The organism is Variovorax sp. PAMC28562 (genome assembly GCF_014303735.1).
Taxonomy (GTDB): domain Bacteria; phylum Pseudomonadota; class Gammaproteobacteria; order Burkholderiales; family Burkholderiaceae_C; genus Variovorax.
Genome location: NZ_CP060296.1, coordinates 1,869,796 through 1,927,466 on the forward strand (window position 1 = coordinate 1,869,796; position 57,671 = coordinate 1,927,466).

The following is a 57,671-nucleotide window of genomic DNA, read 5'->3' on the forward strand; positions in this document are numbered from 1 at the left end:
GGCGTCTGGCGCTCGGCACCCACGCCGACAGCGCGATCGTTTCCGTCGCAGTGCTGTCGATGGGGAATCCGCATGCGGTGCAGGTGGTGGACGATGTCGAAGCCACGCCGGTCGCAGTGCAAGGCCCGCTGATCGAGCACCATCCGCGCTTTCCGCAACGCGTCAACGCCGGCTTCATGCAGGTGGTGGATCGCGCCCACATTGCGCTGCGCGTGTTCGAGCGCGGTGCCGGCGAGACGCTGGCCTGCGGCACGGGCGCCTGCGCGGCCGTGGTTGCAGGCATCCGTCTCGGCCTGCTCGATGCGCGGGTCGATGTGCAGACTCACGGCGGCGTGCTCACGATCGAATGGGCCGGCGAAGGTCTGCCCGTGCTGATGACCGGCCCCGCAACCACCGTCTTCGAAGGCGACATCGAAGTTCCCGACTTCGCCTGATGGCTCCTGAACTCTTCTGACCTGATCGACTGATCCGACATGCCCCACAACATCCACGACAACGCCGCCATGAACCCGATCACCGAGGACGACATCGCCAACTATCTGGTCAACACGCCCGACTTTTTCGAGCGGCATGCGCAGTTGCTGGGCCAGGTACAGCTCACCAGCCCGCATGGCAACCGGGCAGTGAGCTTGCAGGAACGCCAGGCTGAAATGCTGCGCGAAAAAATCAAGGCGCTGGAGCACCGTGTCATGGACATGATCCGGCACGGCACCGAAAACGTGGTCGCGTCCGACCGGCTTCAGCGCTGGACCGCGGGGCTCCTGACCACGCGCGACCCGCGTGGCGTGCCTTATCGCATCGTCGACGAGTTGCAGTCGCTCTTTCTGGTGCCACAGGCGGCCATCAAGGTGTGGGACTGCGAAACCAGCTACCTCAACGAGCCTTACGCGCAATGGGTGAGCGATGACGTGAAGGCGCTCGCCACGTCGCTGACCGAGCCGTATTGCGGCCTCAATTCCGGCTTCGAGGCGACCCAATGGCTGGCCGAGCCGCGTGCCGCCGTATCGATCGCAATGATCCCGCTGCGGGCCGAGCCCGAGTCGCCGGCCTTCGGCATGTTGATCCTCTCGTCGCCCGATGCGCATCGCTTCAATTCAGACATGGGCACGGAGTTTCTGGAGCGCATCGCCGAGCTGGCGTCGGGCGCGCTGTCGCGACTGCGGCCTTGATCGGCTGGCTGCGACGCGCAACGCGGACCGCACCATGGGTCGCGCCCGCGGCGGGCATTGCGGCCCTGTTGCTGGCGGCGCTGGTGTTCGTGTGCGTCGCCATCGGCATCACGGTCTGGCGCGATGCGCTCGATCGGTTGGCCCACCCGCCTGAACGCACCGCCGACGCGGCGCTGGTGCTGGGCAACCGAGCGTACTTGCGCGGCAAACCCAACCCGTGCCTGACCGGCCGTGTCGACGCCGCTCTGGCGCTGGCTTCAGCGGGCCGTGTGCAGCGCCTGGTGTTCTCGGGCGGCGTCGACAGCGAAGATGGCCGCATCGAAGCCGAGGTCATGCGTGCCCATGCTGTCCAGTCGGGCTATGCCGGGCCGATGCTGCTCGAACCGGCTTCCCAATCGACGCGTGAAAACCTGGCGTTATCGACTGCGGTGTTACAGGCCGCAGGCGTCAAGAGCGTGATCGTCGTGACGGAGCCCTATCACCTGTGGCGCGCGCAGCGTCTCGCGCATGCCGGTGGATTCGATCGGCTTTTCGACGTCCAGTACGCCGCCGCGCCGACGAGTTGCTGGTTGCGCTGGGGCATGGCGTTCAAGGGTGCGTTGCGCGAGCCGTTGGCCATCATCAACAATGCAGCTCATGGCTATCTCCGCTGATCTCGCCCTGGTCGAAAGATACCTGGAGCATGTGCGCGTGGAGCGCCGGCTGGCGGCGCGCACGGTCGAGCTGTATGCCATTCATCTGACGACGTTGTCGGAGAAGGCGGCCGAAGCCCGGCTGGCGTTCGACAAGGTTCAAACGGGCCACGTGCGCCGCTGGATGGCGCAGTTGCACAGTGCCGGCCATGCGCCGCGTGGCATCGCTCTCATTCTTTCTTGCTGGCGCAGCTTCTTTCGCTGGCTCGGCAACGAAGGGCTTGTCGCGGGCAATCCGGTGCAGGACGTGAAGGCGCCCAAGGCGGCGCGGCCGCTGCCCAAGGCGTTGGCCGTCGACGACGCGGTGCGGCTGGCCGACCTGCACGACACCGAAGCCGATCCGTGGACCGAAGCGCGCGATCGCGCCGTCGTCGAGTTGCTCTATGGGTGCGGCCTGCGCGTGAGCGAACTGACGGGGCTCGATGTCTACGCCAGCGCGTCCGCGCGTGGCTGGGTCGACCTCGACGCCATGGAAGCCAGCGTGCTCGGCAAGGGCAGCAAACGGCGCAGCGTGCCGGTCGGCTCGAAGGCCGGTGAAGCGCTCCGTGCCTGGCTCACGGTGCGTGCAGATTGCGCCGCGCTCGATGCCGCCGCACAGCGCGATCCGGCCGATGGCGCGGCCTTGTTCCTCGGCGCCAAGGGCACGCGGCTGTCGTCCCATGCGGTGTGGAAGCAGTTGCGCGCGCGCAGCCTCAAAGCCGGCCTTGCAGCGCCCGTGCATCCGCACATGCTGCGCCATTCGTTCGCCAGCCACGTGCTGCAGTCGAGCAGCGATTTGCGTGCGGTGCAAGAGCTGCTGGGTCACGCCAACATCACGACGACGCAGGTCTATACGCGGCTGGACTTCCAGCATCTGGCGAAGACCTACGACGAATTTCATCCGCGTGCCAGGGCGCGCACGACGCCGGAAAGCGGCTCAAAAAAATAACCGTCGAGCCTTCTTGACAATGCGCGCTGACGCTCATTAGAGTCGGGCCTTCGCTGGCGACAATGCCAGCCGCGGCAACATCGCCGCACTCATCACCGGCAACACTGCCCTCTGCTTAGCGCTTACGCGCAGCAGGGGGCTTTTTTTTGGATTTTCGAAATGGCCCTCTCGCCTTCGACCGCGCAACAGACCCGCGTGGCATGCCTCCAGTTCGAGCCTCTCGTCGGTGAGAAACAGCGCAACCTCGACGCCAGCGTGCGCCTGATCGAAGCTGCCGCTGCGGAGGGTGCGCGACTGATGGTGCTGCCGGAGCTGTGCAATTCAGGCTATGTTTTCGAGACACGTGAAGAGGCCTTCTCTTTGGCCGAAGCGGTGCCCGGCGGACCGAGCTGCGCGACGTGGATCGCCGTTGCCCAACGGCTCGGCGTCACCCTGGTCGCGGGCATCGCCGAGCGCGATGGGAACGCGCTCTACAACGCGGCAGTGGTGATCGGCCCTGATGGCTACATCGGCACTTTTCGCAAGGTGCATCTCTGGAACGCCGAGAACCTTTTCTTCGAACCGGGAAACCTGGGCTTTCCGGTTTTCAACACGCCGCACGGGCGCATCGGCGTGGCGATCTGCTACGACATCTGGTTCCCCGAGACCTTTCGCATCCAGGCATTGAAGGGCGCCGACATCGTCTGCGTGCCGACCAACTGGGTGCCGATTCCCGGCCAGGCGCCGGGGCGCGAAGCGATGGCCACGATCCTCACGATGGCGGCGGCCCACAGCAACTCGATGTTCATCGCCTGTGCCGACCGCGTCGGCACCGAGCGCGGCCAGCTGTTCGAAGGACAGAGCCTGGTCGTCGGTTGCACGGGCTGGCCGGTGGCCGGCCCCGCGAGCCGCGTGGCGGAAGAAATCGTCATCGCCGATGTCGACCTGGGTGAGGCCCGGCGCTCGCGCAACTGGAACGCTTTCAACCAGGTTCTGCGCGACCGACGCACCGACGTCTACAGCGAAATGCTTGGCAGCGGGCAGGCGCCCGGCTGGTACTGAGCGCCCTCGGATTCTTCGTTCCCTTGTCCGTTCATCCATTCATTCAACCCGCAGGAGTCTTCTCATGTTCAAACCGAAAATCCGCATCCTCGCCGCCGCTTTGACGCTGGTCGCCTTTCCGTTGCTGGCCGCCGCGCAAGGCGATGCGCCGATCCGCATCGGCGTGCCTGTCGGCCTGTCCGGCGCCAACAGCGTGGTCGCGCCTTCGGTGGTGCAATCGGCAGAGCTGGCCATCGAGGAGATCAACGCTGCGGGCGGCGTGCTGGGCCGCAAGCTCGCACTCGAAGTGGCCGACGATGCGTCGGGCGCGGTCGGTGCGCAGAAGGCTTTCGATTCGCTCGTGTTCCAGAAGAAAGTCGACGTGCTGATCTCGATGGAGACCAGCGCCGCGCGCAATGCCGGCCTGCCCATCGTGGCACGCGGCAAAGTGCCGTACATCTACACCTCGTTCTACGAAGGCCGCTCGTGCAGCCCGTGGATGTTCGTCAATGCATGGGTGCCGGAGCAGCAGGTGCCGCCGGTGGTCGACTACTTCATGAAGACCGAGAACGCCAAGACGATCTTCCTGGTCGGCAGCGACTACTCCTTCGGTCGCGGCATGCTCGAATTCACCAAGAAGTACGCACAAGGCAAGGGCGCCAAGATCGTCGGCGAGGAATACCTGCCGATGGACGGTAGCGACTGGACCGCCGTCATCAGCAAGATCCGCGCGACCAAGCCCGACGCGTTGATCACCTCGACCGCAGGCGGCGCCCCCAACGTGACGCTGACCAAGCAATTGCGCGCGGCCGGCATCAACATTCCGTACGGCAACCTGGCGGTCGACGAAGGCACGGCAAAGAGCATGGGCGCCGATGCCGCAGGCATCTACATCTCGGCGTCCTACGTGACCGGCATCGACAGCCCCGCCAACAAGAAATTCCTCGACGCGCTGACCAAGAAATTCGGTGCCGACCTGAAGACGCCCAACGATCTTTCGGTGCCCGAATACGAAGCTGTCTACGCCTACAAGGCGGCGGTCGAAAAGGCGAAGAGCACCGATTCCGACAAGGTCTTGAAGGCGTTGGGTGAAGTGGCAGTCGATGGCCCGCGTGGCCGCATCGCGATGAACCAGCAGCACCACGCGCCGCTCACGATGTATCTTGCGCAAGTTCAGCCCGATGGCGGTGTGAAGGTGATCGACAGCTTCAAGGATGTCGCTGTCGGCGCGCAGTGCCCTAACCTCAAATAAGCGACGGCTGCAGCTTCGCCTCACCTGACGGAAATCGCCAATGGACCTGTTGCTGGACATCGTCACGACGGCGGCGATTCTGTACATCGTCTCGGCCGGGTTGTTGCTGATCTTCGGCGTCATGAAGATCATCAACTTCGCGCATGGCGCCTTCCTCACGGTCGGCGCCTATGCCAGCTTGGTGGCCTCACGCATCGGCCTGTCGCCGCTGCTCGGGCTCGCGTTCGCGCTGCTGGTGGGCGCGCTGGTCGGCATGTTCATCGAGCGGGTCGTCGTGAGGCCGCTCTACGCACGGCCGCTCGACGCCATCCTCGCGACCTGGGGCCTGGCGATCGTCATCGGGCAGGTCATTACCCTGGTGTTCGGGCGCGAGGTGCAACTGGTGCCGAGCCCGGTCAACGGCACCTTCGCCTGGTCGGGCGGCGAGTACTCGGCATACCGCTTGCTGCTGGTCGCCGCCGCCGCCGTGCTCGGCACCGCCCTCGCGCTGATCCTGACGCGGACCCGCATCGGCCTTGTCACGCGTGCGGTGATCATGAACGAGCAGCTGGCGCGCGGTCTCGGTATTCATGCCGGCATGGTGCGCTTTTGCACCTTTGCGGCGGGCGCTGGCATCGGGAGCCTCGCCGGTGCGCTCATCACGCCGCTGTCGAGCGTCGATCCCAACATGGGCGTGCCGTGGCTGGTCAACGCCTTCATGCTGGTCATGGTGTCGGGCGTGTCGATGGGGAGTTTGCTGGTCGCCACGCTGGTCTTCGGCGCGGCGCAGGTGCTGCTCTCGACCTATGTGAGTCCGGTTCTGGGCGGCTTGGCGATCGCTGTGCTCGCAGCCGTCACGCTGCGTATCCGGCCGAAAGGATTTTCCCGTGACTGACCCCGTGCTGGGCTCGGTTGCCGTTGCGGTTGCGCCGTTGGCAGACGTTCGATCGGTGCGTTCGATGCGTCGGGTGGTCGCTGTGGCTGCCGCATGCGCCGGCGTGGCGCTGGTCGCGCCGTCGCTGCTAGACACCTACACGCTCAACATCCTGATTCGAGCGATCTTCTTTGCGATGTTGGCGTTGACGGTCGATGTGCTGTGGGGCTACACCGGTTTCCTGACTTTCGGGCAGTCGGCCTTTTTTGGGGCTGGCGCGTACGCGGCCGGGCTGGTATTCACGCACCTCGGCTTCAGCCCCGGCATGGTGTGGGTGGCGCTGGGTCTTGCGGTGTCGGCTGCTGCCGTCCTCGCGCTGATCACAGGCTGGCTGTCGTTCTATCACGGCTCCACAGCGCTATATGCCTCGGTCATTTCTCTGGTGCTGCCCATCGTGGTGACGCAATTGCTGTTCTCTGGCGGCACCTTCACCGGCTCGAGTTCGGGCCTCACCGGCTATACCGTGCCTGACCTGAGTCTGGAGGCCTGGTTTCGCATCGCTGGTTGTGTGCTCGTGCTCCTGACTGCCGGTGCCTGGCTCTTCGTGCGAAGCGATGGCGGGCGCTTGCTGGCAGCGATTCGCGACAACGAAACGCGCTGCTCGTACCTGGGCATCGACACGGCTCGCCTGAAGATCGTGTTGCTGGTCGCCACCGCCGCCATCGCCGGACTCGCAGGTTTTGGCTACGCAAGTTTCAGCGGCGTGGTCGCGCCGGAGTTGGCCGGCTTCGTGTTCGGCACCGAGGTGATCATCTGGGTCGCGCTCGGCGGGCGCGGCACCTTGATCGGACCGGTGTTCGGCGCTCTGCTGATCGAGTGGGGCAGCGCCTACCTGAGCGGCAGCCTGCCCTTCATCTGGAAGCTGTTTCTCGGCGTGGCCTTCGTCCTGGTGATCGTGTTGTTGCCGCAGGGCTTGCTGCCTCCTCTGGCGCGGCTGCTGCGTCGGTTGGGCCGGCGAAGCGGCGCCGCTGCAGCGGATGTGGCGCAGGCAGCAGGTACCGCCGTGCTGGCCGAGGCGCCCGTGCGGCCCGTCGTGGACAGCGGAGCACCGGTGATCGAGCTGGCTGGCGTGTCGAAGCATTTCGGTAGCCTGAAGGTGCTGTCGGGCATCGACTTCGTCGCGCACCGCGGCGAACTGGTGAGCCTGATCGGCCCCAACGGCGCCGGCAAGACCACGCTGATGCGCTGCATGAGCGACGGTGCCGAGCGCAGCGCCGGCACCGTGCGAATCGATGGACACGACATCGCGCATGCGCCACCGCACGCCTGCGTGCGCTTCGGCCTCGGGCGCAAGTTCCAGACCGCCAACGTCTTCGAAACGCTGACCGTGGCCGAATGCCTGCGCATGGCGCGCGTGCGCGTCGACAAGCCGTCGTTGTGGCGTCGGAGCACGACGCTGGCCTTGCCGTCGCACGCGCTGGCGGTGCTGAAGGCGACCGAGCTCGACCGCAAGTTGCACGTCGAAGCGCGGCACTTGTCGCACGGCGAACAACAGGCGCTGGAGCTCGCGATGGTGCTGGCGCTGGAGCCACAGGTCGTGCTGCTCGACGAGCCCACGGCTGGCCTTTCACTGGAAGAGCGCAGCCGCATCGGCGCGGTCTTCATCGACCTGTGCGTGCGCTTCAACCTGTGCCTGCTGCTGGTCGAGCACGACCTGGACTTCGTGCGCGAGATATCGACACGCATCGTGGTGCTGCATCAAGGGCGGCTGGCGCTGTCCGGAACGGTGCAGGAGGTGGTCGACTCCGAGCTCGTTCAGACGATCTACTCGGGGAGCGCCGGCCATGACTGAGTTGCGCTCCAGCGAGGCCGCGCTGACCCTGAAAGGCGTGAGCGCGGGCTACGGCGAACTGATGGTGCTGCGTGGCCTCGACCTCTCGGTGCCGGCTGGCAGCATCGTCGCCTTGCTGGGCAAGAACGGCATGGGGAAGACGACACTGCTTAAATCGGCGATGGGTTTTTTGCCCAAGCGCCAAGGCCGCATATCGATGGCGGGCGTCGACATCACCACCTTGCCGGCGCACCGCATCGCTCGCCTCGAGGTGTCGTATACGTCGCAAGAGCAGGCCCTCTTCGTCGACCTCAGCATCAAAGACAACCTGCGCCTCGGCCTCGCACGCGACGCGTTGCTGAACGACCGACTGCCGGCGATCTACGAGATCTTTCCTTTCATGCAAGGCCGCATGGCACAGCGTGCGGGTACGCTGTCGGGTGGCGAGCAAAAGATGCTGCTGGTGGCCCGTGCGCTGGTCGCGCGGCCGTCGTTGATGCTGGTCGACGAGATCACCGAAGGGTTGCAACCTTCGGTCATCGACAAGGTGGGCGCGGCGCTGCGGCAAGAGCGCGACCGCAACGGTACCTCCATGCTGCTGGTCGAGCAAAACGTGGGCTTCGCGCTCGCCGTCGCCGACCGGTATGCGGTGCTCAAGCGCGGCGAGATTGTGGTCGAAGGCGACACGCGTGCGTCTGGCGCTGCTGAAATCATTCGCGCGCAGCTGCGCGTCTGATACGGTGCGACGATGACATCGACGATCTGGACTCGCACCACCGCGCTCGCCACCCTGGCCCAAGTGGCCGCGGGCGTGCGTAAAGCGGCCGATGCCATGGAGCAGACGTACAGCGCCATCGCGCAACACGATCCCGCGATAGGCGCTTTCTCGTGCCTCGCCGAAGCCGGACTCGCGATCGACGGGGCAACGCGCGCTGTGGGGCCACTCGCCGGACTGCCGGTCGCGGTCAAGGACATCTTCGATACCCGCGACCTGCCGACGGCTTATGGCTCGCCGTTGTATGCCGGTCTCGCGCCGCCGCGCAGCGACGCCGCCATCGTCGGTGTCATTCGCAGCGCTGGCGGCGTCGTCGTCGGCAAGACGACCACCACCGAATTCGCCTACCTCGAGCCGACCGCCACCCGCAATCCGAATGCGCCCGGTCGCACGCCGGGTGGCTCGTCGGCCGGGTCTGCGGCGGCCGTCGCGGCGGGGCTGGTGCCGTGGGCCATCGGCACGCAAACCGGCGGCTCGACGATCCGCCCGGCCTCGTATTGCGGCATCGTCGGTTTCAAGCCGAGCTTCGGTCTGTTGCCGACCGCCGGGCTCAAATGCTTTTCGTGGTCGCTCGATACCGTCGGGCTGTTCGCGCGCGACATGGGAGACGTGGCTTGGCTGGCGCAGGCGCTGAGCGGTCGGCCGCTGGCGCTTGCCGCGCTGCCGGCGCCAAGGCGCTGGACTGTCGGCGTGCCCGGGGCGTATCCGTGGGGCGACGTGTCGCCGAGCGCGGCGGCTGCGATGGCGCAAGGCATCGAGGCGTGGCGCCGTGCCGGTGCGACGATTCGCGCGGTCGAGCTGCCGCCCATGGTCGAGGCACTTTTCAACGCACACGCAGCAGTGCAGGGATGGGAAGCATGGCGCTCGCTCGCCGGCGACCTCGACATGGCGTCGAGCCACCCGCAGAGCATGTCCTTGCAGTTGCGCAGCTACTTGGACGAAGCCCGCCAGGTGGACGACCCGACCTATGCCGCTGCGCAGGCCACTGCACACCTTGCCCGTGCGCGCTTTGCCGATTGGCTGGCGCCCTGCGACTTCCTGCTCACGCCCAGCGCGCCGGACGAAGCACCGGTCGGGTTCGCCAACACGGGGCCATCGACGTACAACCGGGCATGGACCCTGCTCGGGTCTCCCTGCGTGAGCGTGCCGGGTGCGGTTGGGGTCAACGGCCATCCGATGGGGCTTCAACTGATCGGCGCGCCGGGTGAGGATGGACCGTTGTTGAGGGCCGCGGCGGCCTTGCAGCAAGCCCTTGCGGTGGCTGCCAATAGCAACTCCGGTCACTCACGCACCACGACATGACGCCAGCCGACGACTTTCGCAGCGACCCGCGCCAGGATCGACGCCACGATGCCTCTGCGTTGCCGGAGACCGCTCTGGCAGGCGATCCCTGGCGTGTCGGCGTGCTGTTCTCGCGGTCGGGCGTCACGGCCATTTCCGAGAGCGAACACTTCTATGGCACGGTGCTGGCCATCGAAGAGATCAATCGTGCCGGTGGCGTGCTCGGCAGGCAGATCGAGCCGGTGGCGCTCGACCCCGGCTCCGATCCGACGGAGTACCGCCGTCTGGCGGATCAGTTGCTGCAGGACGAAGGCATCAGCGTGATCTTCGGCTGCCACACCTCGGCAGGGCGCAAGGCGGTGCTGCCGGCCATCGAGCGCCGCAACGGATTGCTCTGGTACTGCTCGTTGTACGAGGGCTTCGAGTTCTCACCGAATGTGATCTACACCGGCGCGGCGCCCAACCAGAACAGCCTGCAGTTGGCGAGCTTCCTGCTGCGCGAAGGACGCAAGCGCTGGCACCTGGTCGGCTCCGACTACATCTATCCGCGCGAATCGAATCGCATCATGCGCGACGTGGTTGAGCAGCACGGCGGCGAGATCACGGGCGAGGTTTACCTCAACTATCAGGTCGATACGGGGGCTGTGAGCAGGCTGGTCGAATCGATCAAGGCGGCCAAGCCCGATGTCGTCTTTTCGACGCTGGTGGGACGGCCGGGCCGGGAGTTGTACCGGCTCTATCGTGAACTCGGCATGGACCCGCAGCAAACGCCGATTGCCAGCCTCACCATGGCCGAAGGCGAGATCAAGGCGGTCGGCCCTGAGCTGTGCACGGGCCACTTCACCTCGGCCAAGTACTTCGCTTCGCTCGACACGCCCGGCAACGCCCGCTTCGTCTCCGCGTTTCGGGAGCGCTTTGGCGCGGACTTGCCGATCAGCCAGTACACCGAAGGCGCCTACAGCCAAGTGCACCTGTTCGCGCGTGCGCTCGAGCTGACCGGCACGCTCGACACGCAGAAGCTTGTCGCCGCGGCCATGCAGGTGAGTTTCGAGGGGCCGTCGGGCGAGCTGCGCATCGATTCCGACAATCAGCATGCATGGCTGCGTCCGCGCATCGGACGGGTCCGTGCCGATGGCCAGTTCGACATTGCGTGGGAGGCTGCCTCGGTCATCAAGCCCGACCCGTACATGACGATGTACGGTCTGGCCGACATCGCGGGCGATTGATTCGCCGCACGACAGGTTACCAATGAGTTCCGGCATCAAGCGTCTATTCGATGAGTTGCGCGGCACGTCGGTGGCCGTGATCCATCCGCCTGGCGCCGATTGCAACGTGCTGGTCGACCAGCTGCGCCGCATCGGCTGCAACGTGAAGTCTCTTTGGCCGTGTCCGCCATCGCCGCCGGCCGCCATCGACGTGGTCTTCGTATTCGTCGCGGCCGAGCGCGGCAGCGAACACTTATGGAGCGGAGTCGATTGCGAGGCCGTGGTGATCGCACTGGTCGACTACGAGAATCCGACGGTGCTGAAAGGCATCCTCGACCTGAATGCGCAGGCCGTCATCAACAAGCCGTTTCGCCCGACCGGGGTATTGAGCACACTGATTCTTGCCCGCGCGAGCAAGGGCTATCAGGACCGGCTGTTGCTCAAGGTGACAAAGCTGGAAGAAGCGTTGCGCTCGCGGCGCGAGATCGAGCGCGCGGTAAAGCTGCTGGCCGAACGCCAGGGGCTGACCGACATACAGGCCTACGAGCAAATCCGTCGCCAGGCCAGCAACAAGCGCATTTCGGTGGTGGAGGTATGCGCTGCGGTCAACAGCGCGGGCTCCGTGCTGGACGGACTCTGGCCGCTGGACCGCTGAGGTCGCAGCGAAGGCGTCGAATCTTCCGTTCGAAGGCGATTTCCACGCCGTCGACAATCGGCGTATGAAGATACTTCGCCTCAAGCCCGGTAAAGAGCGCTCTCTCGCACGCCGGCACCCCTGGATCTTTGAATCGGCGATCGCCCGCGGTTCGGCCGATGCAGGCGAAACCGTGCGCGTCGAATCGCATGAAGGCCAGTTTCTGGCTTGGGCCGCTTTCAGCCCGATATCGAAAATCCGCGCGCGGGCCTGGAGCTTCGTCGAGGCGCAGCGCATCGATGCTGGCTTTCTGGCGTCGCTGTGCAAGAAGGCGGTCGATGCGCGCTCGCTGTTCGACATCCGCAGCGACGGCATGCGGCTGGTGCATGGCGAGGCCGACGGGCTCCCGGGACTCATCGTCGACCGTTACGGCGACACGCTGGTGGCGCAGTTTCTGTCGGCGGGCGTGGAGCGCTGGAAAGACGTGCTGGCGGATGCGCTGTTGAAGGCGACCGGGCTCGCACGGCTCTACGAGCGTTCCGACGCCAATGGCCGGGAGCGCGAAGGGCTGAAGCCGGTCACGGGCTGGCTGCGCGGGGCGGACGAGGGGGGCGGTTCCGGGGACACGGTCCGCGCGATCCGGGAGCACGGCTGGCAGCTGTCGCTCGACATCGCGACCGGCCACAAGACTGGCTTCTATCTCGACCAGCGCGACAGCCGCCAGCGCTTTGCCGAACTTGCCCAGCACCGCAAGTTTCGACGCGTGCTCAACTGCTTTTGCTACACGGGTGGTTTCACCGTCGCAGCACTGGCCGGGTTGAAGGCGGCCGGCGCGCTCGAAGGCGCCGAGCTGACGTCGGTCGATTCGTCGTTGCCCGCCCTGGAAATGGCGCGTGCCAACGTGGCGCTCAACGGTTTCGAAGCCGCAGACACCCGCTTTCTGGATGCCGACGTCAACGCCACGCTGCGCCGCTTCATCGAAGAGGGCCAGACTTTCGATGCGATCGTGCTCGACCCGCCGAAATTCGCGCCCACCATCGCGCACGCCGAGCGCGCCGCACGCGCCTACAAGGACATCAACCGGTTGGCCCTCAAACTGCTGGTCCCGGGCGGCGTGCTGTTGACGTTTTCATGTTCGGGTGGCATTGGCGCCGACTTGTTCCACAAGATCGTCGCCGGGGCCGGTATCGACGCCGGGGTCGATGGCTACATCAGCGAGCGTCTGGGCGCGGCGCCCGATCACCCGATGACGATCGAGTTTCCGGAAGGCGAGTACTTGAAGGGGCTGCTCGTCGTACGCAAATAGCGGTTGCTGTCGGCACGACGCATGCATTGGATGTCCTTTCCTTGGCGCCACGCTGTGGTGCTGGCTAAACTTCCGCCTCTCCCGTTTTCAGCCCCCCGCTTTTCCCTTGACCGGAGCAATTCATGGCCCTTATCCCCGCCACCATCCTCACCGGCTTTCTCGGCTCCGGCAAAACCACCCTGCTCAAGCGCATCCTGACCGAGGCGCACGGCCAGAAGATCGCGGTGATCGAGAACGAATTCGGTGAAGAGAACATCGACAGCGACATCCTCGTCACCGAGTCGAAAGAGCAGATCATCCAGATGAGCAACGGCTGCGTCTGCTGCACCATCCGCGAAGACCTGCGCGAAGCCTTGCAACTGCTGGCCTCCAAGAAGCGCCAGGGGCTGCTCGACTTCGACCGCGTGGTGATCGAAACGACCGGTCTGGCCGATCCGGGCCCGGTGGCGCAGACGTTTTTCATGGACGACGAGATCGCCGAGAGTTATCTGCTCGACTCGATCCTGACGTTGGTCGATGCCAAGCATGCGCCGCAGCAGCTCAACGACCGGCAGGAAGCGCGCCGCCAGGTGGGCTTTGCCGACCAGATCTTCATCAGCAAGAGCGAACTGGTCTCGGCCGAAGAAACCGAGGCGCTGATCCATCGCCTGAAGCACATGAACCCGCGGGCGCCGCAGCAGAAAGTGCACTTCGGCGAAGTGCCGCTGGCTAGCGTGTTCGACCTGCGCGGCTTCAACTTGAACGCCAAGCTCGACATCGACCCTGATTTCCTGAAAGAGGAAGACGACGCGCACGCAGGCCACGATCATGACCACGCACACGGGGAGAGCTGCGATCACCCGTCGCATGCCAACGAAGGTCACGGCCACCATCACCACCATGACGATGACGTCAAAAGCTTCGTCTACCGGGCCGATCGCGCCTTCGATGCTGCGAAGCTGGAAGACTTCCTGGGCGCCATCGTCAATATCTACGGGCCGCGCATGCTGCGCTACAAAGGCGTGCTGAGCATGAAGGGCACCGACCGCAAGGTGATCTTCCAGGGCGTGCACCAGTTGATGGGCAGCGACCTGGGGCCCGAGTGGGGCGCGGACGAAGTGCGCCAGAGCCGGATGGTGTTCATCGGTATCGAACTTCCGCGTGAAATTCTCGAACAGGGCCTAGATCAGTGTCTCGTTTGAGCGGACCTTTGCTTTCAGCGCATTGACTTTCGGCTTCTCTATATACAATCGCCCGCCTGTTCCGGCGACGTGCTTTGGCCCTTTGGGGCTGAGGTATGGCTTCAGGCACAGGAGAGAGCGAGTTTTTGGCGTGTTTTCAGAGGTATAACCCCTGAGCCGCCAAGGGCGAGCATCCTGACTACATGGGAGGAGACACCCGTGAAAGCGCGTTCCAGTTCGTCCAAGGAGCCAGCCACCGTGAAGAAACCTGTCGTTCAGGCCAAGTCTGCTTCAAAGCCCGCCGCGTCCAAGCCGGCGGTCTCCAAGCCGGCGGCGTCGGCGACTAAAAAAGCTTCGGCAACGGCTCCCGCGCCAGCCAAAAAAACCGCTGTCTCGGACAAGTCCGCGAAATCCACGATCACGACCACCACCGCGGCGGCGTCTTCTCCTTCCAAATCGGTGGGCCGGCCCGCCGATTCATCTTCTCCTTCGATTCCCATGAAAAAAACGGCTGCTGCCTCCCTTCCCACCACGCCGACCCCGGTGATGCCGATCACCACCATCGCCGCCACGCCCGTGCCGGCGCGCGGTGGCCGGGTGTCGCGGTTGTCGCAACTCACGGTGCCTTCGATGCCGCAATCGATCGCTTCGACGGCTGCCAAGTCGAGCTTCTCGCAGATCGTGTCGACGGCCCTGGTGCCGCCGCCGCCGGTCGCGGTCAAGAAAGACCCGAAGTTGCTGAACAACTGGAAGACCAAGACGGCCGAACAGTTGGTCGATGCCGAAGTCATCGCGATGCCCGACGCGGAGTACATGAACGACAAGCAGATGGCGTTTTTTCGCCTGAAGCTGCAGGAACTGAAGCGCGGCATTCTCGAAAACGCGGGTGAAACCACCGAGCATCTGCGCGAAGACACCGTCGTCGTACCCGATCCGGCCGACCGCGCCACCATCGAAGAAGAGCACGCTCTCGAACTGCGCACCCGCGACCGCGAACGCAAGCTGCTGAAGAAAATCGAACAATCGATCCAGCGCATCGACTCCGGCGACTACGGCTACTGCGATGAAACCGGCGAGCCGATCGGTGTCGGCCGGCTGCTGGCCCGCCCGACCGCCACGCTGTCGCTCGAAGCGCAACAGCGCCGCGAACTCAAGCAGAAAATGTTTGGCGACTAAGCCGGCTGACAAAACTCCTTCCCCTTCCCGATTCCCCGTCCAAAATCCGCGCGCACTCATGGCCAAGGAAGAACCCGGTCGACTTTTGTCCAAGGTGGCCAAGTTCGTCCGCAATCCGCTGAAGGATTGGTCGGAACTCGACGCGCAGGATTCGGCTGCACCTGACAACGGCTACAGCCGCGAGATGCTGAAGGAAATGATCGAACGGCGGCAGCGCAACGACTTCGTGCGTCGCCGCGAATTCGACATGCTGCGCAAGCTGCGGCGCCGCGACGCCGCCGGCGGGCGCGACGACGGCGGCACGCCGTCGCAGTTCAACGTCAGCAGCACCTCCGGTAAGACCGAGGGCCGCGCGCTCACGCTCAAGAAGATCGACGAGATCGAAGAGCAGATGTCGCAGCAATGGTGGAAAAGCCGCGGGCCCGCGAGTGACGGCGCAGCGGCGCTCCCCGTTCCGGGTTCCGGTCCGGAAGTGCCCGCCGACATGGCGGGGGAACATGTGCGTGCGTACGCCGACACCGTTCCCGGTGTCACGCCTCACGATAGCGCGCAGGGTGATTCGGCTTCGGCGGGCAGGTCGAGCGACGGCGACGCGTCGCACGCCGGGCGGCAGGTTTATGAAAGTGGCATCGAGGAAGCGGCCATTCGTTTTGCACAAAGCGATGACACCGGTGCCGAAGCGATCCTGCTGCAGACCTTGGCGCCCGATAGCGCGCAGGCCGAGCACAACCACAGCTGGCTCGCACTGCTCGACCTGTACCGCGCCACGGGCGATTCCGAAAAGTTCGTTGCCGCCAATACGCGCTATGCGCAGCGCTTCAAGCGGCAGGGGCCGGAGTGGGTTTCGCTGCGTTCGCTGGCGCGTGACCTGCAAGTGGCCGCTAGCGTTGCGCAGAATTCAGCCGACGCCGATCGGCCGCTTGGTGTGGCCGACTGGTTCGCTCCGGCGGTTCTGACGCGCCCTTCGCTCGGCGAACTGACGCGTGCACTTGCCGCAGCGACCGGTCCGAAGTGGACGCTCGACTGGCGTGCCCTTCGCAACATCGACGAGGAAGCAGCTGCACCGTTGAAGGCGCTGCTTGCGCATTGGGCCGATTCCGCCGTGCAGATTCAGTTCGTCGGCATGGGCCACTTGACCGCGGTGCTGGAGCAGGCCACGCCGTCGAACGAGCGCACGGTCGATGCCATCTGGTGGCAGTTGCGCATGGAAGCGCTGCGTGTGATGCATGCGGCCGACGACTTCGAACTGGTCGCGCTCAACTACTGCATCACCTACGAAGTGTCGCCACCGCCATGGATCGACCCCAAGGGAGAATTCGCGTCGATCGAGGTGGTCACCGAAGCGCCAAAACCACAGAGGCCGGCGGCGCCGTCGCTCACGCTCGCCAGCTTGAGCGACGAAGTGCCGGTCGACATCGGCCCGAAGCTGCCCTCGCTCATCGGTGAACTGACGGGTGAGTCGGCGGCGGTCTGGCAACGGCTGGATGCCGAACTGGCCGACGCGGTGGCGCCGACGATTTCGTGCGCGGCGCTGGTTCGCATCGACTTTGCCGCGGCGGGTACGCTTCTGAATTGGGTGACAGCACGCGACGAGCGCGGTCAGCGCGTGCAGTTCGTCGATGCGCACCGGCTCGTCACAGCGTTTTTCGGCGTCATCGGCATCGCCGACCATGCTGCGGTTTCGCCACGCCAACACTGACCGGCATTGAGCCCGGTCAGAGTCCGGCGGGACATAACCCCGCTGTGAGAGGGCTTGAAAAATCCCTGCGTCGTCCTATCTTGTTCCGATGGAACAGTTTCACGGCACCACCATCGTCAGCGTGCGCCGCAAGACCGCCGCTGGCGACCAAGTCGCGATCGGTGGTGACGGGCAGGTCACGCTCGGCAATATCGTCATCAAGGGCACTGCGCGCAAAGTGCGGCGGCTCTATCACGGCAAGGTGATTGCTGGGTTCGCCGGCGCCACGGCCGATGCTTTCACGCTCTTCGAGCGCTTCGAGGCCAAGCTCGAAAAGCACCAGGGCAACCTGACCCGCGCTGCGGTCGAACTCACCAAGGACTGGCGTACCGACCGCGTGCTGCGCAAGCTCGAAGCCATGTTGGCGGTCGCCGACGCCACCACCTCGCTCATCATCACCGGCAACGGCGACGTGCTCGAACCCGAAAGTGGCGTGATCGCGATCGGTTCCGGCGGGCCGTATGCCCAGTCGGCCGCCAAGGCGTTGCTCGACAACACCGATCTCACCGCAGAGCAGATCGTCAAGAAATCGCTGGAGATCGCCGGCGAACTTTGCATTTATACGAACATGAACCACACGGTCGAGACGCTCTGAACCGGCACAGACAGAGAAAAGCACGCCATGTCCATGACGCCCCAGGAAATCGTTTCCGAACTCGACAACCACATCGTCGGCCAGCCCGACGCCAAGCGTGCCGTCGCCATCGCGCTGCGCAATCGCTGGCGCCGGCAGCAGGTCGAGGGTTCGCTGCGCTCTGAAATTACGCCCAAGAACATCCTGATGATCGGCCCGACGGGCGTCGGTAAAACCGAGATCGCGCGCCGGCTCGCACGCCTTGCCGACGCGCCGTTCATCAAGGTCGAAGCCACCAAGTTCACCGAGGTCGGCTATGTAGGCAAAGACGTCGATTCGATCATTCGCGACTTGGCTGAAATTGCCGTGAAGCAGACCCGTGAGAGCGAAAGCGCGAAGGTGCGGACGCGCGCCGAAGACGCAGCCGAAGACCGCATTCTGGACGTGCTGCTGCCGCCCGCACGCACGGCCGAAGGCGCGGTGCCCGATACCGCCAACACCACGCGCCAGGCCTTTCGCAAGAAGCTGCGCGAGCACGCGCTCGACGACAAGGACATCGAACTGGACTTGGCCGAAACCCGCGCGCCGCTCGAAATCATGGGCCCGGCCGGCATGGAAGAAATGACCGAGCAGCTCAAGGGCATGTTCGGCCAGATGGGCCAGACCAAACGCAAGACGCGCAAGCTGAAGATCGCGGAAGCGATGCGCCTGCTGATCGACGAAGAGGCCGCCAAGCTGGTCAACGAAGACGACATTCGGGCGCAGGCGATCACCAACGCCGAGCAGAACGGCATCGTTTTCATCGACGAGATCGACAAGGTGGCCACGCGCAGCGAAGCACAGGGCACCGACGTGTCGCGCCAAGGCGTGCAGCGCGACTTGCTGCCGCTGGTCGAAGGCACTGCGGTGAGCACCAAGTACGGTGTGATTCGCACCGATCACATCCTGTTCATCGCGAGCGGCGCTTTCCATCTGAGCAAGCCGAGCGATCTGATTCCGGAGTTGCAGGGGCGCTTTCCGATTCGCGTCGAACTGCAATCGTTGTCGATCGCCGATTTCGAAAGCATCCTGATGCAGACGCGTGCCTCGTTGGTCAAGCAATACCAGGCGCTGCTCGCGACCGAGGGCGTCACGCTCGAGTTCACGCCGGATGGCATCCAACGGTTGGCGAGCATCGCCTTCGAAGTCAACGAGCGCACCGAGAACATCGGCGCGCGTCGTTTGTCGACGGTGATGGAGCGTCTGCTCGACGAGGTGAGCTTCGGCGCGACCCAACTCGAAGGCCAGTCGATTCACATCGACGCCGCTTACGTCGACACCCGACTTGCGGCACTAAGTCACGACGAAGACCTTTCGCGATTCATTCTTTGAAGTAGGGCGCCGCAACGGCGCTTCACGCATCACATGCAGTGCGTGAGCTAAGTGCTTCATTTGCAACGATTTTCAGTACTTCGACTGTTCAAAAGTACAGCTAAGTCGTTGATTCCATTACAAAATTCTCCGCAAGGGCCTTCTTGCGCAGGTGTTCCTTCCTGATAAAGTGGCGAAAAGTGCATATAAGTGGGAAAAAGTGTCGCCCGACATCCGTAGTGGATGTCGGAGACGTCTCACAACCAAGGTTTTGTTCTCGTGTTTCAAGGCGCTTCATCGCTCAGTCTGGATGCCAAAGGGAGGCTCGCGGTGCCGACCCGGCATCGTGACGTTCTGAGCGCGACGGCGGCCGGCCACCTCACCATCACCAAGCACCCGCACGGTTGCCTCATGGTGTTCCCCCGCCCGGAGTGGGAAAAATTTCGTGACCGCATCGCGGCGCTGCCGATGTCGGCGCAGTGGTGGAAGCGTGTCTTTCTCGGCAACGCGATGGATGTCGAAATGGACGGCACCGGCCGCGTGCTGGTGTCGCCCGAACTGCGCACCGCCACCGGCATCACGCGCGATGCACTGTTGCTCGGCATGGGCAACCACTTCGAGCTGTGGGACAAGGCGACGTACGACGCCAAGGAAGCCGAGGCCACGCAAGGCGACATGCCCGACGTGTTCCAGGACTTTTCGTTCTGAGGCCGGCAGTGGAGCAGCCATGGACCCACACCACAGTCCTGTTGAAAGAAGCGTCCGACGCGCTTTTTGCCGACACGACATCGCTTGCGCGCGGCACCTACGTCGACGCGACGTTCGGGCGCGGTGGACATGCCCGGGCCATCCTGGCCCGGCTGGCGCCGGAAGGCAGGCTGATCGCATTCGACAAAGATGCGGAAGCGGTGGCCGAAGCAGCGCGCATCACCGATGCGCGTTTTTCTATCCGTCACCAGGGTTTCAAAGACCTGCGCGAGCTGCCTGCGGGCAGTGTCGCAGGCCTGCTGCTGGACCTCGGCGTGAGTTCGCCGCAGATCGACAACCCGGCGCGTGGTTTCTCATTTCGGTTCGACGGTCCGCTCGACATGCGCATGGACACCACGCGCGGCGAGAGCGTGTCCGACTGGCTGGCAACGGCCGACACTCAGCAGATTGCAGAGGTGATTCGTGACTATGGCGAAGAACGGTTTGCTGTTCAGATTGCAAAGGCGATTGATGCTCGCCGACAAGAACGGGGCCCAATTTCAACCACCACCGAGCTGGCCGACCTCGTGGCTGGCGCGGTCAAAACCCGCGAGCAGGGCCAGAACCCTGCAACGCGCACATTTCAGGCTCTTCGGATTTTCATCAACGCCGAGCTTGAAGAGCTGCAACAGGCGTTAGAGGCGAGCCTCACTGTGCTGCAACCCCAGGGGCGCCTCGCTGTGATCAGTTTCCATTCGCTGGAAGATCGCATCGTGAAGCAGTTCATCGCTAAACACTCGCGCGAGGTGTACGACCGCCGTGCTCCGTTTGCCGTGCCGCAGCCTATGAAATTGCAGGTGCTCGATCGCATCAAGCCGTCCGCGATCGAGGTGGCTGGCAACAAGCGTTCGCGCAGCGCCATCCTCCGCGTGGCCGAACGCACGGCGGTGAACTGACATGGCGCGGCTCAACTTTTTGCTGCTGCTCGCCGTGCTCGCCTCGGCGCTGTACCTGGTGCACACGCAGTACCTGTCGCGCCAGCTCTTCACCGAGTTCGACCGGGTGCAGAACGAAGCACGTCGCCTCGAGCTCGACAACGAGCGCCTGCAGGTAGAAAAGCGCGCGCAGGCCACGCCGCTGCGCGTCGAAAAGCTGGCCAAGGAGCAGCTGAAGATGCGCACCACCACGCCGGCCATCACGCAGTACGTGCGGCCCGACGGTTCGGTCATTCCTGCTGTGGTGCAAGCGCCGCCGCCGGTGCCGTCGTCCGCACCTTCCGCGACCACCGGCAAGAAGGAGCACTGATGCGCCGCAACAGCCGCAGCGTGCAATACGCATCGAGCCCCTTGCTGGCAAGCAAGACGCCGGTGTGGCGCAGCAAGTTCATCGTGGCCGGCATCGCTTTCGGCTTCGTCGTGCTGGCCGGCCGCGCTGCTTACGTACAGGTGTTCGACAACGCCTTTTTTCAGCGCCAGGGCGAGGTGCGATTCACCCGCACCCTCGAGCTGCCTGCGAGTCGTGGCCGCATCCTCGATCGCAACGGCCTGATCCTGGCATCGAGCGTCGAGGCGCCGAGCATCTGGGCGATTCCGGAAGACATCGAGCGCGACGATCCGGACGTCAAGGCCAAGTTGAAGCTGGCCGCGAAGCTGCTCGAGATGCCGCAGAAGGATTTCGACAAGAAGCTCGAAGACGAAGACAAGCAGTTCGTCTGGATCAAGCGGCAGGTCGACATGCCGATCGCCAAGCAGATCGCTGCGCTCAACATCAAGGGCCTGTACCAGCGCAAGGAATACAAGCGCCAGTACCCCGAAGGCGAAGCCGCCGCGCACGTCGTCGGCTTCACCAATGTCGAGGACAACGGGCAGGAAGGCATCGAACTCGAGTTCGACAAGCAACTGGCCGGCAAGGTGGGTTCGCGCCGCGTCATCAAGGACCGGCTCGGTCGTATCGTCGAAGGCGTCGGTGAGACCGTGCCACCGCTCGATGGCCGCGACATCCAGCTCAGCGTCGACAGCAAGGTGCAGTTCTTCGCCTACCAGAAGCTGCGCGACGCGGTGATCGCACGCAAGGCGAAGGCCGGCAGCGTGGTGGTGCTCGATTCGGTGACCGGCGAGGTGCTGGCGCTCGCGAATTACCCGAGCTACGTGCCCGACAAGCGCCAAAACCTGACCGGCGAGCAGTTGCGCAACCGCGCCATGACCGACACCTTCGAGCCCGGCTCGACCATGAAGCCGATCACCATCGGCATGGCGCTCGAAGCCGGCCGTGTCACGCCCAAGACCATCATCGAAACCGCGCCGGGTCGGTTCCAGATCGGCGGCTTCACCATCAGCGACACGCACAACTACGGCACGTTGACGGTCGAAGGCGTGATCCAGAAGTCGAGCAACGTGGGCGCGCTGAAGATCGCGCAGAAGATGCAGCCGCATGAAATGTGGGACACGTACACCGCGCTCGGCTACGGCCAGAAGCCGGTGATCCAGTTTCCCGGCGCGGTGACGGGCAGGTTGCGCCCGTGGAAGAGCTGGAAGCCGGTCGAGCAAGCCACCATGGCTTATGGCTACGGCCTGTCGGCATCGCTCTTTCAGATGGCGCACTCGTACACCTCGTTCGCGCACGACGGCATGGTCATCCCGACCACGATGCTGAAGTCCGACCAGCCCGCCGTCGGCGTGCGTGTGTTCTCCGCCGAGAACGCGCGCGCCGTGCGCCGCATGCTGCAGATGGCCGCTGCGCCCGGCGGCACTGGCCCGCTCGCGCAGACGGTCGGCTACTCGGTCGGCGGCAAGTCGGGCACCGCCCACAAGCAGGTCGGCAAGGGCTATGCGAGCAACAAGTACCGCGCATGGTTCACCGGCATGGCACCGATCGAGAAGACTCGGATCATCGTCGGCGTGATGATCGACGAACCCAGCGACGGCGTGTACTTCGGCGGCTTGGCCGCTGCGCCGGTCTTCAGCGAAGTGGTGCAGCAGACGTTGCGCATGATGAACGTGCCGCCCGATCTCGCAGTCAAGCCGCTGGTCACGACCAATGGCGTGGACGAGAGCTTCTGATGCCGATGACGATGCTCACCAACCCGGCCGAAGCGGCAACGTGGCTCAAGTCGCGCGTGCGCGGCGTGCTGCATGCCGACAGCCGGCCGGTCGGCGCGGGCGACGGCTTCATCGCCTGGCCCGGTGCGGCAACCGATGGCCGCAAGCATGTGGCGGCAGCGCTGGCGCAGGGCGCTGCGGCCTGCCTGGTCGAGCAGGAGGGCGTCGACGCTTTCGGGTTCGAAGACGATGCCATTGCCAGTGAAGCCATCGCCAGCTACGCAGGCCTGAAGGCGGCGACCGGCCCGATCGCCGCCGCCTACTACGAGGCGCCATCGCGCGTGCTCGACATCCTGGCCGTGACCGGCACCAACGGCAAGACATCCACCGCGTGGTGGCTGGCCGAGGCGCTGATGCAGGCGCGCAAGGCGCCGTGCGGTGTCGTCGGCACACTCGGCATCGGCGTGCCACCGGATCTGAACTACACCGGCCTGACGACACCCGACCCTGTCGTGTTGCAGCGTGAACTGCGCGGCTTCGTCGATCGCGGTTTTGGCGCCTGCGCTATCGAGGCGTCGTCTATCGGCATCGCCGAGCGACGTCTGGACGGCACGCGCATCGCTGTCGCCGTGTTCACCAATTTCACGCAGGACCACCTCGACTACCACGGCGACATGGACGCCTACTGGCAGGCCAAGGTCGAGCTATTTCGCTGGCCTGGCCTGCGAGCGGCGGTGGTCAATCTCGACGACGTGCACGGCGCGAGCCTGGTGGGCAATCTCGTCGAGGCCGGTGTCGGTTCGCTCGATGTGTGGACCGTGTCGGCTGCCGGCGCCCCCGCTCGATTGATGGCAAAAGACATCGGCTACGACGCGGCGGGATTGCAGTTTTCTGTGGTCGAGCAGGGTGCGCCGAACCAGCGGCTCGCGACCCAACTGATCGGCCAATACAACGTCGACAACCTGCTCGGCGTACTCGGCACCTTGCGCGCCCTGGGCGTGGGCCTGGCCGATGCTGTCGATGCCTGCCGCCACTTGAGCAGCGTGCCTGGCCGCATGGAGCGCATCAGCGTGCCGGGTCATCCACTCGCGGTGATCGACTACGCGCACACGCCCGACGCGCTCGACAAGGCGCTGGCCGGACTGCAGCCGCTCGCCCAGCAACGTGGCGGCGCGCTGTGGTGCGTGTTCGGCTGCGGGGGTGATCGCGACGCCCTGAAGCGGCCGCTGATGGCCGCCGTGGCCGAGACGCGCGCCGACCGGCTGGTCGTGACCAGCGACAACCCGCGCAGCGAAAAGCCAGGCTCGATCATCAGTCAGATCCTGCTCGGGCTGGCCAATCCTGATGCCGCGCAAGTCGAGGTGGACCGTGCCGCCGCCATTGCCGAAACGCTGGCGCAGGCGAAGCCCGAAGACGTCGTGCTGATCGCCGGTCGTGGTCATGAAGCGTGGCAGGAGATCGCCGGTGAACGCATCGCGTTTTCGGACCGCACGCATGCGGTCGACGCGCTCACGCGACGAGGTGCCGCATGAGCGCCGCGCCGATGCACTCGCCGATGATGACGTTGGGTCAGGTTCAGCAATGGCTGCCTGGGTCGAAGCTGATCGGTGACGCCGCCACGCCGATTCAGCGTGTGCACACCGACACCCGCACGCTGGGTGTGGGCGACTTGTTCGTCGCACTCAAGGGCGAGCGCTTCGACGCCAACGACTTCCTGGCCGATGCCAAGGCGGCCGGCGCGGTCGCAGCCATCGCGCGCGGTGGGCTAGAAGCCGCAGGCCTCGCGGGATTCGAAGTGCCCGACTCGCTCGCCGCACTCGGCGAGCTTGCCACCGGCTGGCGCTCGCAGTTCGAGCTGCCGCTGGTAGCGGTGACCGGTAGCAACGGCAAGACCACCGTCACCCAGATGATCGCGGCGATCCTGCTTGCGGCCTGCGACGATCGTGCGCTGGCCACCGCCGGCAACTTCAACAACGAGATCGGCGTGCCGCTCACGCTGCTGCGCTTGCGTGGTTGCCACACGCGTGCAGTCGTCGAACTCGGCATGAACCATCCGGGCGAGATCGCGCGCCTGGCCGCGATGGCGCGTCCGACCATCGCACTGGTCAACAACGCCCAGCGCGAGCACCAGGAATTCATGGCGACGGTGGAAGCCGTGGCGCAAGAAAACGGTGCCGTACTGACCGCGCTGCCGGCCAACGGTACGGCCGTGTTTCCGTTTGGCGATATCTTCACCGCGCTCTGGAGCGACCTGGCGCGAGCGGGTGCTTCGCGCCGCTGCCTGACATTTGGCGAGCACGAGAGTGCCGACATCGCGCTGCTGGCCGCCGACTGGCAAGACGGTGCCTGGCGCCTCGCGGCGCGCACGCCGATCGGGCCGCTGCAATGCACGCTGCGCATCGCCGGTCGGCACAACGTCATCAATGCCCTGGCGGCTATCGCCTGTTCGCTGGCGAGTGGCGTTTCGCTGGAAAAGATCGTCGAAGGGCTCGATGCGTTCGAGCCAGTGAAGGGGCGTTCGCGTGCCAGCGCGCTGCGGCTCGCGAATCAACAGGTGATTACGCTGATCGACGACACCTACAACGCCAACCCCGACTCCGTGCGCGCAGCTATCGAGGTGCTCTCGGCATTGCCGGGACCGCGCCTTCTGGTGATGGGCGACATGGGCGAGGTCGGCAATCAGGGTGCGGGCTTTCATGCCGAGGTGGGCGCCTGGGCGCGCCAGCGCGGCATCGAAACATTCTTTGCACTCGGGCAGGACTCGCGGCATAGCATCGACGCCTTCGATGCGCGGACCGACGTCACGCGCCGCCTGGTCGGCGAGCATTTCAGCGACATCGAAGCGCTCAACGCCGCAGTGCTCGCCGCGCTGCCGAACGTGGCCAGCGTGCTCGTCAAGGGCTCGCGCTTCATGCGCATGGAGCGCGTAGTGCAGGCCATAGAGGCAACGACCAAAACAACGAGCAACAACGAGGAGGCCGGACATGACGCATGAACCGCGCACGCACGCACCATGCTGATGAGCCTGGCCCAATGGTTGCAAACGCTGTCGCCCGAGTTCGGGTTTTTGCGCGTGTTCCAGTACCTGACGTTTCGGGCGCTAATGGCCGCGACCACTGCGTTGTTGATCGGCCTGGCGGTGGGCCCGTATGCCATTCGGCGTCTGACCGCACTCAAGATCGGGCAGCCGATTCGCGGCTACGGCATGGACTCGCATTTGACCAAGAGCGGCACGCCGACGATGGGCGGGGTGCTGGTGCTGTTCTCGATCGCCTTCGCGACGCTGCTGTGGTTCGACCTGTCGAACCGATTCGTCTGGATCGTGCTCTGGGTAACGCTGGGTTTCGGCGCCATCGGCTGGGTCGACGACTGGCGCAAGGTGGTGCGCAAAGACCCCGAAGGCATGCGCTCGCGCGAGAAGTATTTCTGGCAGTCGGTGGTCGGGCTGGTGGCCGGCTTCTATCTGCTCTTCAGCATTTCGGAAAGCTCCAATTGGCGCGTGGTCGAGTTGTTCTACGCCTGGGTGCGCTCGGGGTTCGACTTGAGCTTTCCGCCCAAGATCAATCTGCTGGTGCCGTTCTTCAAAGAGGTGAGCTACCCACTCGGCGGCATCGGCTTCGTCATCCTCACCTACCTCGTGATCGTGGGCTCCAGTAACGCGGTCAACCTGACCGACGGGCTCGACGGGCTGGCGATCATGCCGGTCGTCATGGTGGGCTCGGCGCTCGGCGTGTTCGCGTACGTCACGGGCAGCTCTGTGTACTCGCGCTACCTGCTGTTTCCGCACATCCCGGGCTCGGGCGAATTGCTGGTGTTCTGCTCGGCGATGGCCGGCGCGGGGCTCGCCTTCCTGTGGTTCAACACGCACCCCGCGCAGGTCTTCATGGGCGACGTCGGCGCGCTGGCTTTGGGCGGCGCGCTCGGCACCATCGCGGTCATCGTGCGGCAGGAAATCGTCTTCTTCGTGATGGGCGGCATCTTCGTGGTCGAAGCGATCTCGGTCATGGCACAGGTTACGTACTTCAAGTACACCAAGAAGCGCTATGGCGCCGGACGGCGCGTGCTCAAGATGGCGCCGCTGCACCACCACTTCGAAAAAAGCGGCTGGAAAGAGACGCAGGTCGTCGTGCGTTTCTGGATCATCACGATGCTGCTGTGCCTCGTCGGTCTGTCGACACTGAAGCTGCGCTAGACAAGAACCGATGAAGCACCTTCAAGATCTTCACGTGCTGGTTCTGGGCCTCGGTGCGTCCGGCCTGGCGATGGCGCGCTGGTGCGCGCGCCACGGCGCGCTCGTGACCGTCGCCGACACACGTGAAGCGCCGCCGCAACTTGCGACGCTGCAGCAGGATGTGCCCGCCGCGACCTTCGTCGGCGGCGCGTTCACTGCAGCGCTGGTCGAGGGTACGCCGGTGCGTGCGGTGTATCGCTCGCCGGGGCTGTCGCCGGAAGCGATCGCGCCGGTCGCCGATGCGGCGCGCGCGATGGGCCTGCCGGTCGCCGGTGAACTCGACCTGTTCGCGCAGGCGCTCGCCGATCTGCGCATCGCGCCGGACGTGCCTGAAGTGCCTGTCGAGGAAGCCGAAGCCGGCGAACAGACGGACGACGACGTTGAGGCTGATCTCGAAGTTGCCGTCGCGTTGGCCGAAGACGATGAAGAAGCTGCCGTAGCGCCGTTGGCCGTCATCGTTCCGCCCGAAGCGCTCAAAGGCTACACACCCGCCGTACTCGCTGTCACCGGCACCAACGGCAAGACGACCGTCACCGCGCTCACAGGTCAACTGGTCGAGCGCGCCGGCAAGACGGTCGCGGTTGCCGGCAACATCGGCCCGACACTGCTCGACACGCTGGCTGCGCACATGGATGCCGACACGCTGCCGCAGGTGTGGGTGCTCGAACTCTCCAGCTTCCAGCTCGACGGCGTACAGGGCTTCGAGCCGACCGCTGCCGTCGTGCTCAACGTCACGCAAGACCACCTTGACTGGCACGGCGACATGGTGGCCTATGCGGCTGCCAAGGCGCGTGTTTTCGGCGCACGTGGCCCGATGATCCTGAATCGCGACGACGCCACGGTGATGGCGATGTTGCCGCCGCCCGTGCGGGCCAAGCTGCAGCGCCCGCAAGTGCGCGCGCATGTGACCTTCGGCGGCACCATGCCGCTGCGTCCGGGCGACTACGGCATCGAGCAGATCAACGGCATGGGTTGGCTGGTGCGTGCACTCGAAGCCGACGAAACGCAAAAGCGCAAACGTGGTGCGGCGGTCGAAGAAGAGATCTTCATGCAGCGCCTGATGCCGGCCAACGCGCTGCGCATTCGCGGCCAGCACAACGCGCTCAACGCGCTCGCAGCACTGGCGCTCGCCACCGCGGCCGGCTGCCAGCTTGCGCCGATGCTCTACGGCCTGCGCGAGTACCGCGGCGAGCCGCACCGCGTCGAGTCGATCGCCACCGTGGACGAAGTCGAGTACTTCGACGACAGCAAGGGCACCAATGTCGGTGCAACCGTGGCCGCGCTCAATGGCCTCGGTGTCGAGCGCAAGCTGGTCGTGATCCTCGGGGGCGAGGGCAAGGGGCAGGACTTTTCGCCGCTCGCCGAACCGGTGCGCAACTTCGCGCGTGCCGTGGTGCTGATCGGGCACGACGCGCCACTCATCACCGAGGCACTCGCGTCTACCAACGTGCCCTTGGTCCAGGCCGCATCGATGGACGAAGCTGTGCAGCTCGCAGCCCGTAGCGCGCGGCCGAGCGATGCGGTGCTGCTGTCGCCGGCGTGCGCCAGCTTCGACATGTTCCGCGACTACGGCCACCGTGCGGCGGTGTTCCGCGACGCGGTGCAGGCGCTGGCCGATATGCCGCGCGAAACTTCGGGAGCGCCGGCATGAACACCAGTTCCGCGACGTTGCACACTTCCGATGCCGCACCGGGCCGTTTCGGCGGCTGGTTCGGCCGTGCAAAACGCAGCATCGATGCGTTGCCGATCCATCTGCCGGTGCATCTCGGCAGCGCCGGCACCACGCAAACCAAAGCCGCGCCGATGCGCGTGCTCGGCTTCGACCAAGCGCTGGTCTGGGTCACGATTGCCCTGCTCGCATGGGGCATGGTGATGGTCTATTCGGCGTCCATCGCGCTGCCCGACAACCCGCGCTTCATCCGCCAGGGTTACGGCCCCTACTTCTTTTTGACGCGCCACATCGCCTCGCTGATCGTCGCCTTCATCGCCGCATTGCTGACCTTCCAGATACCGATGAAGACCTGGGAGCGCGTTGCGCCCTGGCTGTTCGTCGTCTCGCTGCTGCTGCTGGTGGCGGTACTCATTCCGCACGTCGGCATCAGCGTCAACGGCGCGCGCCGCTGGTTGCCGCTGGGCTTCATGCGCTTCCAGCCGTCGGAGCTCGCCAAAGTCGCGATGGTCTTGTATGCCGCCAGCTACATGGTGCGCAAGATGGAAATCAAGGAGCGCTTCTTTCGCGCCGTGTTGCCGATGGGAATTGCAGTCGTGGTGGTCGGCATGCTGCTGCTGGCCGAGCCCGACATGGGCGCCTTCATGGTGATCGCCGTCATCGCGATGGGCATCCTGTTTCTGGGTGGCGTCAACGCACGCATGTTCTTCGTGATCGCCATGCTGGTGGTGGTGGCCTTCGCCTCGATCGTGGCGTCGAGTTCATGGCGCCGCGAGCGCATCTTCGCGTACCTCGACCCGTGGAGCGAGCACAACGCGCTCGGCAAGGGCTACCAGCTGTCGCATTCGCTGATCGCTATCGGCCGCGGCGAGATCTGGGGCGTCGGTCTGGGCGGCAGCGTCGAAAAACTGCACTGGTTGCCGGAAGCGCACACCGACTTCTTGCTGGCTGTCATCGGCGAAGAGTTCGGCCTGGTCGGCGTGCTGCTCGCCATCGGCCTCTTCTTGTGGCTGACGCGCCGAGTCATGCACATCGGCCGCCAGGCCATCGCGCTCGACCGCGTGTTCTCCGGCCTGGTCGCGCAGGGCATCGGCATCTGGATCGGGTTTCAGACTTTCATCAACATGGGCGTGAACCTGGGCGCATTGCCGACCAAGGGCCTCACGCTGCCGTTGATGAGCTTCGGTGGTTCGGCCATTCTGTTCAACCTGATCGCGCTGGCTGTGGTGCTGCGCATCGACTACGAGAACCGCGTGCTGATGCGCGGCGGTCGCGTATGAGCGCAGTCATCCATCGCACCGCGCTGGTGATGGCCGGCGGCACCGGAGGACACATCTTTCCGGGACTGGCCGTGGCCGAAGCCTTGCGCACGCGCGGCTGGAACGTGCATTGGCTCGGCGCGCCGGGCAGCATGGAAGAAAAGCTCGTGCCACCGCGCGGCTTCGCTTTCGAGCCGGTGCAGTTTGGCGGTGTCCGCGGCAAAGGTCCGCTCACCTTGCTGCTGTTGCCCATGCGCCTGTTGCGTGCCTTGCTGCAAAGTATCGCGGTGCTGCGCCGCGTGCGGCCCGACGTGGTGGTCGGCCTCGGTGGCTACATCACTTTCCCGGGCGGCCTGATGAGCGTGCTGCTCGGCAAGCCGCTGGTGCTGCACGAACAGAACTCGGTGGCTGGCCTCGTCAACAAGGTGCTGGCGAGCGTTGCCAACCGCGTTTTCACCGCGTTCCCCAATGTGTTGAAGAACGCGACGTGGATCGGCAACCCGCTGCGCGAGGCCTTCCTGCAGCAACCGGCGCCCGCCCAGCGTTTTGCCGGCCGCAGCGGGCCGCTCAAGTTGTTGGTGGTCGGCGGCAGCTTGGGCGCCAAGGCGCTCAACACCATCGTGCCGAAAGCGCTCGCAATGATCGCGCCGGCCGTTCGGCCGACCGTCGTACATCAGAGCGGCGCCAAACAGATAGACGAGCTGCGTGCCAACTACGCGGCCGCCGGCGTGCGGGGCGAACTCACACCCTTCATCGAAGACACCGCTCGTGCCTATGCCGATGCCGACCTCATCGTCGCGCGTGCCGGCGCTAGCACCGTGACTGAAATCGCGGCCGTCGGCGCAGCAGCGCTGTTCGTGCCTTTTCCTTCGGCGGTGGACGACCACCAGACCACCAACGCGCACTTTCTTGTCGACGCGGGCGGCGGCTGGATCGTTCAACAATCTGAACTGACCCCTGAATTGCTGGCCGACTTGCTACAAAAAACCGAACGCGCCACGCTGGTGGACAAAGCTTCGAGGGCGAAGACGATGCAGAAAACCGAGGCTGTCGAAGCAGTCGTGCGCGCCTGTGAAGAACTCGCCGCGAAGCGGGCGGAGAAGAAGTCTTTGAAGAAGGAGGCTCGCCCATGAAGCACGCCATTCGTCACATCCATTTCGTCGGTGTCGGCGGTGTCGGCATGAGCGGCATCGCAGAGATATTGCTGAACCTCGGCTACCGCATTTCGGGCTCCGACCTGTCCGACAGCGCCACGCTCAAGCGGCTGGCGAGCCTCGGCATCACGACCTTCGTCGGGCACGACGCGTCGAACATCGCCGGCGCCGATGCGGTGGTCACGTCGACCGCCGTGCAGGCCGACAACGCCGAAGTGCTGGCCGCGCGCGAGAAGCGCATTCCGATCGTGCCGCGTGCTTTGATGCTGGCCGAGCTGATGCGCCTGAAGCAGGGCATCGCCATCGCCGGCACGCATGGCAAGACGACAACGACGAGCCTGGTCGCGAGCGTGCTCGCCGCCGCGGGGCTCGACCCGACCTTCGTCATCGGCGGTCGCTTGAACAGCGCGGGCGCCAACGCCAAGCTCGGGAGCGGCGACTACATCGTGGTCGAGGCCGACGAGTCGGACGCTTCGTTTCTGAACTTGCTGCCGATCATGGCGGTGGTCACGAACATCGACGCCGACCACATGGAGACCTACGGGCACGATTTCGCGAAGCTGAAAAAAGCCTTTGTCGATTTCCTGCACAAGATGCCGTTCTACGGCGTTGCCATCCTCTGCACCGACGACGAAGCGGTGCGCACCATCGTGACCGAGGTGTCGTGCCCGGTGACCAGCTACGGCTTCAACGAAGACGCGCAAGTGCGCGGTGTGAACGTGCGTGCCGTCGGCGGCCAGATGCACTTCACCGCGCAGCGCCGCAACGGCATCACGCTGCCGGACCTGGACATCGTGCTGAACCTGCCGGGCGAGCACAACGTGCTGAACGCGTTGTCTGTCATCGCGGTCGCGGTCGAGCTCAACGTGCCAGACGAAGCGGTGCAGCGCGGCCTGGCCGACTTCAAGGGCGTGGGCCGCCGCTTCCAGAGCTACGGCGATGTGCCGGTGCAGGCCGTGCAAGGCACGCACGCCACCGGCAGCTTTACCGTCATCGACGACTACGGGCACCACCCGGTCGAGATGGCCGCGACCATCGCCGCGGCGCGCGGTGCCTTCCCCGGCCGCCGGTTGATGCTGGCGTTTCAGCCACATCGCTACACCCGCACGCGCGATTGCTTCGAAGACTTCGTCAAAGTCATCGGCCAGGCCGATGCCGTGTTGCTCGGCGAGGTCTATGCCGCGGGCGAACAGCCCATCGTCGCCGCGGACGGTCGCTCGATGGCACGTGCACTGCGGGTTGCCGGCAAGGTCGAGCCGGTGTTCGTCGACGACATCCTCGCGATGCCGCGAGCCATTCTGGACAATGCGCGCGAAGGCGATGTCGTGATCTGCATGGGAGCCGGATCGATCGGCGCGGTGCCGGGCAAGGTTGTCGAACTCGGCGGTGGCGCAGCGGGTGCCGTGCCGGCCAAAGACGAGCGCTTCACGCGCGAAGGACGGGCGCTATGAACCTCTTTCACGAACCGGCTGCTTTCGGCAAGGTCGCCGTGCTCTTCGGCGGCACCTCGGCCGAGCGCGAGATCTCGAACTTGTCGGGCGCCGGCGTGTTGCAGGCGCTGCAATCGCGCGGGGTCGATGCGCACGCGTTCGATCCGTCGGTGCGTGAGCTGGTCGCGCTCAAGCACGAAGGCTTCGCGCGCTGCTTCATCGCGCTGCACGGTCGCCATGGAGAAGACGGCACGGTGCAGGGCGCGCTGGAACTGCTCGGCATTCCGTACACGGGCTCGGGCGTGATGGCTTCGAGCGTGGCGATGGACAAGGTCATGACCAAGCGCATCTGGCAAGCCGATGGCCTGCCGACGCCCAAGTACGTACGGCTGGCGTTCGATCAGCAAAGCCGCGAGCAGATTCGCGCCGTGCCCGATGTGTTGGGCCTGCCGCTCATCGTCAAGCCGCCACGCGAAGGCTCGTCCATCGGCGTGACCAAGGTCAGGGGTTATTCGGAAATGCAGGACGCGGTGTCGTTGTCCGCGAAGTACGACACCGATGTGCTGTGCGAGGAATTCATCGAGGGCGAAGAAGTGACCTGCGCGTTGCTCGGCCATGGCCTCGATGCGGAAGCGTTGCCGGTGGTGCGCATCGCCGCACCCGAAGGCGCCTACGACTACCAGAACAAGTACTTCACCGACGATGTCAAGTACCACTGCCCGAGCGGCCTGCCCGAAGCCGAAGAGCGCCACGTTCAGCAGATCGCGCTGGCGGCTTACCGCACGCTCGGGTGCCGCGGCTGGGGCCGTGCCGACGTGATGATTCGCGCCAGCGACCGCAAGGCGTTTCTGCTGGAGATGAATACGTCGCCCGGCATGACCACGCATTCGCTGGTGCCGATGTCGGCGCGCGCCGCAGGCATCGACTACCCCGACTTGTGCCTGCGCATCCTGGCGTCGGCTTCGCTCGATTCGAAGGGAGTGCATTGATGGCAGATGCGCTCCCCGTGCCGTTCGACGTCAAGATCATGAACATCACCGCGACGCTCATGTTCGCGCTGGTGGCCGTCATGTTGCTGGCGGCGGGCGCGTGGTGGGTGCTGCGTCAGCCGTTCTTCCCGATCGCGGCGATCAAGGTCGACGGCGAGGTGACGCACAACAACGCCATCACGCTGCGCGCCAACGTCGCGCCGCAACTGGCGGGCAACTTCTTCACCGTCGATCTGGCCAAGGCCCGGACGGCATTCGAGTCGGTGCCATGGGTCCGCAAGGCGGTGGTGCGGCGCGAGTTCCCCGACAAGCTGCGTGCCACGTTGACCGAACAAGTGCCGGTCGCGCACTGGGGCGAAGAAGCCGATTCGAAACTGGTCAACGGCTTCGGCGAGGTGTTCGAAGCCAACGTCGCCGAGGTCGACGATTCGCTGCCGCGCCTGCAAGGGCCCGGCGACAAGGCCGGCCCTGTCCTCGGGATGTACCGCGTACTCGAGCCGCTGTTCGCGCCCTACGACCTGGTCATCGACGAGCTCGCGCTGTCGAGCCGTGGCAGCTGGGAAGCCACGCTCGACACCGGCGCCGTGATCGAACTCGGCCGCGGCCAGAGCGAGGAAGTGGCGGCACGGACCCAGCGGTTCTTGAAGACCGTGACGCAGGTCGCGGGCCAGTACGGCCGCTCGCTCTCTTCTGTCGAGAGTGCCGACCTGCGACACAACGATGCTTACGCGCTGCGCTTGCGCGGCGTCACCACGGGCGCGCCCGAACCGAAGCCTGCTGCAGCGGCCAAGCCAACGGCCAAACCTGCAGCCAAGCCTTCGGTCAAGCCGGCCCCCAAGAAGAATTAAAGAACACCGAGGACATCTTCCATGCCCAAAGAATACAAAGACCTCGTCGTCGGACTCGACATCGGCACTGCCAAGGTGATGGTGGTGGTGGCCGAAGTGCTGCCGGGGGGCGAGCTCAAGCTGGCCGGGCTCGGCGTCGCGCCCAGCAACGGCCTGAAGCGCGGCGTGGTCGTCAACATCGACGCCACGGTGCAGAGCATCCAGCAGGCGCTGAAAGAGGCCGAGCTGATGGCCGACTGCAAGATCACCCGGGTCTATACCGGCATCACCGGCAGTCACATCCGCGGCATCAACTCCAGCGGCATGGTGGCGGTCAAGGACAAGGAAGTAACGCCCGCCGACGTCGCCCGCGTGGTCGAGACGGCACGTGCGATCAACATCTCCAGCGACCAGCGGCTGCTGCTGGTCGAGCCGCAGGAATTCGTGATCGACGGCCAGGATGTGAAGGAGCCGATCGGCATGAGCGGCATGCGGCTCGAAGCCAAGGTGCACATCGTGACCGGTGCCCAGAGTGCGGCCGAGAACATCATCAAGTGCGTGCGCCGCTGTGGCCTGGAAGTCGACCAGCTCATGCTGAATCCACTGGCCTCGAGCCAGGCGGTACTGACCGAAGACGAGCGCGAACTGGGCGTGTGCCTGGTCGACATCGGCGCCGGGACGACCGACGTCGCGATCTTCACCAACGGCGCGATCCGTCACACCGCGGTGATCCCGATCGCCGGCGACCTGATCACCAGCGACATCGCGATGGCGCTACGTACCCCGACGAAGGACGCGGAGGACATCAAGGTCGAGAACGGCTACGCCAAGCAACTGCTGGCCGACCCGGACACGCAAGTCGAGGTACCCGGCCTGGGCGACCGCGGCCCGCGCATGTTGAGCAAGCAGGCGCTGGCCGGCGTGATCGAGCCGCGTATTGAAGAGATCTTTCAGCTGGTGCAGCAGGTGATCCGTGAATCCGGCTACGAAGAAGTGCTGTCGTCGGGCATCGTGCTCACCGGCGGTAGCGCAGTCATGCCCGGCATGGTCGAACTCGGCGAAGACATTTTCCTGAAGCCAGTCCGGCGCGGCATTCCGAAGTACTCGAGTGCGCTGTCGGACATGGTCGCTCAGCCGCGCGCCGCAACCGTCATGGGTCTGCTCGAAGAAGCCCGCTTCGCACGCATGCGGGGCTTCAAGGTGGCGCAAAAGAACGGTTCGGTAAAAACTGCTTTCGGACGTTTCAAAGACTTCATCGTGGGGAACTTCTGACCATGAAGCACCGTCCACTCTGGCTCGCACGCGCCGGGCCCCCTCGTCATTTCAACGAGCGATGGCGACGCACCGGGCCGCCATCCTGACGCCATCCGGTGACTCGCTAGATCTCAAAAGAATTCATCCCCTAAACAAACGGCAACTGCAAATTCACGGAGTTAAAAAATGGCCATCGAAATGATCGAAGTCGAAGAATTCAACCAGGGCACGCAGATCAAGGTGATCGGTGTCGGCGGCGGCGGCGGCAACGCGGTCGCCCACATGATGGAGCGCGGCGTTCAGGGTGTGCAGTTCGTCTGCGCCAACACCGACGCGCAGGCGCTCACGCGCAGCAACGCGCACAAGATCATCCAGCTCGGCACCAGCGGCCTCGGCGCCGGCAGCAAGCCCGACCGGGGCCGTGAAGCCGCCGAAGCCGCGGTGGACGACATCCGCGCGGCCATCGACGGCGCGCACATGCTCTTCATCACCGCCGGCATGGGCGGCGGCACGGGCACCGGCGCGGCGCCCGTGATCGCGCGCATTGCCAAGGAGATGGGCATCTTGACCGTCGGCGTGGTCACCAAGCCCTTCGACTGGGAAGGCGGTCGCCGCATGACCAACGCCGATGCCGGCCTGGCCGAGCTCGAAGCCAATGTCGATTCGTTGATCGTCGTGCTGAACGAAAAGCTGCTGGATGTGCTGGGCGACGACATCACGCAGGACGAAGCCTTCGCGCACGCCAACGACGTGCTGAAGAACGCCGTCGGCGGCATCTCGGAAATCATCAACGAGTACGGCGGCGTCAACGTCGACTTCGAAGACGTGCGCACCGTGATGGGCGAACCGGGCAAGGCCATGATGGGCACCGCTGCGGCGGCCGGCCCGGACCGTGCGCGCATCGCAGCCGAGCAGGCCGTTGCTTGCCCGTTGCTCGAAGGCATCGACCTGTCGGGCGCCAAGGGCGTGCTGGTTCTTGTGACGGCATCCAAGGGCTCGCTCAAGCTGAACGAATCGAAGCTCGCGATGAACACCATCCGCGCCTACGCCTCGCCGGATGCGCACGTGATCTACGGCGCGGCGTACGACGAAACGCTGGGCGACGAAATGCGCGTGACCGTGGTCGCCACCGGCCTGTCGCGGCAAGACGCGCGCCGTCAGGCGCCGACGCTGGAGGTCATCCGCACCGGCATGGGCACGGGCACCGATGGTCCTTTCAACGTGCCGACGCTGGGTGGCATGGGCCAGACCGGCGCGCACGGCAAGCCCAACTACGAAGGCATGGCCGTGCCGAGCGTGTGGCGCACCAACCGCACCATGGCCGCGGCCAAGGTCGATGCGTTGTCTTCGGGCGGCATGGACGACTTCGAAATCCCCGCTTTCCTCCGCCGCCAGGCGGATTGATCACGGCAAAAGCGGCGTGAGTTCAACGTGACTTCCGCGTGACTATTGCGGACATAGCCAGGCGCACGGCGCGCCTGGCGCCTAGCGCTTCTAGAATCGCTGTCGTGTTGCAACAACGAACGCTCAAGACCATCAGCCGCGCCGTCGGCGTGGGGCTGCACAGCGGACAACGCGTCGAGTTGACGCTGCGGCCGGCGCCGGTCGATACGGGCATCGTCTTCAGACGCACCGATTTGCCCGAGCCCGTCGAGATCCGCATGACGGCCGAAGCGGTGACTGATACGCGGCTGGCCTCGACCATTTCGACCGGGGGCGCCAAGGTGCAAACGGTCGAGCACCTGATGTCGGCCTGTGCCGGGCTGGGCATCGACAATCTTTACATCGACATCACTGCCGACGAGGTACCGATCCTCGACGGCTCGGCGTCGTCCTTCGTTTTTTTGCTGCAAAGCGCAGGCATCGAACTGCAGAAGGCGGCGCGCAAGTTCATTCGCGTCACGCGCAAGGTCGAAGTGCGCGAGGGCGAGGGCGCCAACGAGAAGTGGGCGTCGCTCGAACCCTTTCATGGCTACAAACTCGCCTTCCAGATCGACTTCGATCACCGGGTCGTGAACCTGATGGGTCAGCGCTTCGAGTTCGACCTGGGCAGCGGTTCTTACAGCCGAGACATCGCACGGGCCCGCACCTTCGGCTTCACCAAAGAGGTCGAGTACATGCGCAGCAAGGGCCTGGCGCTCGGCGGCGGTCTCGACAACGCCATCGTGATGGACGACACCAAGGTGCTGAACGCGGGCGGTCTCCGCTACGACGACGAACTGGTCAAGCACAAGATCCTCGACGCGATGGGCGACCTTTACATCGTCGGTCATCCGCTGCTGGCGTCTTACACGGCGTTTCGTTCAGGCCATGCCATGAACAACAAGCTGCTGCGCGAACTCATCTCCCACAAGGACGCGTGGGAGATCGTGACGTTCGACGACGTGAAGAAGGCTCCGGCCGGCTTCGCGGAAGTCGAACGCGCCTGGTAGGCGACGGGTCGCGACCGTTTTTCGAGCGCCACCATCGATGCTGCTTTTTCGCTGGGCTATCCTGCTTTTCCTGCTGATGGCGGGCGTGTCTTTTGCGTTCTACGCGGGCACCGGCCAGGTCAAGTACCGCCGCTTCGGCTGGATCGTTTTGAAGTGGACATTGCTCGCTGCGTTCGGCTTCTTCGCCGTGTTGATCGCTGAGCGCGTGGCCTGAGCGGCGCTCTGCACCGGCTGCGAACCGCTTGAGCGTCAGCCCGTACGTCGCGCCCGCGCGTTCGACACCGCGACCAGGATCAGGCCCAGCACCACGAAGCACACCAGCAGCCCTAACGCATTGAGCAGCGCCTGGCCGTAGCCGATGGCCAGCACGTCGATGAACGGATACGGATACGACTGCAGCACTTCGCCTCGCAACAGCGCGTAGGCGAGGTAGCCGACCGGGTACAGGCACCACACCAGCGGCGCCCACCACGGCAGGCGATGGCTCGGAAGCACCAGCAGCCAGTGCAGGAAGAAAAGGATCGGCATCACGTAGTGCAGCAGCATGTCTGCGATCCACTGCATGCCTTGCGGCGCCCAGACGTGGCGCAGCAGCAGGTGGTAGACGATGCCGACGACCAGGATGCTGGTGACGGCGCAGCCCTGGACCATGGGCCTCGCCGCGAAGCGTCCGATGGTGGAGTCGGGCGCCACGAGGGGCAGCAGCAGTGCCAGCGCGACAAAGAGATTGGTCAGCACCGTGAAGTAACCGAGGTAGATCACGATGCCCATCAGCGCCGGCTTGCCGCTCGCGGCGGTCATGCCGACCGACAGGTTCAGCTGCAACAGCAGGGCGAACCACGCGATGATGCAAAGAGCGAAGCTGGACTGGCGTGCGGTGGGCGTCATGGGTGCGTTGTGTTCGAAGGCCGTGGATCGGCGGTTTGTCTGCTGCTCATCGGCTGCGGCCGGCGCGATATTGACCGCTGGGCGGTTGCGAACCCGTCGCTTCGGCCAGCCGCGCCAGCGATCGCCCGACGTGGGCGTGCGTGATCGCGATGCCGAGTGCATCGGCCGCATCGCTGCCGGGCAGGCCCGGCAAGTTGAGCAAGCGCTTGACCATTTCCTGCACTTGCGTCTTGGCTGCATTGCCATGGCCCGCCACGGCCTGCTTCATCTGTAGCGCGGTGTACTCGGCCACGCTGAGGTTGCAGGTGACGAGTGCCGTGATGCAGGCGCCGCGTGCCTGGCCCAGCAGCAGCGTCGATTGAGGATTGACGTTCACGAACACGATCTCGACCGCCGATGCATCGGGCTGGTAGCGCGCCGCCACTTCACCGATGCCGTCGAACAGCACCTTGAGACGCGCCGGCAGGTTGGTTCGCTCCAGATGCTTGGTGCTGATGGTGCCGCTCGCGACGTAGCTCAGCGTCTGGCCGGCGACATCGACCACGCCGAAGCCGGTGGTCTGCAGGCCGGGGTCGATGCCGAGGATACGCATGAAAAAACAGTGTCGGGTGCTGCGGCTAGACGCCGAAGTACCAGCGCACCGAATGAAAGAACACAGGCGCCGCGAAGCACAGTGCATCGACGCGGTCGAGCAGCCCGTTGGCGCCGGTCACGCCCATGCCCTTCGGACCCCAGTTGGGAATGCCGCGGTCGCGCTTGAGCGCCTTCATGACGAGGTGCCCCATCGACCCGGCGACGCAGGCGATCAACGACATCGCCAGCGCCTGGCCGTAGCCGAACGGCGTGATGAAAGACATCAGCGCGCCGACCACGCTCGCGATCGCCATGCCGACCGCCCAGCTGACCCAGTTGAAGCTCCGGCTCACGTTGGGCGCGAACGGTTCACGCTGTAGCCAGCGCCACATCCTGGGGCCTGCATCGAGCGGCGAGTAGGCGAAGCGGCGCGCGATCAAGTGCTGCACCACCATGCAGGTCTGCACCACGAACACCAGAAAGAACACGAGAAACGCGCTCTTGCCTTCGAAGCCCGGGAACGACAGCAACAGCAGTGCCGGCACGTGGCTCATGCCGTAGACACAGACCGTGATGCCCCACTGCAGCTTGGCGTTGCGTTCGAGAAACTGGTGGGGATCGTTCGACAGCGCGCTCACCACCGGAATGGCAAGGAATACGTAGACCGGGATGAACACGGTGAAGAGGTCGAAGCGCGCCGTCGCGACCAGAATGAACTGGATCGGCAGCACCACGAAAAATGCCAGGATCAAACTGCGGTGATCGCCGCGCCGCGTCGGCGACAGCGTGATGAACTCTCGCAGCGCCAGGAACGAGATCAGTGCGAAGAGCAGCGTGGCGACGCCCTCTCCGAGCGCCCAGCCGATCCAGAACATGACCACCATGAACCAGGTGGTGCTGAGCAGTTGCTGAAAGACCTTGAGCTCGCGTCGCCACGATTCGCTGTGCATCGCGTTGCGCCGTTCGCGCAGGCTGATCAAAAAGGTGACGGTGCTGACGATGGCGAGCACGCCGAACACCAGGAGGAAGAGGGCGGCGACCTGATGGGCCGGCGAAAGGTCGCGCAAGAACTGGTTCATCTCGATGGGGGATCGATGGCTGGATCAAACACTGCGCAGCGCGACGACCGCATCACGTGCGCGATCGAGAAACGGCCGGCGCTCTTCGCCTTCTTCGAGCCGGATGGGCGCGCCGAAGGTGACCGAACACAGGATCGGCACCGGCACCACTTCGCCCTTGGGCATGACGCGCTGGATGTTGTCGATCCAGGCCGGCACCAGCACCACGTCGGGAAACAACTGCGCCAGCGTGAAGAGGCCCGACTTGAACTTTTGCGGTTCGCCGGTATGGCCGCGCGTGCCTTCGGGGAAGATGATGATCGAGTCGCCGCTGGTGAGGGCTTCGATCAGCGGAGCGAGCGGGTCGGCGGCTTCCGCTGCGGGCGAGGCGATCGCATCGGATGCTGTTGCTGTTGCTGCCGATGAAGCCGACGCGTCGGGCTCTGTCCCCGGCAATGCAATCAGAGGCAGTTGAACCGCCTTGACCGCGAAGGCCGCCGGTGCCGGTGGCGGCACCTGGATCATGAACGGCTCGATCGGGTCCATCGAGGGTTCGATGCGCTCGGTCGGTATGAGGGTTGGAACGGCAGGCTTGGTGGATGCCGATGCGGCCGGCGCAGAAGGCACTACCGGTGCTCCGCCGCGCTCCACGTACACCGCGTTGAACACCTCGGTCGTGATCCAGCGCTTGAACGGCGTGTTGGCCCAGTAGTCGCGCGCCGCGATGGGCCGCGTGATGCTGCGCAGCTCTTCGGGCAGGGCCGCCCAGATCATCACCAGGTCGGCGTGGCTCTGATGATTGGCAAAGTAAATGCGCTGTTCGGCCTTGGGCGGGCATCCGTACCAGCGTGCCTGTGCCCCGGTCAATAACCGCACCACTCCCAACAACAACCAACCCGTCAACTTCGCCAGCATGGGCGCGATGATAAGGGGCGGTACCGTTCAGGGCAGGTCGGCGGACGGCATGCGCGAGACGATCGTCGCAGCGCGGCCGCTGATGTAGGGCGAGCCGGGTCGGCGCTCGAAGAACTTGGGGCTCGGCAGCATCACCGCCAGCCGTGCGGCCTCGCTGGCGCTGAGGCGCGACGCGGACTTGTTGAAGTAGCGCTGCGATGCCGCTTCTGCGCCGAACACGCCTTCGCCCCATTCGACGCTGTTCAGGTACAGCTCCAGGATGCGCTGCTTGCTCAAGAGCGCTTCCAGCACCGTCGCGAGCATCAGCTCCTGACCCTTGCGCAGAAGGGTGCGTTCGCCCGAAAGAAAGAGGTTCTTGGCGAGCTGCTGAGTGATGGTCGAGCCACCGCGCAGCTTGGCAGTTTGCGGCGACTTGCCGCGCGCGATGGCGGCGGCGGCGCGCCGTGCCGCAATCTCTTCAGCCTTGGCGTTGCGCTGGCGGGCCCGTTCGATGGCTTCCCATTCGACGCCCTGGTGGTAGATGAACTCACCGTCTTCGCTGGCGATGACCGCGCGCTTGAGCGTGTCGGAAATCTGCGCGTACGGCACCCAGCGTTGCTGCCAGGCGCGGTCGCCGGCGCGGCCCCCGCTCGCGTCCCCGTTGCTGCGTCCACGTGTCGCGATCTGCCAGGCTTCGGAGCGCTGGAAAGCTGTCGACTGTGGATCGATCACGGCCATCAACGCGATGCGCGCGACAAAAAACAACTGCAGCGCGATGGTCGCGACGATGAGGCACATGAGCCAGGTGAAGAAAGCGCGCATTGGTTGAGCTGCTCAGCCGACCAGCGCACGCAGTTCAGCGAGCACCTGCGCCGCCGGCGGTCGCACGCCACGCCAGATGTCGAAGGCTTCCGCCGCCTGTTCGACCAGCATGCCGAGGCCGTCTCGCGGCACCGCATCGTGCGCGCGCGCCCATGCCATGAAGCCGGCGGTCGAGGGCCCGTACATCATGTCGACGGCCAAGGTGCCGCGCTTCAATACGCTGGCCGCAACAGGCACCTCGCCACCCGCCAGGCTAGACGCCGTGGCGTTGACGACGACGTCGAAAGCGCCGCCGATGGTGTGCAGCGCCTGCGCTTCCAGGCTCGCGTGATGCTGGAGCGCCAACACTGCATGCCGCTGAACCAGCGTGACGGCTTTGGCGAGCGTGCGGTTGGCGACGACGACGCGTCGCGCACCGGCTTCGAGGATCGGGCCGAGCACGCCGGCCGAGCCGCCGCCGGCGCCGATCAGCAGCACATCGCGACCTGCGAGCGCCACGTCGGCGTTGCGTTGAATGTCGTTCACCAGGCCGATGCCGTCGGTGTTGTCGCCATGCACGCCATCCTTGCGAAAGCTCAACACATTGACCGCTTGCGCCAGCGAGGCGCGCGGCGTCACATGCTGCGCGAGCCGCGCCGAGTCGAACTTGAACGGCACGGTGATGTTGCAGCCACGTGCTGTGCCAGAAGTGTCGGCACGAAACGCCGACACCGCTGCATCGAATCCACCCATCGGTACCAGCCGGCGCTCATAGCGCAAGGCCTGTCCAGTGAGCTCCGCAAAGCGCGCATGAATCCACGGCGAGCGGCTGTGCTCGATCGGGTTGCCCATCACGCAGTACAGGTCCATGGCGGTTTCGGGCGGCCTGGCTCGATGCGATTACTTGGACGACAGCTCGGTCGTCTCGTCGCGCGTGAACTTGAAGCGCGACGGCAACGCGATCTGGTCGGTCTGCTTGCGCATCGCGTCGGTGAAGCGGCCGAAGCTCCCGATGCTTCGCACGATGGCCTGCGCACGCCGATCGAGCAACGCGTTGCCGGAGCTCTCGACGATCTCGGTGCTCACGATGCTTCCGTCGAAGTTGACGGTGACCAGCATCGTCAGCTGGCCGTACATCTTCTTGCCGGCCGCTTCAGGGAAGTTTTCGGTGCCGCGCTGCTCGATTTGGCGTCGCAGTGCGTCGACGTAGGCGGCGTACGCGGCCTCTCGGGTGGCCGGGCTGATGTAGCGCTTCTTGGGTCGCGCGTTTTCTTCGTTGACCCGGCGTTCGATCTCGGCCAGCAGGTTGACCAATTGCTTGCGCTTCTCTTCGCGCGCCGCGGCCTCGCTCGGGTTGCCGCTGTGGCGCGGATCGGGCAGCGGCATGGCAGCCAGCTGCTGCTTGATCTGGGTGAGCAGCATCATCTGCTGCGCCTGCATGGCCTCGACCTCGCGCTGCGCATCTTCGGTGGCGTCGCCGATGGCGCGGAACTCGCTCGGCGGCAACGGGCTGGTGGCACGCCCTTTTTCGAGGTCGCCGCCACCAGACAGCGACGCTTGCGCAATCGCGGTGGCTTTGTCGGGCTTCTCGTTGCTGCGCGCATTGACCAGAATCACTTCGAGAGGCGTCTCGCTGAAGACGCGATTGAAGGCTTCAGGGTCGACAAACCGCACGGTGAGCAGTACAGCGTGCGCCAGGACCGAAAGCCCCAACGCGATCTGCAGCGTGCTCAGGTCCTTGAGGTTCATTTCGCTGCGCTCATGCTCATGCGGGTGCGTTCTCCGCTGCCTTTTCTGGTGCTGCCTCGCCGTCGCTCATGTCGACCGCGATGGCGATCGGGCCGGCGACTTCGTCGTCCTCTTCGCCCGATTCTTCTTCCATGTCAGCCGCCACCACATCGAGCCGCTCGAGCACGGTGCCGTTCACGTCGAGGGCGATCTCGTCGATCTCGCCGAGCTTGACGCGCAGGTGCGCACCGCGTTCCTGCTGGCCGGCCACCGGAAACACCAGCGGCAGCGAATCGGCCCGAACCAGGGCGCCGTTCTGGATGTCCTTGACGACGGTCACGGTCAGTTCGGTGATGCCTTGCTGCTGCAAATACTTGAGCGTCCAGAAGCGCTCCATGCCGCCCTGGTAGCCGTTGTAGGTCGCATAGGCGGCATCGAAGCCCGACAGGATCGAGAACAAGTCGGCGTCCTTCGGCTTGAAGGGCGCAGCCAGCGCGGCTGTCTTGCCGTGGCGTGCCGCCGCGATGATCTGCCACTGGTTCACCAGGTCGGTGTAGCGGCGCAGTGGTGAGGTGCTCCATGCATAGCTCTTCACGCCCAGGCCGGCGTGCGGCAGCGAGCGCGTGCCCATCCGCACCTTGATGCCCGGCGCCATGCTGGCCTGGCTGCGGTACAGGCCCGGCACGCCGAGTTCGCCCAGCCAGGCGCCCCAGGTGCTGTTGGCCAGGATCATCGCTTCCGACACGATCAGGTCGAGCGGCGCGCCGCGTTGCCGCGTAGTGATCGTCACCTGCTCGCTGCCTTGCGGCTCGCCATCGTTTCCGATCAGGCGGAAGTTGTAGTCGGGTCGGTTGAAGTTCTCGGGCTTACCACGAACCACCTCACGCTGCGCTTTCAGGTGCTTCGCGAGGCGGAACAGCACCGACAACGGACCGCGTAAACGTGCAGCAGCCTCTGGGGTGTCCGAGCTGACGAACGACGCGTCTTCGAGCCACGGCTGCGTGACCACCGTGTCGAGTTGATCGTGCCGCAGGTTGGCAACGATCGGAACGCGTTCGAGCTTGGTCTCGGTGCTTCGCAATTCGAGCGTGGCTTCGTCGAAGGTGGCGTAGAGCGACACGGCCGGCCGGTTGCTGCCTTCGAGCAGCGTGTAGGCATCGACCACCGCGTCGGGCAGCATCGTGATCTTGTAGCCGGGCATGTACACCGTCGACATGCGGTTGCGCGCCACCTGGTCGATGGCGCCGCCGGGCACCAGCGCCAGGCCGGGGGCGGCGATGTGCACGCCGACAACCAGGGTGCCACTGCCGATGCCCTGCACCGAGAGCGCATCGTCGATTTCGGTCGTCTGCGAATCGTCGATCGAAAAGGCTTCGACCGTGGCCACCGGCAAGTCGTCGACGATGGCCGGTGCCTGCAGCGCCGGGAAGCCCGTGCCTTTGGGGAAGTTCTCGAAGAGGAAGCGGCGCCAGTGAAACTGGTACGGCGAATCGATGGCGCCTGCACGCTCCAGCAGGTCGAGCGGCGCCAGTTGCGCGGCACGCGATGCGTCGACCACCGCTTTGTACTCGGACGCGTTCTTGTCGGGCTTGAAGAGGATCTTGTAGAGCTGCTCGCGCACCGGCTGCGGGCACTCGCCGGACACCAGCTGCGCCGCCCATTCGCCGATCTGCGCCAGCACCAGCTTCTTCTTTTCGATGCCGGCCAGGGCGGCTTGAACGATGTCGTCCGGCGCTTTTTTGAAGCGGCCCTTGCCGGCGCGGCGGAAGTAGTGCGGTGCATCGAACAGCGCGAACAGCGCGGCACCCTGCTGCGCCAGCGTCGGCTTGTCGCTGAAGTAATCGGATGCGAGGTCGGTGAAGCCGAACTCGCCTTCGGACGCGAATTCCCAGGCCAAGTCGAGGTCCATGGTGGCAGCGAGCGTTCGCGATTCCGCGATCAGCTCGGCCGGCGACGGCTTCTCGAAGCGCAGCACGATGGCCGCGCTCTTGACCTTGAGCCGCTTACCGGTGTCGAGCTCGACCTGCGCCGACGCTTCGGCCTCCGACAGTACGCGGCCGCCGAGGTACTTGCCGGCTTCTTCAAACAATACAAACATAGTCCAATTATCAACGCCGGCCGGAGCCGTCCGGCACCGGGTATGCGCTGCGCCTGGTCTAGATCGGGTCGACGAAGCGCATCACTTCGTCCAGGTGCGACTCAGCGAAATCCGACAGCGCGTGGTCGCCGCCTTCGATCAGCTTGACGCGGCTGCCGGGATAGCGCGCCGACATTTCCCTCCAATCGAGTACCTCGTCGCCCTTTGCGACGATCGCTAGCGCGCGTTCTGGCCGGGTCAGCGTGCCGACTTCGAGCGCGCGCAATTCGTCGATGTACTCGGGCTTGAAATAGAAGTGCTCGGTCGGGTCGTGCCAGCTGGTCTGCTCGCCGATGTAGCGCGACAGGTCGCGAGCGGGATGCACCGCCGGGTTCAGCAGGACCACGCGGCTGCGCGTCATGCCCGCCACGTAGGTCGCGTAGAAACCGCCGAGCGACGAGCCGATGACGGCCATCGATTCGCGCGGCCAGTCGGCGATGCCTTTCATGACCACGTCCATCGAATCGTGCGGCGACGGCGGCAATTGCGGCGCCCAGAAATGCACCTTGGGATGGCGCTGTGCCACCCGCTGCGCGACCAGCCGCGCCTTGGCGGACTGCGGAGAAGAGCGGAAGCCGTGGAGGTAGAGAAGATGGGTCGTGGGCATCAGACGCATGGGGGTGATTTACAGGTTGATTCTGGCAATAAAAAAGCCCCGCGGGTGCGGGGCTTTGGACTCCGAAGCGGTCCGTTTATTGGAGCTTGTAGAGAGCAAGCTTCTTGCTGACCTCGACTTGCCGTGAGCTGCGCGCCCACAGCTCGAGCAGGTGGAATGAGCTGCCATTCGCGTACTGGGTGGTGAGCGTGGGGTCGCAATGCAGGTCCGCGCTGCCCTGGCTGGAGCAATAGATGATGGCTTTGCGTTGCGTGCTGGTGAGGCCGGTGCTGTCGTTGAAGGACGCACTGCCGGGGCCGGCGACGCGCCCGATCACGCTGAACGATGTGGGTGCCAGCGCACCCGCTGGCAGCATCCAGGCGTCGAGGTTCCCTTCGCTGCTGAAGTCGATGATGTTCGGGTCGCCCACGCTCGGGACGCCAAACGTGTAGCGACCCGCGGCGCTCGTTCCGGCGATCAGCTCTGCCTTTTGAACAGGCGTCGCCTGGACGAATGCGAGCTGCCGGATTTCGCCGATGGTCTGCGCACGCGATACGGTGCGGTAGGTCTGGATCACGGATGGACCGCTGGTCGGGAAGAACTCCAGCTGCCAGACGCTCTGGTTCTGTATCGCGCTGATTTGTGCTTCGGTGTAGCTGGGCGATACGAAGTAAATCCCTGTCTCTGCGGCGCTTACCGAAGCGGAATTGGCCTTGTTCTGGAACTCGCCACCCAGACGGACGATGCTGCTCGAGATGACCTGGCCCGCCGTGTTCGTGCCGTCCTTGCTCAATGCCAGGAAAGAAAGCCCCGACTGCGGATAGAACACGATCTTCGTCGCGCTGAACGGCGAAGTGACCTCGACCTTGCTGAAGATCGACGCATTGGAGACGGTCTTGTTGTCGATGGAGATGTTGTAGCCCGTCGTGAACGAGCTGAAATTGGGCGTGTTGACCAGTTCGCGGTCTTCCGAATACGGCCGCACCGACGCACGGTAGGCGTAGTTGTTGCCGACCAGCTTGAGCACGCCATCGACATTGCGCGCAATGATGGTGTCGTTGTCGGTGCCACCGAAGCGGTCGATCGTGCGGTAGCTCAGCACGAAGTCGCCGCTGCTGCGCACGAACTCGAAATTGCCGCGGTCGAACGTCACCCCGGTGGCGCCCTGGCGGAAGATGCCTGTGAACGAGCCGTTGTTGCTGCTGTCGCGGCCGACGGCGTAGCCGTTGTTGTAGAAGGTCGCGGGATCGTCGCCGACGAACAGCGTTTTGCAAGCCGGCGCAATCACGTTGACGGCAGTCCCGGTAGCGTTGGTCGTGTCGGTGACCGCACCGCCGCCCTGTGCAAGGGCACCCGAGCCACCTACGCGCTGCGTCAGCGGCAAGGCGTAGCAGGCTGTCAGCCGATCGAACAGCGCAGCGACGACGGCCGGCGTCGGCGTGCTGGCGACGGCGCTGGCGGCGATCGGTGGCAACGTCGGTGTGGTGGCCGTGTCGGCGGTGTTGAACGCGATCGACACCGGCGCGGCGCCGTCGCTGGTCGGAATCGTCTTGACCGTGATCTCGATGTTGGCCGAGCTGCCGTTGGGCTGCACGCTGACCGAAATGGCGTCGAGCACCTTGTCCTGGCCAGTGCCGTTGGCGGTAAAGCCACCCGCCATCACGTCGATGGCGCCCTGGCCCAACGCGTCGAGCAGAGGCTTGAGCGCGGCGACCAATTCGGCGACCTGCGTCTGGATCGTGGCCGTGGTCACGCTGGACGGATTGGTCTGGATGGCACCGGCCAGGCTGGCCGGATTGCCGTCCGGCGACAGCTGCGAAACGATGATGGTGGTGAGCGGCGTGACGTTGGCGATGCCGCCTGCAGCGCTCGCCGTGGTGCTGTAGAGAATATGGTCGTCACGGCTGGCCTTGATGGCCAGCGGGGCCTTGGTGGTCGCCGGCAAAGTACAGCTGAAGGCGCCGGCAGCATCGGTGGTGGTGGTGCACACGGTCGTGCCGGTCTGATCGACCACCGTCACCGTAGCGCCGGCGAAGGCTGCGCCGGTGGCGGCCACGCCATCGAGCTTGGCGAGCGTTGGAGGCGTCGTGGTGGTTTCGGTAACCGGCGCCGCGGGTGCGGCAGTCGTCGCAGGTGGTGTCGTCGGCACCGCAAAGCCTACACTGCCACCGCCGCCACCACCGCAAGCAGCCAGGGAGAGGAGTAGGGCGGTGGTCAAACCGGCCTTGATTTTCAGGGTGTGGGGTTGCATGAGGTCCTCGAAATGCACCGGTGATTAACGAAGCGTTACAGGTGTGCGGCGCCAGTGTCGTGACCGACGCCCGCTGCGCCCATCCCATGAATCGGGTAGTTCGACAACGTGACCTACTGTTTCCGGGCTTTATGCTCGGTGCATGAAAACCGAGGAGAGCGGGAGCGGCACGGAGCGCATTTGGACCGTCTACGTGGTGGAGGACGATCCACGCGCGCGCAGCTTTTTCGAGGTGAGCGTGCGGCGCAGCCCGCGTTTGCGTTGGCTCGGCTCGGCCGGAACGGTGGCCGAAGCTGTCGCGTGGATGCAACGGACGGCCGAGCCGCCCGACGTGCTGCTGGTCGATCTCGGTTTGCCGGATGGCAGTGGGCTCGATGTGATTCGCTCCGCCGTGTCGCGCTTTCCGCAGTGCGATCCGCTCGTCGTTTCCGTCTTCGGCGACGAGGACAACGTGCTGTCGAGCATCGAGGCCGGCGCCGCGGGGTACATCCACAAGGACGCCGCGCCCGAAGATATCGCGCAGACCATCGTCGATATGAAGGGCGGCGCATCGCCCATCTCGCCGATGATCGCCCGGCGGGTTCTGGAGAAGTACCGTCTGCTGCATTCCAGCGCGCAGGCGACGGAGAGACGTGACATGGCGCTGGCCCCGGCAGACGCCGCAGTGCGGCAACTGTTGTCTGGCCGCGAGCAGGAGGTCCTGACGCTGGTCGCCCGCGGGTTTTCGTACGGCGAGATCGCGCGCCTGAAAGATCTGAGCGTGCACACGGTGCAGACCCACATCAAGAACCTCTACGGCAAGCTCGCCGTGCATTCCAAGAACGAGGCGGTGTTCGAGGCGACCCGGCTCGGGCTGTTGCCGCACCCGCGCTGAGCCGGTGAAGCGCGGCGTGTACTTCCTCGCCGCGCGATCGATCGCATTTTTTGTGGTGATTTGCGGGTTTTGGGGCACGGCAAATGCGACGGTCGAACCACTCGAACTGCGGGCCGGCCGCATAGAGACAACCGTCGAGGGCGTCACGCGAGAGGGCTTGGTAGCGCTGCCCTACAACTGGGACAGGCAGCATCTCGGCAAGGCGGGCTTCGCGACCTTCGATCTGCCTTTCACGCTGGACACCGCGCCTGAAAGTCCCTGGGGCATCTTTATTCCCCGCACCGGCAACGTCTTTGAAGTTCGGCTCAACGGTGCCTTGCTGCAGGTCTACGGCAACCTCGATCGGGGCAACGGCCCCGACTACGCGAAGGCACCGATCTACATGGCCGTGCCGGGGCGCCTGCTGCACGCAGGCGACAACCTGCTGCAGGTGCGCATCCGCGCCGACAGCGGGCGTCGCGGCGGGTTGTCGGTTGTTACGCTCGGGCCGGCCGTACCGGTACGAACGCAGCTTTTTGAAACCGCCTACGCCTGGCGCTTTACCGGCTCGGTGCTGCTGATGGCGTTCAGTCTCATCGTGGGGGGCATCGCGCTGTCGTTGTGGCTGACGCAGGTCGACACCAGCGTGCCCGGCGGCCGGCGCGAGGGTCTTTATCTGTGGGCCGCGCTGGCGGAGTTTTGCTGGGCTTTGCGCGTGGCCGATGGCGTAGTCGTCGAGCCGCCGATGTCGTGGGGGCCATGGGGTGTGCTCATGGCGTTGTGCTATGCCGGCTGGGTCGCATCCGCGATGATGTTCTGCTACCACCTGGCCGACTGGGCCCGACATGCCCGCACGCGCTGGGCGCGCTGGGCCATGGCGGCCATCGTCCTCGGCACGCTCGTGTTTTCGTGGTTGTCCATGGCCACCGACAAACCGGCTTGGTTGACCCGCTGGCTGGCGGTGGAAATCGCGATGGTCGTCGTATTTGTCGCCTCTTTTACGGTTGCCACGCTGCGCCGGCCGCAGACCGGAAGCCTGCTCGTGATGCTGGCCGCGCTGGCGACGGTCGCCTTTGGCACGCGCGACTGGATCGTGATCCGGCTCAGCGATTCGTACGGTGAAACGACCTGGGTCCGCTACTCGTCGGTGTTCTTCGGCGTGGCCCTGCTGCTGATCGTGCTGCAGCGCTTTCGGGCGGCGAGCGCAGAGGCGCGCGGCTGGGTGACGACGCTGGCTGCGCGCGTGGCCGAGCGGGAACAGGAACTCGAGTCGACCTACGGCAAGCTAGAAAAGGTGGCGCGGGAACAGGCGCGCACTCACGAGCGCGAGCGCATCTTGCGGGACATGCATGACGGCGTCGGCTCGCACATCAGCGCTGCGATCCGTCAGCTGCAGTCGGGCCAGGCGAGCGATGCCGAGGTGCTGCGCACCCTGCGCGATTCGCTCGACCAACTCAAACTGTCGATCGACTCGATCCATCTGCCGCCGGGCGATGTCGGCGCGCTGCTGGCGGGCATGCGCTATCGCATGACGCCACGCTTCAAGGCATCGGGCATCGCGCTCGAATGGGCTGTCGACGACGTGGCGTCGGTGGCCGGGCTCGATGGGCAGGCGATGCGGCAGGTCCAGCTTTTGTTATTCGAGGCGATCTCCAATGTGCTGCAGCATTCGGGCGCCAGCACGTTGCGACTCGAAGCAGCGATGCACGGCGCCGTACTTCGATTGCACGTGATCGACAACGGCTGCGGTTTCGATGCAGCGCAAGTACCGCGGTCGCTCGGCCAGCGCGCTGCGGCCCTGGGCGTGGCGCTGTTGCTCGAAAGCCGACCGGGGCGCACTGTCGTCTCGCTTGAATTCATCGGTTGAGGGCCGGTGGGGCCCGGCAGGCGCGGATAATCCGCGGCCATGTCAGCCGTGTTCAACCAGCCCTCGTTCGCGCGCCGCATCGCGCCTATTTTTCAGGGCTTCGACGGCTTTCTGGCCTTTGCCGTGTTTTTGCTCGCGTGCGCTGGGCTGCTGACGATGTATTCGTCGGGCTACGACCATGGGTCCCGCTTCATGGACCACGGCCGCAACATGATCCTGGCCGGTTTCATCATGTTCGTGGTGGCGCAAATTCCGCCGCAACGGCTCATGAGCTGCGCGGTGCCGCTCTACACCTTGGGCGTTGCGCTGCTCATTGCGGTGGCGGTATTCGGGCTGACCAAGAAGGGCGCCAAGCGCTGGCTCAATGTCGGCTTCGTGATACAGCCGAGCGAGATTCTGAAGATCGCCATGCCGTTGATGCTGGCCTGGTGGTTCCAGCGCCGCGAAGGTCAGCTGCGACCGCTCGATTTCGCGGTGGCGACCATCCTCCTGGTGGTGCCGGTCGGCCTTATCGTGAAGCAACCCGACCTGGGCACCGCGTTGCTGGTGCTGTCGGCCGGGCTGTCGGTGATTTTCTTCGCTGGCCTGTCCTGGAAATTGATATTGCCGCCGTTCCTCATCGGGCTCGTCGCCGTGGCCCTGATCGTCGGCTATGAGTCGACGCTGTGCGCCGACGGCTTCGACTGGCGCGTGCTGCACGACTACCAGAAGCAGCGCATCTGCACGCTGCTCGATCCGGGCAAAGACCCGCTCGGCAAAGGCTTTCACATCATCCAGGGAATGATCGCGATTGGCGCAGGTGGCGTCGGCGGGAAAGGTTTCATGCAGGGCACTCAGACGCACCTGGAGTTCATCCCCGAGCGCACCACCGACTTCATCTTTGCCGCGTACTCGGAGGAATTCGGGCTGGCCGGCAACCTCTTTTTGATCGCATCCTTCATCTTCTTGATCTTCCGCGGTCTCGCGATTGCGTCGGACGCACCCACCCTGTTTTCGCGATTGCTGGCAGGCGCCATCACGCTGATCTTTTTCACTTACGCCTTCGTCAACATGGGCATGGTCAGCGGCATCCTGCCCGTCGTCGGTGTCCCGCTCCCTTTCATCAGCTATGGCGGCACCGCCATGGTCACGCTTGGCCTAGGCCTGGGCATCCTGATGTCGATTTCGCGCGCCAAACGCTTGATGCAGACCTGACCGCGCCGTAGGTTGGCGGTCTGTGGGTGAGATGCCGTGAAACCGGCTCTGCCGCGCGACTGGCATCGCCCCCGGTAGGGCGCGAGCCAAGTACTCCCCGGTAGAGGGAGGGCGAAGCGACACGAAGTGCGCGCCGCCCCTGGGGGCGAGCAATAATGCCCGATGATCTCTCGCGAACCCACCATCGAGCGCCTCGCCACGGCGCAATCGTTGCTTCTCACGCCCTTCGGCCTCGACGAATCGCACCTGACCAAAGCGCTCGGCGAAATCACCTCCTACGGTGTCGACGACGCAGATCTCTACTTCCAGTACACCCGCAGCGAAGGTTGGAGCCTGGAAGAAGGCATCGTCAAGACCGGCAGCTTCAGCATCGACCAGGGCGTCGGCGTCCGAGCTGTCAGCGGTGAAAAAACCGCGTTCGCGTATTCGGACGACATTTCAGAAGCGTCGCTGCTCGACGCGGCGCGCACCGTGCGTTCGATCTCAGCCTCGGGCCGTACGGGTCGCGCCAAGACGCCTTCCCGCAAGGTCGCATCGAGCCGCTCGCTCTACGCTGGCGTCGACCCGATCTCCACGCTCGACAGCGCAACCAAGGTGGCCTTGCTCGGCAAAGTCGAAAAGCTGGCGCGTTCGCGCGATCCGCGCATTGCGCAGGTCATGGCCGGACTCGCAAGCGAATACGACGTGGTGCTGGTGGCACGTGCCGACGGCACGCTGGCGGCCGATGTGCGCCCACTGGTGCGTCTTTCCGTGACCGTGATCGCGGAGCAGAACGGCCGCCGCGAAATCGGCTCCGGCGGCGGTGGCGGGCGCTTCGGGCTCGCCTACTTCGACGACGAACACATCGCCGAATATGTCGACCAAGCCGTCAAGGCGGCGCTCACGAATCTCGAAGCTCGGCCCGCACCGGCCGGTGAAATGACCGTCGTGCTCGGCCCGGGCTGGCCCGGCATCCTGCTGCACGAGGCCATTGGCCACGGGCTCGAAGGCGACTTCAACCGCAAGGGATCGAGCGCGTTCTCGGGCCGCATCGGCGAGCGCGTGGCGGCCAAGGGCGTGACCGTGCTCGACGACGGCACCATCGCCGACCGCCGCGGTTCACTCAATGTCGACGACGAAGGCAACGCCAGCCAGCGCAACGTGCTGATCGAAGATGGCATCCTGAAGGGTTACATCCAGGATTCGATGAATGCGCGCCTGATGAAGGTCAAGCCCACCGGCAACGGCCGCCGCGAAAGCTACGCGCATGTGCCAATGCCGCGCATGACCAACACCTACATGCTGGGCGGCGACAAGGACCCGAAGGAGATCGTCGCCAGCATCAAGAAGGGTCTGTACGCCACTAACTTCGGCGGCGGCCAGGTCGACATTACGAGCGGCAAGTTCGTCTTCTCGGCGAGCGAGGCTTACTGGGTCGAGAACGGCAAGATCCAGTACCCGGTGAAGGGCGCGACCATCGTGGGCAACGGCCCTGACGCACTCACGCGCGTCACGATGATCGGCGATGACATGGCGCTGGACTCGGGTGTCGGCACCTGCGGCAAGGAAGGCCAGAGCGTGCCGGTCGGCGTCGGCCAGCCGACGTTGCGCATCGATGGGCTCACGGTCGGTGGCACGGCCTGACGCGCCAGCGTCACGTCGTTCTGAAAAACCCTGTGCTACATTTCCTCTCCATGTCTCTGCGCACCGCATTCTATTTTTCGTACTTTTGGTTCCGGATCTCCGGCGGCCCAGAGGCGAGCGCGTAAAGCAAACGTACACCCCTCCAAGACCGCCGGCGCTCACGCCCCGGCGGTTTTTTTGTGCCCCTCGTTTTTCAATCAAGACTTCAGATCAGGAGCCCACGATGACCCTTCCTACCGCCCGACCCAGCGACAGCTGGTATGCGACCGTCGAAAAGACCAGCAAGACCGACGACGAACGCATCAAGGACATCAACGTGCTGCCCCCTCCAGAACATCTGATCCGCTTTTTCCCGATCAGCGGCACCGCGACCGAAGCGCTCATTGCCGACACGCGGCGCAACATTCACAACATCATGGCTGGCAAGGACGACCGGCTGCTGGTGGTCATGGGCCCGTGTTCCATTCACGATCCGGTCGCAGCGCTCGAGTACGCCAAGCGGCTGCAGGCGCAGCGTCTGAAGTACGCCGGAACGCTGGAGATCGTGATGCGCGTCTATTTCGAAAAGCCGCGCACCACGGTCGGCTGGAAAGGGCTCATCAACGACCCGTACCTCGACGAGAGTTTTCGGATCGACGAAGGCCTGCGGATCGCCCGGCAGCTGTTGATCGACATCAACCGGCTCGGTCTGCCTGCGGGCAGCGAGTTTCTCGACGTGATCTCGCCGCAGTACATCGGCGATCTGATTGCCTGGGGCGCGATCGGCGCACGCACGACGGAGAGCCAGGTGCATCGCGAGCTGGCATCGGGCTTGTCGGCACCGATCGGTTTCAAGAACGGAACGGACGGCAACATTCGCATTGCGACGGACGCCATTCAGGCGGCGGCGCGCGGCCATCACTTCTTGTCGGTGCACAAGAACGGCCAGGTCGCGATCGTGCAGACCAACGGCAATCGCGATTGCCATGTGATCTTGCGTGGCGGCAAGGCGCCTAACTACGACGCCGCCAGCGTGACGGCGGCCTGCGCCGACCTCATGGCCGCCGGCCTGCCGCCCACCTTGATGGTCGATTGCAGCCATGCCAACAGTTCCAAGCAGCACCAGAAACAGATCGACGTCGCCGCCGACATCGCGGGCCAGGTGGCGGGCGGTTCCAGCCAGGTGTTCGGTCTGATGATCGAAAGCCATCTGCAGCCCGGCGCTCAGAAGTTCACGCCCGGCAAGGACGAGTTGGCCGGGCTCGAATACGGCAAAAGCATCACCGATGCCTGCATCGGCTGGGATGATTCGGTTGGCGTGCTCGAGACGCTGTCGCAGGCGGTCAAGTCGCGTCGCGGCTGATCGGACTCTCAAAATCGATCCGGCCTCGACCGGATCAGGCTAGATCAGGCTGGCGAGGTCGGGCCAATGGTGGCGCATGGCCACGGCTTCGTCGCCGTCGCCGGCCATGAACGAAAAATCGGCGAAGTCGAAGCCCGGCGCGACCGTGCAGGCGACCAGCGTGTAGTCCCCCGTCGCGTGGCTCACGATGGGCCGCGCCGCCTGCCACTGACCCGCTGGCACCACATGCTGCGGGCGGGTGCCGTGGACATCGACGGCGCCCAAGCGCACGTGCGCAGGCGCGGTTCGCAAGTTGGCGTCGCAAGTCCACAGTGCCAGCGGCACGCCTTCCAGGAACACCCAGACTTCGTCGGACAGCACGCGGTGCCAACGCGAATGCTGATGGGCCTCGAGCATGAAATAAATGGTCGTTAGCGCGCTGCGCGGCGGGCGGCCATCGACCGGCGTCGACACTGCGCCGGAGCGAAACGTCTCGCGATACCAGCCGCCTTCTGGGTGCGGCTGCAAATGCAGCGCTTCAATCAGCTGCTGCGCGCGGGTCAGCGTCATGCGGCGGCCCGCAGCGCGGCCAGTAATTTGTCGTGCACGCCGCCGAATCCACCATTGCTCATGCAGACGATGTGATCGCCGGGTCGGACGGCGGAGACGATTTGCACCACCAGGGGATCGATCGCGCCGACCACGCGAGCTCGGTTGCCGAGCGGCACGAGCGCTGCGGCCGCATCCCAATCGAGTCCGGCGGTGTGGCAGAAAGCAAGATCGGCGGCTTCGAGACTCCACGGCAGCTGCGACGACATGGTCCCCAGCTTCATGGTGTTGCTGCGTGGCTCGAAGGCCGCGACGATGCGCTCGCCGGTCTTGCCCTGAATATCCAGCTGACGACGCAGGCCGTCGAGAGTGGTTCGAATGGCGGTGGGATGGTGCGCGAAGTCGTCGTAGACATGGATGTCGCCACCCGCGCGCGCGACCACGCCGCGCAATTCCATGCGGCGCCGCACGTTGTGGAAGGTCCCGAGCGCGGCCGCGGCGTCGTTCGGCGGCACGCCGACATGCTCGGCGGCGGCGATGGCGGCCAGCGCATTCATCTGGTTGTGCAGCCCCGACAGTTCCCATTCGACGCGCCCGACGACTTCGCCATGGCGGCGCACGTCGAAAGCGCTGTGCTCGCCGTCGGCCTGCCACTCGGCCCGCGCGCCCGCGCTGCGCACGGTGCCGATCGCACCGCCGAAGCGTGCGACCTCGCTCCAGCAGCCCTGCGCCAGCACGCGCTGCAGGCTGTCTTCGGTTGCATTCACCACCACGCGGCCAGTGCTTGGCACCGTCCGCACGAGGTGATGAAACTGCCTCTCGATCGCCGCGAGGTCATCGAAGATGTCGGCATGGTCGAATTCCAGGTTGTTCAAGATGGCGGTGCGCGGTCGGTAATGAACGAACTTGCTGCGCTTGTCGAAAAACGCGGTGTCGTATTCATCGGCTTCGATGACAAAGGGCAAGTTCGAGCCCAGGCGTGCCGACACACCAAAATCGAGCGGCACACCACCGACGAGAAAGCCCGGCGCCCTGCCTGCGCGATCGAGAATCCACGCCAGCATCGACGTGGTCGTGGTCTTGCCGTGCGTGCCCGCCACCGCCAGCACATGGCGGCCCTGCAGCACGTTTTCAGCGAGCCATTGCGGGCCGCTCGTGTAGGGCGAACCGGCGTCGAGGATTGCTTCCATCAACGGAAACTTCGGCGTGCCGTCGGCCAGTCGAGCCCGTGAAACGACGTTGCCGACCACGAACATGTCGGGCGCCAGCGCCAGTTGGTCGGCCGAAAATCCTTCGATGAGATCGATGTCGAGCGCCCGCAGCTGGTCGCTCATTGGCGGATAGACGCCGGCGTCGCAGCCCGTCACGCGGTGACCGGCTTCGCGCGCCAAGGCGGCCACACCGCCCATGAAGGTGCCGCAGATG

At 65.0% G+C, this 57,671-nt stretch carries 52 protein-coding genes (2 of these 52 only partly in view); 40 read left to right on the top strand and 12 right to left on the bottom strand.

From position 1 onward, the window contains the following. The 35 genes from dapF to H7F36_RS09090 all read left to right on the top strand — a co-directional run. On the top strand, positions 1–434 hold the 3' portion of the coding sequence (gene dapF / locus H7F36_RS08915; protein WP_187054329.1) for a diaminopimelate epimerase. Its footprint begins 442 nt before the window's first position; the window shows 434 of its 876 coding nt (coding positions 443–876); its start codon lies off the left edge, out of view; its stop codon occupies positions 432–434. A gap of 39 nt (positions 435–473) precedes the next feature. Continuing rightward, on the top strand, positions 474–1,169 hold the full coding sequence (locus H7F36_RS08920; protein ID WP_187054330.1) for a DUF484 family protein: 696 nt from the start codon (positions 474–476) through the stop codon (positions 1,167–1,169). Then, complete coding sequence (locus H7F36_RS08925; RefSeq protein ID WP_261802547.1) at positions 1,166–1,822, top strand: YdcF family protein; 657 nt, start codon at positions 1,166–1,168, stop codon at positions 1,820–1,822. The genes H7F36_RS08920 and H7F36_RS08925 overlap by 4 nt, the downstream gene beginning before the upstream one ends. Further along, the gene (locus H7F36_RS08930) at positions 1,806–2,789 is read left to right on the top strand and encodes a tyrosine recombinase XerC (protein ID WP_187054331.1); all 984 of its coding nucleotides are present in this window, start codon (positions 1,806–1,808) and stop codon (positions 2,787–2,789) included. Before H7F36_RS08925 ends, H7F36_RS08930 begins: the two co-directional genes overlap by 17 nt. 159 nt (positions 2,790–2,948) lie before the next feature. Continuing rightward, positions 2,949–3,830 (top strand): nitrilase family protein, encoded by an 882-nt coding sequence (locus H7F36_RS08935; protein ID WP_187054332.1) that lies wholly within the window; start codon positions 2,949–2,951, stop codon positions 3,828–3,830. 64 nt (positions 3,831–3,894) lie between these two features. Then, on the top strand, positions 3,895–5,061 hold the full coding sequence (locus tag H7F36_RS08940; RefSeq protein ID WP_187054333.1) for a substrate-binding protein: 1,167 nt from the start codon (positions 3,895–3,897) through the stop codon (positions 5,059–5,061). Positions 5,062–5,101: 40 nt separating this feature from the next. Beyond that, positions 5,102–5,935 (top strand): branched-chain amino acid ABC transporter permease, encoded by an 834-nt coding sequence (locus H7F36_RS08945; protein WP_187054334.1) that lies wholly within the window; start codon positions 5,102–5,104, stop codon positions 5,933–5,935. A 64-nt stretch (positions 5,936–5,999) separates the two neighbouring features. Continuing rightward, positions 6,000–7,766, top strand: coding sequence for an ABC transporter permease subunit (locus tag H7F36_RS08950; RefSeq protein WP_187054877.1), 1,767 nt, complete (start codon positions 6,000–6,002; stop codon positions 7,764–7,766). After that, entirely contained in the window at positions 7,759–8,481 is a 723-nt protein-coding gene (locus H7F36_RS08955; RefSeq protein ID WP_187054335.1) for an ABC transporter ATP-binding protein, read from the top strand. Before H7F36_RS08950 ends, H7F36_RS08955 begins: the two co-directional genes overlap by 8 nt. Positions 8,482–8,493: 12 nt before the next feature. After that, positions 8,494–9,822, top strand: a complete 1,329-nt coding sequence (locus H7F36_RS08960) for an amidase (RefSeq protein ID WP_187054336.1) — start codon at positions 8,494–8,496, stop codon at positions 9,820–9,822. After that, positions 9,819–11,027 carry a transporter substrate-binding domain-containing protein gene (locus H7F36_RS08965; RefSeq protein ID WP_187054337.1) on the top strand — a complete coding sequence of 403 codons (1,209 nt, stop codon included), beginning with the start codon at positions 9,819–9,821 and terminating at the stop codon, positions 11,025–11,027. Before H7F36_RS08960 ends, H7F36_RS08965 begins: the two co-directional genes overlap by 4 nt. A gap of 22 nt (positions 11,028–11,049) precedes the next feature. Beyond that, positions 11,050–11,661, top strand: a complete 612-nt coding sequence (locus H7F36_RS08970) for an ANTAR domain-containing response regulator (protein WP_187054338.1) — start codon at positions 11,050–11,052, stop codon at positions 11,659–11,661. A gap of 64 nt (positions 11,662–11,725) precedes the next feature. Next, a complete protein-coding gene (locus tag H7F36_RS08975) occupies positions 11,726–12,946 on the top strand; it encodes a class I SAM-dependent rRNA methyltransferase (RefSeq protein ID WP_187054339.1) in 1,221 nt (406 codons plus the stop codon). A 122-nt stretch (positions 12,947–13,068) separates the two neighbouring features. Next, on the top strand, positions 13,069–14,127 hold the full coding sequence (locus H7F36_RS08980) for a CobW family GTP-binding protein (RefSeq protein WP_187054340.1): 1,059 nt from the start codon (positions 13,069–13,071) through the stop codon (positions 14,125–14,127). A 174-nt stretch (positions 14,128–14,301) separates the two neighbouring features. Next, positions 14,302–15,282 (top strand): RNA polymerase-binding protein DksA, encoded by a 981-nt coding sequence (dksA, locus tag H7F36_RS22450; RefSeq protein WP_409051984.1) that lies wholly within the window; start codon positions 14,302–14,304, stop codon positions 15,280–15,282. A 58-nt stretch (positions 15,283–15,340) separates the two neighbouring features. After that, positions 15,341–16,981: an STAS domain-containing protein gene (locus H7F36_RS08995; RefSeq protein WP_187054342.1), complete on the top strand. Its 1,641-nt coding sequence runs from the start codon at positions 15,341–15,343 to the stop codon at positions 16,979–16,981. Between the two features lie 88 nt (positions 16,982–17,069). After that, positions 17,070–17,615, top strand: coding sequence for an ATP-dependent protease subunit HslV (hslV, locus tag H7F36_RS09000; RefSeq protein WP_187054343.1), 546 nt, complete (start codon positions 17,070–17,072; stop codon positions 17,613–17,615). Between the two features lie 27 nt (positions 17,616–17,642). After that, on the top strand, positions 17,643–18,965 hold the full coding sequence (gene hslU / locus H7F36_RS09005; protein ID WP_187054344.1) for an ATP-dependent protease ATPase subunit HslU: 1,323 nt from the start codon (positions 17,643–17,645) through the stop codon (positions 18,963–18,965). Between the two features lie 258 nt (positions 18,966–19,223). Further along, positions 19,224–19,652 (top strand): division/cell wall cluster transcriptional repressor MraZ, encoded by a 429-nt coding sequence (gene mraZ / locus H7F36_RS09010; RefSeq protein WP_187054345.1) that lies wholly within the window; start codon positions 19,224–19,226, stop codon positions 19,650–19,652. A gap of 8 nt (positions 19,653–19,660) precedes the next feature. Next, complete coding sequence (gene rsmH, locus H7F36_RS09015; protein WP_187054346.1) at positions 19,661–20,587, top strand: 16S rRNA (cytosine(1402)-N(4))-methyltransferase RsmH; 927 nt, start codon at positions 19,661–19,663, stop codon at positions 20,585–20,587. Position 20,588: 1 nt separating this feature from the next. Then, complete coding sequence (gene ftsL / locus H7F36_RS09020) at positions 20,589–20,936, top strand: cell division protein FtsL (RefSeq protein ID WP_187054347.1); 348 nt, start codon at positions 20,589–20,591, stop codon at positions 20,934–20,936. Beyond that, the gene (locus H7F36_RS09025) at positions 20,936–22,690 is read left to right on the top strand and encodes a peptidoglycan D,D-transpeptidase FtsI family protein (RefSeq protein ID WP_187054348.1); all 1,755 of its coding nucleotides are present in this window, start codon (positions 20,936–20,938) and stop codon (positions 22,688–22,690) included. Before ftsL ends, H7F36_RS09025 begins: the two co-directional genes overlap by 1 nt. Before the next feature lie 5 nt (positions 22,691–22,695). After that, entirely contained in the window at positions 22,696–24,201 is a 1,506-nt protein-coding gene (locus H7F36_RS09030) for a UDP-N-acetylmuramoyl-L-alanyl-D-glutamate--2,6-diaminopimelate ligase (RefSeq protein WP_187054878.1), read from the top strand. Beyond that, the gene (murF, locus tag H7F36_RS09035) at positions 24,198–25,664 is read left to right on the top strand and encodes a UDP-N-acetylmuramoyl-tripeptide--D-alanyl-D-alanine ligase (RefSeq protein ID WP_261802548.1); all 1,467 of its coding nucleotides are present in this window, start codon (positions 24,198–24,200) and stop codon (positions 25,662–25,664) included. The genes H7F36_RS09030 and murF overlap by 4 nt, the downstream gene beginning before the upstream one ends. A gap of 18 nt (positions 25,665–25,682) precedes the next feature. Then, positions 25,683–26,861 carry a phospho-N-acetylmuramoyl-pentapeptide-transferase gene (gene mraY, locus H7F36_RS09040; protein WP_187054349.1) on the top strand — a complete coding sequence of 393 codons (1,179 nt, stop codon included), beginning with the start codon at positions 25,683–25,685 and terminating at the stop codon, positions 26,859–26,861. Between the two features lie 10 nt (positions 26,862–26,871). Further along, entirely contained in the window at positions 26,872–28,551 is a 1,680-nt protein-coding gene (gene murD, locus H7F36_RS09045) for a UDP-N-acetylmuramoyl-L-alanine--D-glutamate ligase (protein WP_187054350.1), read from the top strand. Then, on the top strand, positions 28,548–29,849 hold the full coding sequence (ftsW, locus tag H7F36_RS09050) for a putative lipid II flippase FtsW (RefSeq protein ID WP_187054351.1): 1,302 nt from the start codon (positions 28,548–28,550) through the stop codon (positions 29,847–29,849). Before murD ends, ftsW begins: the two co-directional genes overlap by 4 nt. Next, positions 29,846–30,961: an undecaprenyldiphospho-muramoylpentapeptide beta-N-acetylglucosaminyltransferase gene (murG, locus tag H7F36_RS09055; RefSeq protein WP_187054352.1), complete on the top strand. Its 1,116-nt coding sequence runs from the start codon at positions 29,846–29,848 to the stop codon at positions 30,959–30,961. Before ftsW ends, murG begins: the two co-directional genes overlap by 4 nt. Then, the gene (murC, locus tag H7F36_RS09060; protein ID WP_187054353.1) at positions 30,958–32,433 is read left to right on the top strand and encodes a UDP-N-acetylmuramate--L-alanine ligase; all 1,476 of its coding nucleotides are present in this window, start codon (positions 30,958–30,960) and stop codon (positions 32,431–32,433) included. The genes murG and murC overlap by 4 nt, the downstream gene beginning before the upstream one ends. Further along, the gene (locus H7F36_RS09065) at positions 32,430–33,401 is read left to right on the top strand and encodes a D-alanine--D-alanine ligase (RefSeq protein WP_187054354.1); all 972 of its coding nucleotides are present in this window, start codon (positions 32,430–32,432) and stop codon (positions 33,399–33,401) included. The genes murC and H7F36_RS09065 overlap by 4 nt, the downstream gene beginning before the upstream one ends. After that, positions 33,401–34,249, top strand: a complete 849-nt coding sequence (locus H7F36_RS09070; RefSeq protein WP_187054355.1) for a cell division protein FtsQ/DivIB — start codon at positions 33,401–33,403, stop codon at positions 34,247–34,249. The genes H7F36_RS09065 and H7F36_RS09070 overlap by 1 nt, the downstream gene beginning before the upstream one ends. Positions 34,250–34,270: 21 nt before the next feature. Beyond that, the gene (gene ftsA / locus H7F36_RS09075; protein WP_187054356.1) at positions 34,271–35,500 is read left to right on the top strand and encodes a cell division protein FtsA; all 1,230 of its coding nucleotides are present in this window, start codon (positions 34,271–34,273) and stop codon (positions 35,498–35,500) included. A gap of 168 nt (positions 35,501–35,668) precedes the next feature. Further along, entirely contained in the window at positions 35,669–36,886 is a 1,218-nt protein-coding gene (gene ftsZ / locus H7F36_RS09080; RefSeq protein WP_187054357.1) for a cell division protein FtsZ, read from the top strand. 104 nt (positions 36,887–36,990) lie between these two features. Further along, positions 36,991–37,914: a UDP-3-O-acyl-N-acetylglucosamine deacetylase gene (gene lpxC, locus H7F36_RS09085; protein WP_187054358.1), complete on the top strand. Its 924-nt coding sequence runs from the start codon at positions 36,991–36,993 to the stop codon at positions 37,912–37,914. 37 nt (positions 37,915–37,951) lie between these two features. After that, positions 37,952–38,128: a hypothetical protein gene (locus H7F36_RS09090; RefSeq protein ID WP_187054359.1), complete on the top strand. Its 177-nt coding sequence runs from the start codon at positions 37,952–37,954 to the stop codon at positions 38,126–38,128. A gap of 35 nt (positions 38,129–38,163) precedes the next feature. Here H7F36_RS09090 and H7F36_RS09095 read toward each other — a convergent pair whose 3' ends face one another. The 10 genes from H7F36_RS09095 to H7F36_RS09140 all read right to left on the bottom strand — a co-directional run bounded on the left by H7F36_RS09095 (position 38,164) and on the right by H7F36_RS09140 (position 48,839). Further along, positions 38,164–38,802, bottom strand: a complete 639-nt coding sequence (locus tag H7F36_RS09095; protein ID WP_187054360.1) for a Pr6Pr family membrane protein — start codon at positions 38,800–38,802, stop codon at positions 38,164–38,166. 46 nt (positions 38,803–38,848) lie between these two features. Continuing rightward, on the bottom strand, positions 38,849–39,394 hold the full coding sequence (gene ruvC / locus H7F36_RS09100) for a crossover junction endodeoxyribonuclease RuvC (RefSeq protein ID WP_187054361.1): 546 nt from the start codon (positions 39,392–39,394) through the stop codon (positions 38,849–38,851). 25 nt (positions 39,395–39,419) lie between these two features. After that, entirely contained in the window at positions 39,420–40,454 is a 1,035-nt protein-coding gene (locus H7F36_RS09105; RefSeq protein WP_187054362.1) for a phosphatidate cytidylyltransferase, read from the bottom strand. A gap of 24 nt (positions 40,455–40,478) precedes the next feature. Continuing rightward, a complete protein-coding gene (locus tag H7F36_RS09110; protein WP_187054363.1) occupies positions 40,479–41,348 on the bottom strand; it encodes a lysophospholipid acyltransferase family protein in 870 nt (289 codons plus the stop codon). Between the two features lie 27 nt (positions 41,349–41,375). After that, a complete protein-coding gene (locus tag H7F36_RS09115; protein ID WP_187054364.1) occupies positions 41,376–42,149 on the bottom strand; it encodes a transglycosylase domain-containing protein in 774 nt (257 codons plus the stop codon). A gap of 12 nt (positions 42,150–42,161) precedes the next feature. Beyond that, entirely contained in the window at positions 42,162–42,998 is an 837-nt protein-coding gene (aroE, locus tag H7F36_RS09120; RefSeq protein ID WP_187054365.1) for a shikimate dehydrogenase, read from the bottom strand. 30 nt (positions 42,999–43,028) lie between these two features. Continuing rightward, positions 43,029–43,877, bottom strand: coding sequence for an energy transducer TonB (locus H7F36_RS09125; RefSeq protein ID WP_187054366.1), 849 nt, complete (start codon positions 43,875–43,877; stop codon positions 43,029–43,031). A gap of 16 nt (positions 43,878–43,893) precedes the next feature. Then, positions 43,894–45,954 carry a ribonuclease catalytic domain-containing protein gene (locus H7F36_RS09130; RefSeq protein ID WP_187054367.1) on the bottom strand — a complete coding sequence of 687 codons (2,061 nt, stop codon included), beginning with the start codon at positions 45,952–45,954 and terminating at the stop codon, positions 43,894–43,896. A 58-nt stretch (positions 45,955–46,012) separates the two neighbouring features. Continuing rightward, positions 46,013–46,600, bottom strand: a complete 588-nt coding sequence (locus H7F36_RS09135) for a YqiA/YcfP family alpha/beta fold hydrolase (RefSeq protein WP_187054880.1) — start codon at positions 46,598–46,600, stop codon at positions 46,013–46,015. A gap of 85 nt (positions 46,601–46,685) precedes the next feature. After that, positions 46,686–48,839: an Ig-like domain-containing protein gene (locus tag H7F36_RS09140; RefSeq protein ID WP_187054368.1), complete on the bottom strand. Its 2,154-nt coding sequence runs from the start codon at positions 48,837–48,839 to the stop codon at positions 46,686–46,688. A 142-nt stretch (positions 48,840–48,981) separates the two neighbouring features. Between H7F36_RS09140 and H7F36_RS09145 the strand changes: the two genes are divergently transcribed. The 5 genes from H7F36_RS09145 (at position 48,982) to H7F36_RS09165 (ending at position 55,718) form a co-directional block, all read left to right on the top strand. Then, the gene (locus H7F36_RS09145) at positions 48,982–49,713 is read left to right on the top strand and encodes a response regulator (protein WP_187054369.1); all 732 of its coding nucleotides are present in this window, start codon (positions 48,982–48,984) and stop codon (positions 49,711–49,713) included. Positions 49,714–49,717: 4 nt separating this feature from the next. Beyond that, a complete protein-coding gene (locus H7F36_RS09150; protein WP_222620450.1) occupies positions 49,718–51,559 on the top strand; it encodes a histidine kinase in 1,842 nt (613 codons plus the stop codon). 39 nt (positions 51,560–51,598) lie between these two features. After that, positions 51,599–52,753 carry a rod shape-determining protein RodA gene (gene rodA / locus H7F36_RS09155; RefSeq protein ID WP_187054370.1) on the top strand — a complete coding sequence of 385 codons (1,155 nt, stop codon included), beginning with the start codon at positions 51,599–51,601 and terminating at the stop codon, positions 52,751–52,753. 162 nt (positions 52,754–52,915) lie between these two features. Further along, positions 52,916–54,376, top strand: a complete 1,461-nt coding sequence (gene tldD, locus H7F36_RS09160) for a metalloprotease TldD (RefSeq protein ID WP_187054371.1) — start codon at positions 52,916–52,918, stop codon at positions 54,374–54,376. 223 nt (positions 54,377–54,599) lie between these two features. Further along, on the top strand, positions 54,600–55,718 hold the full coding sequence (locus tag H7F36_RS09165; RefSeq protein WP_187054372.1) for a 3-deoxy-7-phosphoheptulonate synthase: 1,119 nt from the start codon (positions 54,600–54,602) through the stop codon (positions 55,716–55,718). 39 nt (positions 55,719–55,757) lie between these two features. Here the strand turns inward: H7F36_RS09165 and H7F36_RS09170 are convergent, their stop codons facing one another. Together H7F36_RS09170 and mpl are read right to left on the bottom strand one after the other, a co-directional pair. After that, a complete protein-coding gene (locus H7F36_RS09170) occupies positions 55,758–56,267 on the bottom strand; it encodes a cupin domain-containing protein (protein WP_187054373.1) in 510 nt (169 codons plus the stop codon). Next, positions 56,264–57,671: the 3' portion of a UDP-N-acetylmuramate:L-alanyl-gamma-D-glutamyl-meso-diaminopimelate ligase gene (mpl, locus tag H7F36_RS09175; protein ID WP_187054374.1), read on the bottom strand. It continues 20 nt past the right edge of the window; the window shows 1,408 of its 1,428 coding nt (coding positions 21–1,428); the start codon falls outside the window, past its right edge; the stop codon is at positions 56,264–56,266. The genes H7F36_RS09170 and mpl overlap by 4 nt, the downstream gene beginning before the upstream one ends.

Coding starts and splice junctions, on each gene's coding strand:
- ftsA (WP_187054356.1), top strand. CDS start 34,271: ATGCCCAAAGAATACAAAGACCTCGTCGTCGGACTCGACATCGGCACT.
- H7F36_RS08950 (WP_187054877.1), top strand. CDS start 6,000: ATGCGTCGGGTGGTCGCTGTGGCTGCCGCATGCGCCGGCGTGGCGCTG.
- murD (WP_187054350.1), top strand. CDS start 26,872: ATGAAGCACCTTCAAGATCTTCACGTGCTGGTTCTGGGCCTCGGTGCG.
- H7F36_RS08945 (WP_187054334.1), top strand. CDS start 5,102: ATGGACCTGTTGCTGGACATCGTCACGACGGCGGCGATTCTGTACATC.
- H7F36_RS09070 (WP_187054355.1), top strand. CDS start 33,401: ATGGCAGATGCGCTCCCCGTGCCGTTCGACGTCAAGATCATGAACATC.
- H7F36_RS09065 (WP_187054354.1), top strand. CDS start 32,430: ATGAACCTCTTTCACGAACCGGCTGCTTTCGGCAAGGTCGCCGTGCTC.
- H7F36_RS08995 (WP_187054342.1), top strand. CDS start 15,341: ATGGCCAAGGAAGAACCCGGTCGACTTTTGTCCAAGGTGGCCAAGTTC.
- H7F36_RS08955 (WP_187054335.1), top strand. CDS start 7,759: ATGACTGAGTTGCGCTCCAGCGAGGCCGCGCTGACCCTGAAAGGCGTG.
- H7F36_RS09170 (WP_187054373.1), bottom strand. CDS start 56,267: ATGACGCTGACCCGCGCGCAGCAGCTGATTGAAGCGCTGCATTTGCAG.
- H7F36_RS08935 (WP_187054332.1), top strand. CDS start 2,949: ATGGCCCTCTCGCCTTCGACCGCGCAACAGACCCGCGTGGCATGCCTC.
- H7F36_RS09110 (WP_187054363.1), bottom strand. CDS start 41,348: ATGCTGGCGAAGTTGACGGGTTGGTTGTTGTTGGGAGTGGTGCGGTTA.
- H7F36_RS09130 (WP_187054367.1), bottom strand. CDS start 45,954: ATGTTTGTATTGTTTGAAGAAGCCGGCAAGTACCTCGGCGGCCGCGTA.
- H7F36_RS08965 (WP_187054337.1), top strand. CDS start 9,819: ATGACGCCAGCCGACGACTTTCGCAGCGACCCGCGCCAGGATCGACGC.
- H7F36_RS09095 (WP_187054360.1), bottom strand. CDS start 38,802: ATGACGCCCACCGCACGCCAGTCCAGCTTCGCTCTTTGCATCATCGCG.
- H7F36_RS08940 (WP_187054333.1), top strand. CDS start 3,895: ATGTTCAAACCGAAAATCCGCATCCTCGCCGCCGCTTTGACGCTGGTC.
- H7F36_RS09145 (WP_187054369.1), top strand. CDS start 48,982: ATGAAAACCGAGGAGAGCGGGAGCGGCACGGAGCGCATTTGGACCGTC.
- H7F36_RS09125 (WP_187054366.1), bottom strand. CDS start 43,877: ATGAACCTCAAGGACCTGAGCACGCTGCAGATCGCGTTGGGGCTTTCG.
- H7F36_RS08980 (WP_187054340.1), top strand. CDS start 13,069: ATGGCCCTTATCCCCGCCACCATCCTCACCGGCTTTCTCGGCTCCGGC.
- H7F36_RS09165 (WP_187054372.1), top strand. CDS start 54,600: ATGACCCTTCCTACCGCCCGACCCAGCGACAGCTGGTATGCGACCGTC.
- murF (WP_261802548.1), top strand. CDS start 24,198: ATGAGCGCCGCGCCGATGCACTCGCCGATGATGACGTTGGGTCAGGTT.
- murG (WP_187054352.1), top strand. CDS start 29,846: ATGAGCGCAGTCATCCATCGCACCGCGCTGGTGATGGCCGGCGGCACC.
- hslU (WP_187054344.1), top strand. CDS start 17,643: ATGTCCATGACGCCCCAGGAAATCGTTTCCGAACTCGACAACCACATC.
- mraY (WP_187054349.1), top strand. CDS start 25,683: ATGCTGATGAGCCTGGCCCAATGGTTGCAAACGCTGTCGCCCGAGTTC.
- H7F36_RS08960 (WP_187054336.1), top strand. CDS start 8,494: ATGACATCGACGATCTGGACTCGCACCACCGCGCTCGCCACCCTGGCC.
- H7F36_RS08930 (WP_187054331.1), top strand. CDS start 1,806: ATGGCTATCTCCGCTGATCTCGCCCTGGTCGAAAGATACCTGGAGCAT.
- H7F36_RS09135 (WP_187054880.1), bottom strand. CDS start 46,600: ATGCCCACGACCCATCTTCTCTACCTCCACGGCTTCCGCTCTTCTCCG.
- H7F36_RS09090 (WP_187054359.1), top strand. CDS start 37,952: ATGCTGCTTTTTCGCTGGGCTATCCTGCTTTTCCTGCTGATGGCGGGC.
- rodA (WP_187054370.1), top strand. CDS start 51,599: ATGTCAGCCGTGTTCAACCAGCCCTCGTTCGCGCGCCGCATCGCGCCT.
- ftsL (WP_187054347.1), top strand. CDS start 20,589: ATGGCGCGGCTCAACTTTTTGCTGCTGCTCGCCGTGCTCGCCTCGGCG.
- aroE (WP_187054365.1), bottom strand. CDS start 42,998: ATGGACCTGTACTGCGTGATGGGCAACCCGATCGAGCACAGCCGCTCG.
- murC (WP_187054353.1), top strand. CDS start 30,958: ATGAAGCACGCCATTCGTCACATCCATTTCGTCGGTGTCGGCGGTGTC.
- H7F36_RS08970 (WP_187054338.1), top strand. CDS start 11,050: ATGAGTTCCGGCATCAAGCGTCTATTCGATGAGTTGCGCGGCACGTCG.
- tldD (WP_187054371.1), top strand. CDS start 52,916: ATGATCTCTCGCGAACCCACCATCGAGCGCCTCGCCACGGCGCAATCG.
- H7F36_RS09115 (WP_187054364.1), bottom strand. CDS start 42,149: ATGCGCGCTTTCTTCACCTGGCTCATGTGCCTCATCGTCGCGACCATC.
- hslV (WP_187054343.1), top strand. CDS start 17,070: ATGGAACAGTTTCACGGCACCACCATCGTCAGCGTGCGCCGCAAGACC.
- H7F36_RS09105 (WP_187054362.1), bottom strand. CDS start 40,454: ATGAACCAGTTCTTGCGCGACCTTTCGCCGGCCCATCAGGTCGCCGCC.
- ftsZ (WP_187054357.1), top strand. CDS start 35,669: ATGGCCATCGAAATGATCGAAGTCGAAGAATTCAACCAGGGCACGCAG.
- H7F36_RS09030 (WP_187054878.1), top strand. CDS start 22,696: ATGACGATGCTCACCAACCCGGCCGAAGCGGCAACGTGGCTCAAGTCG.
- H7F36_RS08920 (WP_187054330.1), top strand. CDS start 474: ATGCCCCACAACATCCACGACAACGCCGCCATGAACCCGATCACCGAG.
- H7F36_RS09140 (WP_187054368.1), bottom strand. CDS start 48,839: ATGCAACCCCACACCCTGAAAATCAAGGCCGGTTTGACCACCGCCCTA.
- H7F36_RS09025 (WP_187054348.1), top strand. CDS start 20,936: ATGCGCCGCAACAGCCGCAGCGTGCAATACGCATCGAGCCCCTTGCTG.
- ftsW (WP_187054351.1), top strand. CDS start 28,548: ATGAACACCAGTTCCGCGACGTTGCACACTTCCGATGCCGCACCGGGC.
- H7F36_RS08975 (WP_187054339.1), top strand. CDS start 11,726: ATGAAGATACTTCGCCTCAAGCCCGGTAAAGAGCGCTCTCTCGCACGC.
- ruvC (WP_187054361.1), bottom strand. CDS start 39,394: ATGCGTATCCTCGGCATCGACCCCGGCCTGCAGACCACCGGCTTCGGC.